Annotated in this window: 52 protein-coding genes and 1 riboswitch (2 of these 53 cut by a window edge); of the genes, 21 read left to right on the top strand and 31 right to left on the bottom strand. The window is 43.4% G+C overall.

Translation table 11 applies throughout. The features are described from left to right. On the bottom strand, nucleotides 1–573 hold the 5' end (the start) of the coding sequence (gene polA / locus J8M00_RS24115) for a DNA polymerase I (protein ID WP_211012961.1). The gene continues 2,178 nt to the left of window position 1, outside the view; 573 of the gene's 2,751 nt are visible here — the first part of the coding sequence; its start codon is at nucleotides 571–573; its stop codon lies off the left edge, out of view. A 419-nt stretch (nucleotides 574–992) separates the two neighbouring features. Between polA and elbB the strand changes: the two genes are divergently transcribed. From elbB to J8M00_RS24100, 3 genes are all read left to right on the top strand, one after another. After that, entirely contained in the window at nucleotides 993–1,646 is a 654-nt protein-coding gene (elbB, locus tag J8M00_RS24110) for an isoprenoid biosynthesis glyoxalase ElbB (RefSeq protein WP_211012960.1), read from the top strand. Nucleotides 1,647–1,853: 207 nt separating this feature from the next. After that, a complete protein-coding gene (locus tag J8M00_RS24105; RefSeq protein WP_211012959.1) occupies nucleotides 1,854–2,243 on the top strand; it encodes a c-type cytochrome in 390 nt (129 codons plus the stop codon). Nucleotides 2,244–2,402: 159 nt separating this feature from the next. Beyond that, nucleotides 2,403–4,973, top strand: coding sequence for a diguanylate cyclase domain-containing protein (locus tag J8M00_RS24100; RefSeq protein ID WP_211012958.1), 2,571 nt, complete (start codon nucleotides 2,403–2,405; stop codon nucleotides 4,971–4,973). Here J8M00_RS24100 and rep read toward each other — a convergent pair. Next, nucleotides 4,962–6,974: a DNA helicase Rep gene (gene rep, locus J8M00_RS24095; RefSeq protein ID WP_211012957.1), complete on the bottom strand. Its 2,013-nt coding sequence runs from the start codon at nucleotides 6,972–6,974 to the stop codon at nucleotides 4,962–4,964. The two genes, J8M00_RS24100 and rep, sit on opposite strands and share 12 nt — an antisense overlap. Before the next feature lie 187 nt (nucleotides 6,975–7,161). Between rep and ubiK the strand changes: the two genes are divergently transcribed. Continuing rightward, nucleotides 7,162–7,425 carry a ubiquinone biosynthesis accessory factor UbiK gene (gene ubiK, locus J8M00_RS24090; RefSeq protein ID WP_023397713.1) on the top strand — a complete coding sequence of 88 codons (264 nt, stop codon included), beginning with the start codon at nucleotides 7,162–7,164 and terminating at the stop codon, nucleotides 7,423–7,425. Nucleotides 7,426–7,474: 49 nt separating this feature from the next. Here the strand turns inward: ubiK and can are convergent, their stop codons facing one another. From can to ilvG, 8 genes are all read right to left on the bottom strand, one after another. After that, the gene (can, locus tag J8M00_RS24085) at nucleotides 7,475–8,167 is read right to left on the bottom strand and encodes a carbonate dehydratase (RefSeq protein WP_211012956.1); all 693 of its coding nucleotides are present in this window, start codon (nucleotides 8,165–8,167) and stop codon (nucleotides 7,475–7,477) included. Nucleotides 8,168–8,181: 14 nt separating this feature from the next. After that, the gene (locus J8M00_RS24080) at nucleotides 8,182–9,366 is read right to left on the bottom strand and encodes a methyltransferase (RefSeq protein ID WP_211012955.1); all 1,185 of its coding nucleotides are present in this window, start codon (nucleotides 9,364–9,366) and stop codon (nucleotides 8,182–8,184) included. Between the two features lie 76 nt (nucleotides 9,367–9,442). Then, nucleotides 9,443–10,492 (bottom strand): ABC transporter substrate-binding protein, encoded by a 1,050-nt coding sequence (locus J8M00_RS24075; RefSeq protein ID WP_211012954.1) that lies wholly within the window; start codon nucleotides 10,490–10,492, stop codon nucleotides 9,443–9,445. 70 nt (nucleotides 10,493–10,562) lie between these two features. Next, nucleotides 10,563–12,104 (bottom strand): threonine ammonia-lyase, biosynthetic, encoded by a 1,542-nt coding sequence (gene ilvA, locus J8M00_RS24070; protein ID WP_211012953.1) that lies wholly within the window; start codon nucleotides 12,102–12,104, stop codon nucleotides 10,563–10,565. Between the two features lie 2 nt (nucleotides 12,105–12,106). Beyond that, on the bottom strand, nucleotides 12,107–13,963 hold the full coding sequence (ilvD, locus tag J8M00_RS24065; RefSeq protein WP_211012952.1) for a dihydroxy-acid dehydratase: 1,857 nt from the start codon (nucleotides 13,961–13,963) through the stop codon (nucleotides 12,107–12,109). 74 nt (nucleotides 13,964–14,037) lie between these two features. Continuing rightward, nucleotides 14,038–14,961: a branched-chain amino acid transaminase gene (locus J8M00_RS24060; RefSeq protein ID WP_211012951.1), complete on the bottom strand. Its 924-nt coding sequence runs from the start codon at nucleotides 14,959–14,961 to the stop codon at nucleotides 14,038–14,040. A gap of 20 nt (nucleotides 14,962–14,981) precedes the next feature. Further along, nucleotides 14,982–15,224, bottom strand: a complete 243-nt coding sequence (gene ilvM, locus J8M00_RS24055) for an acetolactate synthase 2 small subunit (RefSeq protein ID WP_023397706.1) — start codon at nucleotides 15,222–15,224, stop codon at nucleotides 14,982–14,984. After that, nucleotides 15,221–16,870, bottom strand: coding sequence for an acetolactate synthase 2 catalytic subunit (gene ilvG, locus J8M00_RS24050; RefSeq protein WP_211012995.1), 1,650 nt, complete (start codon nucleotides 16,868–16,870; stop codon nucleotides 15,221–15,223). The genes ilvM and ilvG overlap by 4 nt, the downstream gene beginning before the upstream one ends. 516 nt (nucleotides 16,871–17,386) lie before the next feature. Here ilvG and J8M00_RS24045 point away from each other — a divergent pair. Then, nucleotides 17,387–18,265: a TraB/GumN family protein gene (locus J8M00_RS24045; RefSeq protein ID WP_348772568.1), complete on the top strand. Its 879-nt coding sequence runs from the start codon at nucleotides 17,387–17,389 to the stop codon at nucleotides 18,263–18,265. 89 nt (nucleotides 18,266–18,354) lie between these two features. On the opposite strand, the gene J8M00_RS24040 is transcribed toward J8M00_RS24045, so the two are convergent. Continuing rightward, nucleotides 18,355–20,022, bottom strand: a complete 1,668-nt coding sequence (locus J8M00_RS24040) for an ATP-binding response regulator (protein WP_211012950.1) — start codon at nucleotides 20,020–20,022, stop codon at nucleotides 18,355–18,357. Nucleotides 20,023–20,281: 259 nt separating this feature from the next. Then, nucleotides 20,282–20,458: riboswitch (Lysine riboswitch) on the top strand. Nucleotides 20,459–20,576: 118 nt separating this feature from the next. Between J8M00_RS24040 and dapA the strand changes: the two genes are divergently transcribed. From dapA to J8M00_RS24015, 5 genes are all read left to right on the top strand, one after another. Then, complete coding sequence (gene dapA / locus J8M00_RS24035) at nucleotides 20,577–21,461, top strand: 4-hydroxy-tetrahydrodipicolinate synthase (RefSeq protein ID WP_211012993.1); 885 nt, start codon at nucleotides 20,577–20,579, stop codon at nucleotides 21,459–21,461. A gap of 10 nt (nucleotides 21,462–21,471) precedes the next feature. After that, entirely contained in the window at nucleotides 21,472–22,212 is a 741-nt protein-coding gene (locus J8M00_RS24030; RefSeq protein ID WP_023397701.1) for a 2,3,4,5-tetrahydropyridine-2,6-dicarboxylate N-succinyltransferase, read from the top strand. Beyond that, on the top strand, nucleotides 22,212–23,417 hold the full coding sequence (locus J8M00_RS24025; protein WP_211012949.1) for a PLP-dependent decarboxylase: 1,206 nt from the start codon (nucleotides 22,212–22,214) through the stop codon (nucleotides 23,415–23,417). Before J8M00_RS24030 ends, J8M00_RS24025 begins: the two co-directional genes overlap by 1 nt. Nucleotides 23,418–23,419: 2 nt before the next feature. Further along, nucleotides 23,420–24,532 (top strand): succinylglutamate desuccinylase/aspartoacylase family protein, encoded by a 1,113-nt coding sequence (locus J8M00_RS24020; RefSeq protein ID WP_211012948.1) that lies wholly within the window; start codon nucleotides 23,420–23,422, stop codon nucleotides 24,530–24,532. Nucleotides 24,533–24,737: 205 nt separating this feature from the next. Next, nucleotides 24,738–24,938 (top strand): hypothetical protein, encoded by a 201-nt coding sequence (locus J8M00_RS24015; RefSeq protein ID WP_211012947.1) that lies wholly within the window; start codon nucleotides 24,738–24,740, stop codon nucleotides 24,936–24,938. Nucleotides 24,939–25,006: 68 nt separating this feature from the next. On the opposite strand, the gene trpS is transcribed toward J8M00_RS24015, so the two are convergent. From trpS to rpe, 3 genes are read right to left on the bottom strand one after another with little or no spacing between them, the layout of a single operon-like run. Then, nucleotides 25,007–26,011, bottom strand: a complete 1,005-nt coding sequence (gene trpS / locus J8M00_RS24010) for a tryptophan--tRNA ligase (protein ID WP_211012946.1) — start codon at nucleotides 26,009–26,011, stop codon at nucleotides 25,007–25,009. 14 nt (nucleotides 26,012–26,025) lie between these two features. Continuing rightward, the gene (locus J8M00_RS24005) at nucleotides 26,026–26,694 is read right to left on the bottom strand and encodes an HAD family hydrolase (RefSeq protein ID WP_211012945.1); all 669 of its coding nucleotides are present in this window, start codon (nucleotides 26,692–26,694) and stop codon (nucleotides 26,026–26,028) included. After that, the gene (gene rpe, locus J8M00_RS24000) at nucleotides 26,694–27,383 is read right to left on the bottom strand and encodes a ribulose-phosphate 3-epimerase (protein WP_211012944.1); all 690 of its coding nucleotides are present in this window, start codon (nucleotides 27,381–27,383) and stop codon (nucleotides 26,694–26,696) included. Before rpe ends, J8M00_RS24005 begins: the two co-directional genes overlap by 1 nt. Before the next feature lie 172 nt (nucleotides 27,384–27,555). Between rpe and J8M00_RS23995 the strand changes: the two genes are divergently transcribed. Beyond that, on the top strand, nucleotides 27,556–27,849 hold the full coding sequence (locus J8M00_RS23995; protein WP_211012943.1) for a hypothetical protein: 294 nt from the start codon (nucleotides 27,556–27,558) through the stop codon (nucleotides 27,847–27,849). Nucleotides 27,850–27,871: 22 nt separating this feature from the next. Beyond that, the gene (locus J8M00_RS23990) at nucleotides 27,872–28,069 is read left to right on the top strand and encodes a DUF2970 domain-containing protein (protein ID WP_348772567.1); all 198 of its coding nucleotides are present in this window, start codon (nucleotides 27,872–27,874) and stop codon (nucleotides 28,067–28,069) included. Here J8M00_RS23990 and J8M00_RS23985 read toward each other — a convergent pair. From J8M00_RS23985 to J8M00_RS23945, 9 genes are all read right to left on the bottom strand, one after another. After that, entirely contained in the window at nucleotides 28,063–28,911 is an 849-nt protein-coding gene (locus J8M00_RS23985) for a Dam family site-specific DNA-(adenine-N6)-methyltransferase (RefSeq protein ID WP_211012942.1), read from the bottom strand. The genes J8M00_RS23990 and J8M00_RS23985 overlap by 7 nt on opposite strands. A gap of 46 nt (nucleotides 28,912–28,957) precedes the next feature. Continuing rightward, nucleotides 28,958–30,394, bottom strand: a complete 1,437-nt coding sequence (locus J8M00_RS23980; protein ID WP_211012941.1) for an AAA family ATPase — start codon at nucleotides 30,392–30,394, stop codon at nucleotides 28,958–28,960. Further along, nucleotides 30,394–31,464, bottom strand: a complete 1,071-nt coding sequence (aroB, locus tag J8M00_RS23975; RefSeq protein ID WP_211012991.1) for a 3-dehydroquinate synthase — start codon at nucleotides 31,462–31,464, stop codon at nucleotides 30,394–30,396. Before aroB ends, J8M00_RS23980 begins: the two co-directional genes overlap by 1 nt. 28 nt (nucleotides 31,465–31,492) lie before the next feature. Next, nucleotides 31,493–32,011, bottom strand: a complete 519-nt coding sequence (gene aroK, locus J8M00_RS23970; protein ID WP_036975093.1) for a shikimate kinase AroK — start codon at nucleotides 32,009–32,011, stop codon at nucleotides 31,493–31,495. 151 nt (nucleotides 32,012–32,162) lie between these two features. Beyond that, a complete protein-coding gene (gene pilQ / locus J8M00_RS23965) occupies nucleotides 32,163–34,196 on the bottom strand; it encodes a type IV pilus secretin PilQ family protein (protein WP_211012940.1) in 2,034 nt (677 codons plus the stop codon). An 18-nt stretch (nucleotides 34,197–34,214) separates the two neighbouring features. Next, nucleotides 34,215–34,754, bottom strand: a complete 540-nt coding sequence (locus J8M00_RS23960; protein ID WP_211012939.1) for a pilus assembly protein PilP — start codon at nucleotides 34,752–34,754, stop codon at nucleotides 34,215–34,217. Continuing rightward, entirely contained in the window at nucleotides 34,751–35,356 is a 606-nt protein-coding gene (locus J8M00_RS23955) for a type 4a pilus biogenesis protein PilO (protein WP_023397686.1), read from the bottom strand. The genes J8M00_RS23960 and J8M00_RS23955 overlap by 4 nt, the downstream gene beginning before the upstream one ends. Beyond that, complete coding sequence (locus tag J8M00_RS23950) at nucleotides 35,353–35,955, bottom strand: PilN domain-containing protein (protein WP_211012938.1); 603 nt, start codon at nucleotides 35,953–35,955, stop codon at nucleotides 35,353–35,355. The genes J8M00_RS23955 and J8M00_RS23950 overlap by 4 nt, the downstream gene beginning before the upstream one ends. Further along, nucleotides 35,943–37,022, bottom strand: a complete 1,080-nt coding sequence (locus J8M00_RS23945; protein WP_023397684.1) for a pilus assembly protein PilM — start codon at nucleotides 37,020–37,022, stop codon at nucleotides 35,943–35,945. Before J8M00_RS23945 ends, J8M00_RS23950 begins: the two co-directional genes overlap by 13 nt. Before the next feature lie 226 nt (nucleotides 37,023–37,248). Between J8M00_RS23945 and J8M00_RS23940 the strand changes: the two genes are divergently transcribed. Continuing rightward, entirely contained in the window at nucleotides 37,249–39,696 is a 2,448-nt protein-coding gene (locus J8M00_RS23940) for a penicillin-binding protein 1A (protein WP_211012937.1), read from the top strand. A 76-nt stretch (nucleotides 39,697–39,772) separates the two neighbouring features. Here the strand turns inward: J8M00_RS23940 and metL are convergent, their stop codons facing one another. After that, nucleotides 39,773–42,121: a bifunctional aspartate kinase/homoserine dehydrogenase II gene (gene metL, locus J8M00_RS23935; RefSeq protein WP_211012936.1), complete on the bottom strand. Its 2,349-nt coding sequence runs from the start codon at nucleotides 42,119–42,121 to the stop codon at nucleotides 39,773–39,775. A 4-nt stretch (nucleotides 42,122–42,125) separates the two neighbouring features. Continuing rightward, a complete protein-coding gene (metB, locus tag J8M00_RS23930; RefSeq protein WP_211012935.1) occupies nucleotides 42,126–43,349 on the bottom strand; it encodes a cystathionine gamma-synthase in 1,224 nt (407 codons plus the stop codon). A 327-nt stretch (nucleotides 43,350–43,676) separates the two neighbouring features. Here metB and metJ point away from each other — a divergent pair, with 327 nt between their 5' ends. Then, the gene (gene metJ, locus J8M00_RS23925; RefSeq protein ID WP_023397680.1) at nucleotides 43,677–43,997 is read left to right on the top strand and encodes a met regulon transcriptional regulator MetJ; all 321 of its coding nucleotides are present in this window, start codon (nucleotides 43,677–43,679) and stop codon (nucleotides 43,995–43,997) included. A 94-nt stretch (nucleotides 43,998–44,091) separates the two neighbouring features. On the opposite strand, the gene J8M00_RS23920 is transcribed toward metJ, so the two are convergent. Together J8M00_RS23920 and rpmE are read right to left on the bottom strand one after the other, a co-directional pair. Beyond that, complete coding sequence (locus J8M00_RS23920; RefSeq protein WP_023398432.1) at nucleotides 44,092–45,333, bottom strand: malic enzyme-like NAD(P)-binding protein; 1,242 nt, start codon at nucleotides 45,331–45,333, stop codon at nucleotides 44,092–44,094. 618 nt (nucleotides 45,334–45,951) lie between these two features. After that, nucleotides 45,952–46,167: a 50S ribosomal protein L31 gene (gene rpmE / locus J8M00_RS23915; protein ID WP_023398433.1), complete on the bottom strand. Its 216-nt coding sequence runs from the start codon at nucleotides 46,165–46,167 to the stop codon at nucleotides 45,952–45,954. A 255-nt stretch (nucleotides 46,168–46,422) separates the two neighbouring features. Between rpmE and priA the strand changes: the two genes are divergently transcribed. The 5 genes from priA (at nucleotide 46,423) to J8M00_RS23890 (ending at nucleotide 51,485) form a co-directional block, all read left to right on the top strand. Next, nucleotides 46,423–48,594, top strand: coding sequence for a primosomal protein N' (gene priA, locus J8M00_RS23910; protein WP_211012934.1), 2,172 nt, complete (start codon nucleotides 46,423–46,425; stop codon nucleotides 48,592–48,594). Nucleotides 48,595–48,600: 6 nt separating this feature from the next. Further along, a complete protein-coding gene (locus J8M00_RS23905) occupies nucleotides 48,601–49,140 on the top strand; it encodes an SPOR domain-containing protein (RefSeq protein ID WP_211012933.1) in 540 nt (179 codons plus the stop codon). A 75-nt stretch (nucleotides 49,141–49,215) separates the two neighbouring features. Beyond that, nucleotides 49,216–49,734, top strand: coding sequence for an ATP-dependent protease subunit HslV (gene hslV, locus J8M00_RS23900; protein ID WP_023398436.1), 519 nt, complete (start codon nucleotides 49,216–49,218; stop codon nucleotides 49,732–49,734). 11 nt (nucleotides 49,735–49,745) lie between these two features. Next, on the top strand, nucleotides 49,746–51,074 hold the full coding sequence (gene hslU / locus J8M00_RS23895) for an HslU--HslV peptidase ATPase subunit (protein WP_211012932.1): 1,329 nt from the start codon (nucleotides 49,746–49,748) through the stop codon (nucleotides 51,072–51,074). A 36-nt stretch (nucleotides 51,075–51,110) separates the two neighbouring features. Then, nucleotides 51,111–51,485 carry a gamma-butyrobetaine hydroxylase-like domain-containing protein gene (locus J8M00_RS23890; protein WP_211012931.1) on the top strand — a complete coding sequence of 125 codons (375 nt, stop codon included), beginning with the start codon at nucleotides 51,111–51,113 and terminating at the stop codon, nucleotides 51,483–51,485. A gap of 79 nt (nucleotides 51,486–51,564) precedes the next feature. Here the strand turns inward: J8M00_RS23890 and J8M00_RS23885 are convergent, their stop codons facing one another. From J8M00_RS23885 to J8M00_RS23875, 3 genes are all read right to left on the bottom strand, one after another. Further along, nucleotides 51,565–53,445: a methyl-accepting chemotaxis protein gene (locus J8M00_RS23885; RefSeq protein ID WP_211012930.1), complete on the bottom strand. Its 1,881-nt coding sequence runs from the start codon at nucleotides 53,443–53,445 to the stop codon at nucleotides 51,565–51,567. Nucleotides 53,446–53,552: 107 nt separating this feature from the next. After that, nucleotides 53,553–54,599 (bottom strand): MJ1255/VC2487 family glycosyltransferase, encoded by a 1,047-nt coding sequence (locus J8M00_RS23880; protein ID WP_211012929.1) that lies wholly within the window; start codon nucleotides 54,597–54,599, stop codon nucleotides 53,553–53,555. Then, nucleotides 54,596–55,120 carry a phosphatase PAP2 family protein gene (locus tag J8M00_RS23875; RefSeq protein ID WP_211012928.1) on the bottom strand — a complete coding sequence of 175 codons (525 nt, stop codon included), beginning with the start codon at nucleotides 55,118–55,120 and terminating at the stop codon, nucleotides 54,596–54,598. Before J8M00_RS23875 ends, J8M00_RS23880 begins: the two co-directional genes overlap by 4 nt. Before the next feature lie 157 nt (nucleotides 55,121–55,277). Between J8M00_RS23875 and rraA the strand changes: the two genes are divergently transcribed. Both rraA and J8M00_RS23865 read left to right on the top strand, forming a co-directional pair. After that, on the top strand, nucleotides 55,278–55,781 hold the full coding sequence (gene rraA / locus J8M00_RS23870) for a ribonuclease E activity regulator RraA (RefSeq protein ID WP_036975546.1): 504 nt from the start codon (nucleotides 55,278–55,280) through the stop codon (nucleotides 55,779–55,781). A gap of 92 nt (nucleotides 55,782–55,873) precedes the next feature. Continuing rightward, entirely contained in the window at nucleotides 55,874–56,929 is a 1,056-nt protein-coding gene (locus tag J8M00_RS23865) for a formimidoylglutamase (RefSeq protein ID WP_211012927.1), read from the top strand. Here the strand turns inward: J8M00_RS23865 and J8M00_RS23860 are convergent. Beyond that, nucleotides 56,926–57,671, bottom strand: partial view of an EAL domain-containing protein gene (locus J8M00_RS23860; protein WP_211012926.1) — the final stretch only. It continues 1,099 nt past the right edge of the window; the window shows 746 of its 1,845 coding nt (coding positions 1,100–1,845); its start codon lies beyond the right edge, outside the window; its stop codon occupies nucleotides 56,926–56,928. The two genes, J8M00_RS23865 and J8M00_RS23860, sit on opposite strands and share 4 nt — an antisense overlap.

Raw genomic sequence — 57,671 nt, 5'->3', positions numbered from 1 at the left:
TGGGATATTGTCGACCTTGTCACCCATGAGCGCTAAAAAGTCGATGATAAGCTCTGGACCGATGCCAAATTTGTCTTCAACCCCAGTCGGATCCAACACTGTATCTGTCATGGTATTGATCAAGGTAACGTGCTCATTTACCAACTGAGCCATATCTTTATCGCCAGTACTGATCAACACATGACGTTTTTGTTCCGTAGCAATACGGGAAAATGTACCGATCACATCATCAGCTTCAACGCCAGCAATACTAACCAAAGGCAAACCCATCGCTTTAATAATTTCATGAATAGGCTCAATTTGGGTGCGGAGATCATCAGGCATCGGAGGGCGATTGGCCTTGTATTCTGAATACATGTCGTTTCTGAAGGTAGGCCCTTTGGCATCAAAAACAACCACCATATGGCTAGGATCAAACTGTTTAACCAAGCTTTTCAGCATATTGATTACACCATAGATCGCACCAGTTGCTTCACCCTGAGAATTCGTCAAGTGCGGTGGCGCATGATAAGCGCGAAATAAATAGGAAGAACCATCCACCAAAATTAAAGGGTTTTCTGGGATCTGAGGCATAATATTTTGGATCCTAATTAAAGAGATTTAAAAACTCGCTAAGAATGCCACAAGGCTTAGCATAAAACGAGAGGAGTGCAATGAAACTTTATAAGGAAAAACTGTGGATAACTTTGTAGATAAACACAAGAAAAACACCGACGATAAAATAAAGCCAGTGAAAACAAATCATAAACTTCTGATTTTTATAACAAAATACATAAGCTAATTTTTATTCTTTATAAAATGAGTTTGTGGAAATCTCACAACTCATGTATTTTTCACCATTGAAAAGTGGTGATAAAACGACCCGTTTTTTCGAGCGGACGCGTATACTAACATAAATGATCAAAGATCAAAGCAGATCCTTTATATTTTTTTTCACACTCGACATTCTTACATTGAATATAGCAGGCAGAATCAGCCTTAGGAGATTAATAATGAAACAAGTAGCAATCATTTTTAGTGGTTGTGGGGTTTTTGATGGTGCAGAAATTCATGAATCTGTACTGACCATGTTGCACCTTGAACAAAAAGGTATTCAGTACCGCTGTTTTGCACCCAATATCGAGCAACATCATGTCATCAATCACTTAACGGGCGAAGAGCAAGCTGAAACACGCAATGTATTGACTGAAGCGGCACGTATAGCGCGCGGTGACATTCAAGATCTCGAACAACTTAACGCTGATGACTTTGCAGCACTTGTTATCCCTGGTGGATTTGGCGTCGCCAAGAATTTATCTGACTTTGCGTTCAAAGGCCCTGAGTCTCAGGTGCTAGACGTATTGAAAAACATTTGCCAACAGTTTAACAAACAACAAAAACCAATCACCTACCTATGCATCGCACCAGCGCTGATTGGTCATATACATCAGCCGGGCACTAAAGCAACAATCGGGAATGATGCCGACACTGCCGCAGCGGTTACGGCACTGGGCGCAGAACATGTGGAATGTGCCGTCACCGATATCATTGTGGATGAACAGCAAAAAGTCATCAGCACACCAGCTTATATGTTAGCAGGCAATATCAGCGAAGCATCTGCGGGTATTGAAAAAGCAATTAAAAGGCTAGCTCAACTTATCGATTAACCGATCGATTAACTGCTCATAGATAATTTACTTGATTTTAAGCATAAAATGCCAAATCTTTGCCCTAACGCAATAAAAGATGTTTTTTATACGCTTAAGATCAAGTTTAAATTTTAACTAATTTGGTGGTGACGTTATACTCAATTAGGAACCGTCATCCGTCGTGCTTCGTGATCGAAGACATTAAATTTGAAGTGAGCAAGGTAAATGAAGAAACTGTCAGCAGCACTCTTAATGCTATCCACGGCCGCCGTTGCCCAGCCGTATGATAATTCTCTAACCGAAGAAGCCATCAAAAAGCGCTTGACCCCTATAGGCTCAGTGTATTTGGCTGGTGCCGAAGATACTGCGGCGGCGGCTCCAACAGGACCACGCTCTGGCGAGCAAGTATACCAAGCATCTTGTTTTGCTTGTCACGGCACAGGGGCGCTCGGAGCACCAAAGACCGCAGATGAGTGGGCTATCCGTTTGTCAAAGGGCTCTGACGTCTTACTTGATCACGCAATTAATGGATTTAATGCGATGCCGCCAAAAGGAACCTGCATGGACTGTAGTGATGAAGAAATCGCTGCTGCTATTGAGTTTATGATCAAATAGCTGTCGTATAAAAAACGGAGACAAATACTCGCTTATTTGTCTCTATTAAGGCAAAATGTTTACCCAAGAACTGAATTAACATTTTACACTTGACCCTCCAAGTCAAAAGTGAAAATATAAAGTTTAATAAATAAACAATAATAGCCTTTGGTTTAATCATTGGAAGATCCAAACGACGTTGCAATTCGCAAGCTTACTCGTAAGAATCGCCGCTTAGAGTCCTTGCTGAAAAAATACAAACAAAACTATCACTTGCAACATGCCTTGATCCAGCTCTCTGAACAGGCTAGTACGGTTGCCGAGCTAACTCTTCTATACCCCGCAATTCACAGCATACTTGAGCAACATTTACCGAGTAAGAGCTTTTATGTTGTGTTGCAAAATCAATTTACTCAAACTCTTGAACTATCCTATTTTGTCGATGAAAAAGATGGGATCTCCGTACCACTTCATGAATCCCACCATTTTGATCAAGGTGTTACTGGATATGTCTTCAAGACTAAAAAAGTGCTGTATTTAAGCAAAGATGAAATGCAGCTGATGATAGACGACAATAAATTCAAAGCCTTGGGTAGCCCTGCTGAACATTGGGTTGGTGTGCCCATATTCAGAGATAAAAATATCATTGGCGTCATGGTTTCTCAGAGCTATCAACCTCAACAAGCTTATAACGAACATCAAATTGAGCTCCTTGAGGTGATGTCTCTATATTTGGCAACCGCCATTGAAAGAGTTAAAAAGCGGGAGTTACTTGAATCAGAAGTCAAAATCCGCACACGTGCTTTGATGCAGAGTAATGATGCGCTTAACAAAGAAATAGAACAGCGTAAACGCGCCTTAGAAAGACAACAAATACTGTTTAAGATTTCTGAATTAGCGACACAATTCAGTGATATCGACGATGTTTATAAGCAGGTTCATAAGATCATTCGCTCTATCACATTTGCCAATAACTTGTACATTGCGCTACATGATACAGGCTCTAATTGGCTGAGCTTCCCTTATTGTGTGGATGAAGTAACGGAATATCGTCCTCGACCCTTTGCCAAGGGCTATAGTGAATTGGTGATCACCACTGAGCGAAGCCAACTTATAGACACCAATCGCGCCGATATACTTATTGATGGCGGTGTGGTGAAACGCCCTCCTGATTACGATGACTTGGAAACAGCGACAAGCTGGCTGGGTGCACCTCTAAAAACGGCTAAAGGGGTAATTGGACTAATTGCTTGTCAAGCTTACAATCATGAATACGAATATAATCATGAAGATGTAGAGCTCATTTCCTTTGTCTCAAATCAGATCGCCTCTGTTTTACAAACACATCTAGCCAACCAAGCACTCAAAGCAAGTAACCAAGAACTCGAACACCGAGTTGCAGAAAAAACCAAAGCATTGCGACAAACCAATTTACATTTGCAAATGCAAATTGAAGAGCGTAAAAAAATCGAGCAGCAGCTCTATCACGATGCGCATCATGATCCACTCACCTCATTACCCAACCGTAGCCTGTTTTTGACACAACTAGAAAAAACACTGCAAAAATATCAGCGCTACCCTGAACACAACTTTGCGGTATTGTTTATCGACCTTGATAAATTTAAAGTCATTAATGACGAATTAGGACACCAAGCCGGCGATCAATTTTTAATTTGGGTGAGTTCTGCATTTTCTGAGTGCATTCGAGAACATGATTTACTAGCACGTTTGGCTGGTGATGAATTTGTGATCTTACTCGATCACCTTACCGATAAGCAGCAAGCTGAAGACGTTGCCAAACGCCTTATTCGCGTCATGCAACAGCCATTCTGCATGAAAGGTGTATGCATGCAAAGTGGTGCCAGTATTGGTATTACATACAGCAATAAAGAGTATAAAAATACCGATGAGATCATTCGCGATGCCGATGCCGCCATGTACTACGCAAAAAATGCCGGCCGTGGTCGCTACGAGTTTTACCATCCATTGCTTACGGCTTCTTCTGGAAGCGCCACAAAAGCGGAAGAACAACATCACTTGACCGCGCTGCCAACTCACTTTAGAAGCACTGAAATCGTTGACTTTGGTAATCACGCGACACAAATCGTCACACTGGAAGCCTTTGGCGAACACCCGGTATTGGGCAGCACTAGCTTCGATGTCTTGAAAAAATTTGCTGCGGCCAAAGATGAGCAATTAGATATTGAATTAGGATTACTGGAGAAAGCTCTTAAGATTGCACAAAGCTACAATCAAGATGTACTGCTTGCTTGTTCCACCATCGTTCTAGAGTCTTCTGCCTTTGTTACCCTAAAACATATGCTCAGTCAAAATAACACGCAGCTGTGTTTAATGTTTGATGAGAATGAAGTGCGATACGCCTCAAGCGTGCAATTAGAAAACCTCAAAGAGTTACCGCAGCTAGGCGTGAATATTGGCCTCAATGACTTTGCCAAAGAACGCTGTGATTTAGCCTTTTTAAGCAGCATTGATTTCAAATATGTACTGTTGAGTTCAGTATTTAGTAAACGCGTGTTGCAACAAAACAGCTATGATATTCAACTGCAAGGGATTTTAGCAATAACACATCTGAAATCGATTCAAGTCATTGCTAAAGGGCCCGCAATCTTGAACTTTAGAAGCCTCTTAGAAAAACATGGGTTGCAGTTATTTTTTGGCAAGCAGCAAAATTTAAAAAGTGCTCGTCAAAGCAGCAACTGCGTCAACGAGCAAGAAACTCTAACGTTTTAACATTGCGCGTAGATTAGCGACTCGGGCTTGCCCTTTTTCCATTCTCTCTGATTGCGACACAACTGCTTTTTTTCCTTCAAACTGCAAGTCATCTTGAGGCAGCTCTTGTACAAAACGGCTGAGTTCTGGTGTAATTTGCTCGCCAAATTGGCGGCGGCTTTTCGCATATGTCAATGTCAATGTCTGCTGAGCACGCGTGATCCCAACATAGGCTAGACGTCGCTCTTCTTCGACATTGTCTTCATCGATGCTGGTTTGATGTGGCAACAAGCCCTCTTCCATACCCACCATAAAGACATGAGGGTACTCTAAACCTTTCGAAGCATGTAACGTTAACAGTTGAACTGCATCACTTTCATCTTCCTCCTCATTGCGCTCAAGCATATCTCTGAGTGTCAATTTGGTCACTACCTCAGCCAGAGTCATCGGCGGATTGTCCGCATCGCCTGTCAACATATCGCTGATCCAGCGGTACAACTCAGAAACATTTTTCATTCTCATTTCTGCTGCTTTCGCGCTAGTCGATGACTCATATAAATACGTTTCGTAATTGATCTCGCGGATCATATCTTTAACTGCTTCAAGCGTATTTCCACGCACGGCTCGGTCACTTAATTCCACAACCCAACGCGCAAAGCCCGCTAATGCGTTAAACCCTTTACCAGTCAGACGTTGGGTCAAATCCGGATCAAAACAAGCCTCAAACAAACTAATATGTTTGTCATTGGCCAAGCTTCCCAACTTTTCTAGGGTAACAGGGCCTATTTCACGTCTTGGTGTATTCACAATGCGCAGAAACGCATTGTCGTCATCCTGATTTACCAATAGCCGTAAATAAGCCATGATGTCTTTAATTTCACTGCGCGCAAAAAACGACATCCCCCCGCTTATCTTGTAGGGAATGCGGTTCGCCATCAGGGCCTTTTCAAATACCCGTGCTTGGTGATTCCCGCGATACAAAATCGCATAATCTTTATAACTAGTGCGCTTCATAAATTTGTGAGAAATGATCTCTGCAACCACGCGCTCTGCTTCATGTTCCTCATCACGGGTTGCTATAACACGCAGTGGATCTCCATATCCCAATTCGCTGAATAGCTTTTTATCAAATTCGTGAGGGTTATTGGCAATCAAAATGTTAGCAGATTTCAAGATACGCCCTGCACTGCGATAGTTTTGCTCTAGTTTAATTAAACGCAGTCCGGGGTAGTCTTTACTCAAGAGTACTAAGTTTTGCGGCTTTGCCCCCCGCCAAGAATAAATTGATTGGTCGTCGTCACCTACCACTGTAAATCGTGCTCGCTCACCCACTAACAGCTTCACCAACTGATATTGACTGGTATTGGTATCTTGGTATTCATCCACCAGCAAATACCGAAACTGATTTTGCCAGCGCTCTCTCACATCTGCTGAGCTAGCAAGTAACAACGTAGGGATCATGATCAGATCATCAAAATCTAGGGCATTGTACGCTCTAAGTTGAGTTTGATAACGCGCGTAGAGCTGAGCAAACAACGCTTTTTGCGGTTCTCGCGCTTCTCTGATTGCACGCTCTGGTAAGATCAGATCATTCTTCCAGTTACCAATTTGCATCTTGAGTAAGTTCAAAAGGTCTTTGTCTTTCTCTAGCTCTTTCTCTGTTAACTCAGCCAGCAACTGGTTAGTGTCTTGATCATCAAAAAGTGAAAAGCCAGGTTTAAAGCCGAGTGTCTTCACCTCTTTTTTAATGATATTCAACCCCAAAGTGTGAAATGTAGAGATCCACAACCCTTTTGCATCTTGTTTTCCTAACGTCTGCGATACACGCTCGCGCATTTCCTTAGCAGCCTTGTTGGTAAATGTCACCGCGGCGATGTTGCGCGCCTTATATTCACAATGCTGCACGAGATAAGCGATTTTATTTGTGATCACACGAGTTTTTCCGGAGCCCGCCCCCGCTAGTACGAGGCATGGACCACTAATATACTTAACGGCTTCATCTTGTTTGGGATTGAGTTTCATAAAAGGCGTGTATCCTGACCAACTGGAACCGCCTAGTTTATCTTATTCATGCCATAATACCAATTTGCAAAGTTTTGATTATGATTAATCTACGCGGTTTATCCCGGCTCCAAGCGCACTAAAATACTTTTATAGAGCCAACGGTTTACGGTAAGATAACCGCAATAACTAGCTATAAGGCACTGACATGATAAACCCAGCAAAGATCGAAGAGATCGCAAAGCAGATCTCAAGTAACATGCCACAAGGTGTGCGTAATTTAGCAGAAACATTTGAAGCGAAAACCAAACAAGCCATTCAAACGAAATTGACAGAAATGGACTTTGTAAGTCGTGAAGAATTTGATATTCAAAGTAAAGTTTTAATCAGAACACGTGAAAAGCTAACTGAATTAGAAGCCAAAGTTGCCGAGTTAGAAGCTAGGCTGGAAAAGCAAAACGACGCAGAATAATCACTTCATGTAGACAAGCACACAATTCTGTGTGCTTATAACCAATCGATTAGCCCGCTTGTTGATCTCCGCGATCAACGTACCGGGTCACCAATGACAGTAGTGCTTGCTCATAGCTTGATGACAAGCCTGGGTCTGAGCTAACGCCAGGGACTAGTTCATGTAATAACCCATCTTCAAGTCCGTATACCCAGCCATGCACTTCTAGCTTTTGTCCTCTGTGCCATGCATCTTGCACAATGCTTGTGCGGCATACATTACGAACTTGTTCTATGACATTGAGCTCACACAAAACGTCACTGCGCACAGAGGCGTTGACTTCTCGCAATACTGCTTGATGCTTCTCTTTGATATCAACAACATGCCTAAGCCAGTTGTCGATCAGCCCAAACTTGGCCCCGTCCAATGCAGCCTTAACTCCACCACACCCATAGTGCCCAACAACCATGATATGACTCACCTTCAAAACTTCTACAGCGTATTGCATGACAGATAGACAATTGTGATCCGTATGTACAACCACATTCGCGACGTTGCGATGTACGAATAACTCGCCAGGAAGTAAGTCAACGATCTCATTGGCTGGTACTCTGGAATCAGAGCAGCCGATCCATAAATAATCTGGGTTTTGTTGCATCGACAACGTTTTGAAGAACTCTGGATCGCGTAATTGTGTACGCTCAGCCCACTGACGATTATTTTCCAGCAAGTGCGCTAGATGACTTTTTTGTTGTTGGCACATATCTATCCCCTTATCTACTGGCGCTTTGTTGCCTGTATCAATAAATTCCTTGGTGTCAGTGACTTTTCACAGAACTGTTCAAGTGTCACATCATACCCAGCAGCTTGTAAATATAACACTCTATCTAGCACTAGCCACAATTCAATTGCACGCCTAAAACCGTGGCGAACTAGCTCGATGCGCTCAGTGACTTTTTGCCGTTTTTGAGCCTGAGCCAAATAATGTTGGTAGTCAATTTTTTGGGGCAGCTCTAGTCCTTTTTGTTCTGCCGCCCAGTGACAAAATTCGTGAAATTCACCAGAGAATATTGCTTTATTAACTGAAGGCACACTAACATAATTGGTACTGTGTGTAATATCACGCCTCAGCGCATCAAAGGCTAATCGCCATAAAACTTCTTTTTTACGCACTTTTGCTACGCGAGAAGGCGCGGTAACCGTTTCTTGTAGTGCAAGTTTCATATCGTTGTGTGTTAATAGCAGTTTACTCTGCTTACCCACGTCACTCATAGCCTGATATTCATCACTGGTGAACAAGTGATAACAACATGGCGACAAACTTATTTTTTCACAACCTACCTGTGTAGCTTCATACATAAAGTTCTGATGCAACTTACCACATGCATGCAGTGCGACTGCGTGCTGGCGTGGTTTAAAGTGATGACCTACGGGTTCTGTCAAGACATTCGCACAGTGGAATGTCATCGCTAACTTTTGATGAACGGCACTGTGCGTGCCCTGCTCACACAAATGCGCCTGCAGCTCTATACTATCAACATGTGGAACCCCTTGATAAGCTAATATCCGACCCAAATGCCCTTTACCTGCGCACCACTCTAATATGGGCAGTTCTCGCTCATTGAGCGCAGCGACAAAGTCTTGCAGCTGTCCAACTTTACGCCCTTTAATACCGTTACTTAACCAAAATGGGAGTTCTGGACGGTCCCGAAGTGGCATATTAATTTTCGTTAATTCACTGATCTGCGTCAGTTGAGGAATATGCGCTGACAACGCATGCTGCAGTGCTGTTTGGTCCCTATCCAATGCACTCAACGTGGCTTCATCAAGTTGCAATAGGTAATCATCCAATTCTGGCCACGGCGTTGTCAGGTGATCAAAAGCCAATAGTTGCCAGTATTGTCGGGTTTCATAGAGTAGTCTATCCAGTGACTGAAAATGCGAAGTGTAAGAGGAGATCATAAGCAATAGAGGTTACTTCAAGTCACGCTATTGTAATCTATCCGAGACAGATTAGAAAATCTTCAAGCCTTCATAATCAATCTTGCAAACTATAGCTTTTCCGCTGTAATACTAAACTAATGTACATTGGCACACACAAAATGCTTAACACGATGGCTAGGATCAACATCCAAGACCAATTAATTTCTGTTTTACTGCTATCTGAATACAAAAAAGCACTCTTGTGCTCATGGAAACTTACAAGGTCCAGATGGTACAACTGCGCGATCCACTGCCATCTCGCCAATGACATGTTGCCAACAGGGATCCCTGGCGCCTTAATAAAAGGAAGTAATTTGTCCGCCTCATTGGCCAGTTCTTCATAACTTTTTTGCTTTGCATATAGTTTAGTGATCTGCAGTGCTTCATCTAAGTTTGCCAGCGCGTATCGCCACCCTCGCAAACTGGCACTACGAAATTTCGCTACCAACTCAGGCCGATACGTGTATACGTCTTCAGAAGTAAACAATATATCCGCATACACATTGATACCATAATGCTTAGGACAGATCTGCCTTGTCGCTATACCCTGCTGCGCCATTTTGAATGGCTCATTGGAAATATATACTTGCAACGCATCAAACTTGCCCATTTTAAAATCCTGCAAAGGAGACATGCCAGAATAAATTGGTAATTGGCTTACATCTATACCTGCCCGCTCCAAAATGAGCACAAGTTCAGCGCCTTCGGAACGACCTAAGTGACTAATTCTTTTACCTTGAAAATCCTTAGGCGAATAAATATTACTATCGGCGTGTACCATCCAGCAGTAGGGTGAAGATTGAAACACCGCAGCAAGTGCGACGAGCGGTTTTCCTGACATACGCTGTTCTAACAAGCCTGAGTGTGTCACGCCAAATTGTGCCTGACCGGTGAGTACTTTAAATTGTTCATCAGGTTGGTGCATTTGAGCTGGCATGATATTGACATCTAGCCCAGCCTCCCGATAAAAGCCTTTTTGCTTCGCAACATAGTAACCTGCAAATTGAAACTGATGCACCCATTTCAGTTGCAGTGTTACAGGCTCTAGCACCGTGGCATATGCACTTCCACAAACAAATATAAGTAAAATGAGGCAACGGAGCATAAGCTATCCTTAGTCTGTCTATATTGAATATAGAAGGCTAAGGACAGAAAAGACAGTCAGGGCATTAAACTCAACTCACTTTGCGAGCGTAGTCCTGATCTGATTTGAGGTATTGACTAAAACAGGGGTTATTAGTTTCATCTTGATAGTCATAACCCAAGCGGCACAAGTGCTCTTCAAATTTTGCATGCTCTTGCGGAGCCATTTCAAACCCAGCTAAAACATGCCCTTTTGCAGCGCCATGATTGCGATAGTGGAATAGAGTAATATTCCACTCACAACCCAGCATCTCTAAAAACCTCAATAATGCACCTGGGTACTCTGGGAACTCAAAGCGTAACAACCTTTCTTGAATAGCCACAGGCGGTTTTCCACCAACCATGTATCGAATATGTAACTTAGCCAACTCATTGTCTGATAAGTCGGTAAACTCATATTCATTCTCTTCTAAACTGGCTTTTAACTCTTGTAACTCTTCTTCCGCGCTGCGCAGCCCTATCCCAACAAAGATCTGGGCCTTATTGCCTCCGGCAAATCGATAATTAAACTCTGTAATTGAACGCCCACCAAGCGTATTGCAAAACTGCTTAAAACTCCCTTTTCGTTCATCTATGGTTACGCCTAGAAGCGCTTCACTTTTTGCACCAAGGGCAGTTCGCTCTGCAATATAGCGCAACCGGTCAAAATTGAGATTTGCCCCCGATAATACAGCTGCCAATGACATTGATGACTGAGAGTGCGTGGCGCTCCATTTCTTTAATCCCGCTAGGGCAACCGCACCTGAAGGCTCAGCAATGGCGCGCGTTTCGATAAAGATATCTTGCACTGCCGCACAGATCTCATCTGTTGTCACCAGCATCACTTCATCACAATATGTTTGTGCTAGCCGAAAGGTTTCCTCTCCAATACGCTTGACAGCAATACCATCGGCAAAACATCCGACTTGTTCTAACTCAACGGGTTCGCCTTGCTCCATTGCTGCGTACAAACAAGCACTTTCCGTGGCTTCAACACCGATAACACGAATATCCGGACGCAGGGACTTTATATATACTGCCATTCCCGCCAACAGTCCGCCTCCCCCCACAGGGATAAATACAACATCCAGCTTATCTAGCTGTTGCATCATTTCTCGTGCCACCGTGCCCTGTCCAACAATCACATCTTTGTCGTCAAATGGTGGTACAAACACACCGCCTTGTTGCTGGCACAACGTTTGTGCATGGGCATTCGCCGCATCAAAGTGGTGACCATGCAAAACAACATGTCCCCCCATATTCCTCACTGCGTTAACCTTAATTTCAGGCGTAGTCACAGGCATCACAATGGTTGCTTTGTGCCCCAAGTGCGCAGCACTCAGAGCCACTCCTTGAGCATGGTTCCCCGCAGATGCGGTGACCACATGCGAGTTTTCAGGGAGTTGGCGCAACTTATTAAATGCGCCTCTGAGTTTAAATGAATAAACAGGCTGTTGATCTTCACGCTTTAGCCAAACTTGATGGTTGAGCCGTTCAGACAACCCTTTTAGGTGACTCACATCCGTTTGCTTCACCAATGGTGCCATATTTGCCTGAATAATAGCCCTAAAGTAGTCTAGCTCTTGTGCCACCATAGCTAACTGAGCTCCTCTAATTTTTCCAGGTCTCTTACCGCGCCTTTATCAGCACTGGTTGCCAATAGCGCATATGCTTTTAATGCAGGTGTTACCACACGCTCGCGATTAAGCGGTTTATAGGCTTCTTTACCTCGTGCGCTTTGCTTTTCACGGCGCAGAGTTAATTCGGTATCATCCAATAACACATCAATTGAACGAGTGTGAATGTTAATCGCTATAAGATCGCCATTTTCTACTAGCGCTAATGTCCCTTCACTTGCTGCTTCCGGTGATACATGACCAATCGACAAGCCTGATGTACCACCAGAAAAACGTCCATCCGTTAAGAGCGCACAATCTTTATCTAATCCCATTGATTTCAGGTAACTAGTTGGGTACAGCATTTCTTGCATCCCAGGTCCACCTTTTGGACCTTCGTAGCGGATCAAGACGACATCACCTTTTTTGACATCGCCGCCTAAGATCCCTTCTACCGCATCATCTTGAGATTCATACACTACCGCAGGCCCAGTAAACTCAAGCATTTCATCAACCACACCCGCACTTTTCACAATGCAGCCGTCTGGTGCTAAGTTACCAGTTAAAACCGCCAAACCACCGTCTTGACGAAATGCATGTTCGGCACTGCGAATACACCCGCCCTCGCGGTCCAAATCTAGTGTATCCCAGCGATACTCTTGGCTCATCGCTGTTGTTGTACGGATCCCCGCAGGGCCAGCACGATAGAATGTTTGAGCCTTTTCATTTGTGCTGTCATTGGCATCCCAACGCGCCAATACCTCACCGAGTGTGCCACCAGCAACATGACCGACAGAAAGATCTAATTTCCCGGCTTTTGCCAATTCATTTAAAATCGCCATAATGCCACCTGCTCGGTGTACATCTTCAATGTGGTATTGCTGAGTCGCCGGTGCAACTTTGCATAAGAACGGCGTATTTCGCGACAGTTGATCGATATCTGCCATATCAAAATCAACCCCTGCTTCTTGTGCAGCAGCTAAAATGTGCAGTACCGTGTTTGATGAACCGCCCATTGCAATATCCAGCGTCATTGCGTTGTTAAAAGCGGCTTGGTTGGCAATATTTCTCGGTAACACTGAGTCATTGTCTTGTTGGTAATACTCATCACATAGCGCGACAATGCGTTTTGCTGCGCCATCATATAGTTGTCTTCTATCTTTGTGCGTCGCAAGTGTTGTGCCGTTACCTGGCAAAGCCAGTCCAAGAGATTCAAGAAGACAGTTCATTGAATTCGCAGTAAACATACCTGAACAAGAGCCACATGTTGGGCAAGCAGAACGCTCAACTTGATCTGAATCTTCATCGCTCACAGTTGGATCGGCACCTTTTACCATCGCATCGACCAAATCGAGCTTCAAGTCGATATCTGCCAAGCGGGTTTTGCCCGCTTCCATTGGTCCACCTGAGACAAAAATTACTGGAATATTAAGCCTTAGAGCCGCCAACAACATACCTGGGGTAATTTTGTCACAGTTTGATATGCAGACCATTGCATCGGCACAGTGTGCGTTCACCATATATTCAACAGAGTCAGCTATCAGGTCTCGCGAGGGCAAAGAATACAACATACCTCCATGACCCATAGCGATCCCATCATCAATGGCTATCGTATTAAACTCGCGCGGCACACCGCCTGCTTCTCTGATGGCATCAGCCATCAAGTCACTGAGCTGATTAAGGTGTACATGACCAGGTACGAATTGTGTGTATGAATTGACTACCGCAATCATCGGTTTGTGAAAATCTTCGTCTGTCATTCCTGTCGCACGCCATAGTGCTCTCGCGCCTGCACGTTTGCGACCCTCAGTCGTTGTTTTACTTCGTAACTTAGCCATGTCTACCCCTCTTTCTCAATTCTACCGATGCGCGGTAGTACCTCATTCCCAAAAAATAATTAACCTACAACGTTTTAGCTATTCACGTAATCTAGCCAACCCTCTGGGTCTTTTGATTGCCCTTTAACTAAATCAAAATAAGCCTGCTGTAACTCTGCTGTGATAGGTCCGCGTTTACCCGCACCAACTTGGATCTTATCAACGCTGCGTACAGGAACTACTTCTGCTGCGGTTCCTACCATGAAAAACTCATCAGCCAAGTACAACGCTTCACGAGCAATTGGCTCTTCTCTGACTTCATAGCCTCGTTCTTTTGCTAAATGAATAATGGTATCGCGGGTCAAGCCAGGTAATATACACGCTGTAGTTGGAGGTGTATAAAGCACGCCCTTTCTAACCATAAAGAGGTTTTCACCCGCACCTTCACTTAAGTAACCATTCACATCCAGTGCAATACCTTCTACATAGCCATTGCGTTTAGCTTCACCTGAAATCAACTGTGAAGAAAGGTAATTACCCCCTGCTTTTGCAGCCGTTGGCATGGTGTTTGGTGCAAGACGACTCCAAGACGAAACGCACACATCTACTCCTTCAGCTAAGCTGTCTTCACCTAGATATGCCCCCCACTCCATTGCTGCGACAGTAACGTCAGCAATATGTGATTTAGGGTTAAGTCCCAGCCCGACATGGCCTAGAAACGCAAATGGTCTCAAGTAAGCATTGCTGAATCCATTTTCTTTGACCGCCTGCTTACACGCTGCTTTAACCTCTTCTTGAGAAAACGGGATCTCCATGCGGTAAATTTTCGCGGAATCAAACAAGCGTTGAATATGATCGTCCAAGCGAAATATGGCAGGACCATTTGGCGTATCATATGCTCTGATCCCTTCGAATACCGAGCTACCATAATGTAGTGCATGGCTCAAAACATGCGTTGTCGCCTCTTGGTAAGGGATCATTTCACCGTTGTGCCAAATAAGTTCTGATGTTTGTGTCATTCTTTAAAACCTTAATATTGTTATATTGCCTGCTGCTGTAATGTATGCAAATCAACCGACTGCACATCCACTAGCTTATTTAATTGTGATGTTAATAGATAGATAGGTTTCTCACTATCTACTGTCATTTTGACGAGAAACAACTCATCCTGCCCCTCTAATTGCAATTGCATTAGACGAAATCCACGGTGTCGAGCCACACGTAGAAAACGCTCAACAGCAACGCTTTGATTTTTTACAGCCACAGTTAATTGATGTTTCATTGTGTGTTCTCCGTTAACATTTCATCATTTGCCGCACCCGGCGGTACAAGAGGCCAAACATTTTCTTTATCATCAATACAGGCATGTAAAATGTAAGGACCTGAGCTATTTACTAGTTTTTCAATTGCATCGTCTACTTCTGATGCATGGGTGATAGTTTGCCCTGGGATACCAAACACAGCGGCCAACTGCACGAAGTCAGGGTTATCTGACAAGTTTGTTTCGCTGTATCGCGCCGAGAAAAATAACTCTTGCCACTGTCTCACCATACCCAGTCTTTGGTTGTCTAGAATAACTATCTTTACGGCAAGGTTATTTCTTCTGATAGTCGCTAACTCTTGGATATTCATCATGATTGAACCGTCGCCTGAAACCGTGATAACCATGTTGTCCGGACGCGCGATTTTCGCCCCAATTGCCGCTGGCAGGCCAAATCCCATAGTACCAGCGCCACCGCTGCTAAGATGGTTGCTCGGATGGCTAAATTTCATATGCTGTGCAACCCACATTTGATGCTGACCCACATCGCAACAAACAACTGTATCTTGAGGTACATCATGGCTCAGTTTATTCAGCAAATAAGGCGCAAAAACTTTCTCTCCAGGGTAGTCATATCGCCAAGCATACTCTCGCTGCATATGGCTGATATGCGCACGCCAATCCGCAGGTGCTAAAACGCCCTGTAATAAAGGCAAAGAGACATTTAAATCAGCCACCAATGAAGCCGCAGCTGGCTTGCGCTTGCCAATTTCAGCAGCATCAATATCTAAGTGGATCACTTTCGCTTTGGCGGCAAATTTGGCTAGATTTCCCGTCACTCGATCATCAAATCGCGCACCGATACACACCAGTAAGTCACATTCTTGCACAGCTAAATTTGCCGCCTTTGTCCCGTGCATACCCAGCATGCCCAAGTCGTATTCGTATTCAGGTAAAACACTGCCGAGCGCTTTCAAAGTAGATACCGCAGGCATCTGAGTTTGCTCCAAAAATGCCATCAATGCTGGTTGCGCATCAGCGCTATGAACGCCGCCACCGACATACGCCACTGGCTTTGAGGCTTTTTTCAACAGCTCATTGGCCAATGCTAGATCATTTAATATCGGTGCTTCTTGTGCTTGAGTGTCTGCACTCCAAGGAGAAAAAGGCACTAGCGCTTGTTGAATATCTTTTGGAATATCAACTAATACGGGCCCAGGTCTTCCTGATACCGCTAAGTGCATCGCCTGTTGCAGTACTTCAGCCAAATCCTCTGCGCGCTCTACCATAAAACTATGTTTCGTACACGATAAAGACATCCCTAAAACATCAACCTCTTGGAACGCATCAGAACCAATTGCCGCAGTAGGAACTTGCCCAGTGATTGCCAAAAGCGGAACCGAGTCCATCATTGCATCAGCCAGTGCAGTCACTAAATTCGTTGCGCCAGGCCCCGAAGTAGCAAAACAAACACCTAACTTACCAGTGCTGCGTGCATAGCCAACTGCCGCAAACCCTGCTCCTTGCTCATGGCGAGTTAAATAATGCTTGAGTGGCGCACCATACAACGCATCGTAAATCGGCATAATTGCCCCGCCTGGGTAGCCGAATACGTCTGAGATACCCTGTTTAACAAGGATATCGATTACCATTTGTGCGCCTGTCATTGTTTTGCTCATTGCCCTTTGCTCTGTTTTTTTGCCCTAAAACGAAAAAGCCCCCCGAACTTTTCAGTGCGGGGGGCTTTTAGCTGATTCTTTTCTTACAGCACTACAAAGCCCCCGCGGTAATAATAATCACCACGTTGATAATCACGACTAGTAGTTTTGCTGTTAGTAACATAAATCCAAATCCAAAAAATTGTACTGTGCTTGATTGCATTCTCTGGCAGACAAATACTGTCTGCGTGTTCTTATTCTATTAGTAACCTGCGACAGGTTACATGTCAACCATAAAAACTATGCCATTTTACTGTTTAAAAATACGAATAAAGAAATAAAAAACCCAAAAACAACACATTCTAAGTGTATTTATCCAAGACAACAGAGGCAAACTTACATAAGGGTAAACTACCTCAATATATCGAAGACAATTATGCATATCAGATTTCTGTATTAATTTTTTGTGATTTACTTATTCAATTGATTATGATGTTTAATCCAAGACATAAAAGGACCACTGCAGTGAAACACATTTCGTTTTTTAAATTAGTCTCGTCATTTTGCTTGTTGCTATTTTTTAGCACACTAAGTCAAGCTGCTCCAGCACTGTGGAGCGTAGAAAAAAATGGGGTGACTTCCTATTTATTCGGTACTGTTCATGTTGGTGATCCCAGTATGCAAGGTTTGCCTGACAAGGTTAAAAGTGCCATCGAGCAGTCTGAAAATACCGTTGTAGAACTCAATATGAGTGCACTGTCGCCATTTGAAATTCAGAACAAAACAGCCGCATTTATAGCCAACTCCAATAGCCGTCCATTGCCACAAGCCGTATCCCAAAAAGTTTATAAACAACTCGAAACCTATTTTACCAAGCGGGGGATCAATATCGCACTATTCAACAGTACGCCAGCGTGGGCTGTCATCCTCACAATTGTGCAGCTTGAATATCAAAAGGCGGGATTAACTGATACGTATGGCATAGATAAACAAGTTATTGCACACGCTATTAAACATAAAAAAAACATCAAAGAGCTAGAGCTATTTGAGCAACAATTAGAAATGTTCAGCCAGATCGCGATTATGAGTGATGAGATGGTGACACAAACCCTCTCCCAAATGCGAGAAGCTGATGACTTTATTAAAGATATGATAGAAGCCTGGAAAACGGGCGACGATGCTATATTGAGCAAGTATTACGAGCTGAGCTTTGATGATTCCAAATATGCACGACTTGCTGAACAAGTACTAGTGATTGAGCGCAACCATACTTGGGTCCGTACTCTGCTCCCCGACATGAGTAAAACATCGCATTTTATTGCTGTAGGCGCACTGCACTTACCCAAACAACATGGCTTGATTGAATTACTAAAAGCACAGGGCTTTATAGTCAAGAGAATATAAATTGATAGGTGTAAGAATACCTTACACCTAACCCTTTAATCTACCAAAAACATGCCGCCATGTACTGTAACCTCCTTGAAAACCAATAATCAAGACAGTGAGTCGTTCACGACCGAGGGGGTTATTAGCAGTTCGACTTTTTCTCGTAAGGTTTTTAAATCAACGGGCTTAAATAAGTGGGCGTTCGCTCCTAATTCATACACTCTATTGATAGCCTGCTCTGTGGTATTTGCGGTAAGTACCAATATGGGCAACTCTAATCCAAGGTTATGACGGATCATCTTTATTGCTGTGAAACCATCCATCACAGGCATATTCAAATCCATCAATACCAAACTAAACTCTTGCTTTTGTAACTCAGATAGCGCTTCTTGCCCGTTTACTACATGTATCACTGACAGGCCCAACTTTTCTAATAATGTCACAACAACACGTGCATTTAGTAAGTTGTCCTCCACCAACAGAGCCGGGTTTTCTCTACTCAACTCAAACGGTGTCAATGCAGCAGATTTAGCCACTTTCACAGGGATCTCTAATAATACCTGAGTACCGGTTGGTATATTATCCGTAAAGCTCATTTCACCACCGAGCATATTGATAATGAGCTGCGCACGAGTAAGCCCCAACTGCATTCCTTGATAATTTTCCTCTTCATCAATTTTGGCTTGGGTTTGGTTAATACCCGGTCCCGTATCTGTTATCAGGCAGTGAAAGATGGCTTCTTCACACCTTTGGTGACAATCCGCTTCTAGCCTCACTTCTCCGTATTCAGTGTACTTCACGGCATTGTCCAATATTTGCCCAACCAACCAAGCCAAACGATTGTGATCACATTCGACAACTTGTGACAAACCAGCCCCTAAGTCCGTTGTAAAACTTAACGATTTCTGCTGCATAAGCGGTTTATAAATTGCTAACGAGTGAGATAAAGTATCAAACAGACAAGCGGTTTTATTGTCTAACTTAATTTCTTTATTCTCTGATAGCACATTGTAGTCATCTATTGCTGAGAGCAGAATATTAAGCTGCTTTGCTGCGTGTTCGACAACCTCTAGGTGAGCAGATTGAGCTGATTCTTTAAACAGTGCCAGATATCCCATAACGGCTTGCAGCGGCGTACGCATCTCATGGCTTGCTCGTGCCAAAAATTCACTCTTACTGCGCTTTAGACGATTGGCTTCAATGCGTAGTGTCTGAAGCCGTGTAATTTTCTTCTGAATGCTTTTTTCCATCGGATAGAAAATCCAACGCGCTTCGATAATGAGGATCATGAGCCCAAAAAGCCAAATGAATAGCTCAACATTTTGCAGCTTCTTTACTTTGTTAGTAGCTACTAACTCATGTAGCGTAACCGCCTGATCTAGAGCAATTAAAAGTTCGTTAGCTCGGGATTGAACTTGGATCAACTTTTCTACTTTCAAATTGCCGACAAGGGCAAGGCTGTGCGCAGTTTTGACTAAATCAATGTACTCTTCAACCCGAGTTGCCAAAGCAACCGGAGGTTGAAAATAAAACTGTTGTAGATCAGAAGATAAGTGAGCATAGCGCCCACCCGACTTTGCTAATAAAAAAGCTTGGTTTTCAGCCATTTTATCTAATGCATCACGCAGCATTTGCTGTTCATCAAACGTACCTGGATGCTCGCGTATGTACTCAGCACCTAATAATAACGCCGCTTTTTGCGACAGCATTCTCTGCATCCCTGCCGTATTGATCACGTACGTACTGGCAGCTTGTTGAGATAATAGTATCTGCATAGTTGCCATCGCTGTTGTGATGACAATGACCATAATAGAAATCGCTAAAATGTACCTGAAGCGAAATGTTTTCAATATCTTAAGCAACCGGCTGCCTCCGTGTTTGGTGCAAAATAATAGAGATAAAATTGAGCTGCATACAAACAGAAGTGTAGCTTAATTTCAGTCTTTTACAGATTGGAGCTTGACACCTAGACGGCCAAAATGTTTCAATCCCGTCTGACCCTATTATCGCAAAGTAGCTGTAATGGCTATTTTGAGGGCTGGAAGAGGTGCGTTATTCAGGTAGCTAAATTGAGGAGAGCAAACTCCGATGACATTTAGTGAGGGGAATTAACGCCGAGAAGAAATCATCTTTGCTAATTGATTTTTTCGGGCGCATGGGCTGAATCCCAGCGACTGTCACCAACATATTTGGTGGAGAGCTTCTGGTCTTAGAAAGATAAGGCCATGCCTTATGCTGTTTTAAGTCCATTGCTCTTCGAATTTTAATTGTTCGGAAGCTGGATTTGCACTTCAAGTCACCTTCCGAGCTGCATTTAAGTTCGGTAGAGATGAAATCTAAATACAACTTATCTGACTACCCGTTATGGACAGCGCTTGTTACGCCGTTCGACGATAACAACCACGTTGATTTTCAAACGTTAGCGCAGCTAGTACTTGCACAACAACAAGCTGGTAATGGCATACTTTTACTCGGTAGTACCGGTGAAGGGCTTGCACTTTCACAGCAAGAGCAGCGCGACATAGTGCGTTATGTTTGTGAACTGTCGCCAACGGTCCCATTGATGGTTGCTATTGGCGGCCATGATCTTGCGTTACAACTCGACTGGGTTGAATTTTGCAACACCCAACCGATCGATGCCTTTTTGGTTGGCTCACCGCTCTACGCGAAGCCAGGTAACGTGGGTCTGACACACTGGTTTAAAACACTATTGGATGCCAGTGATCGCCCATGTATGTTGTACAACGTTCCTGGACGCAGCGCTGTTTCAATAAGTCCAAATGTTATTGAAAATCTTGCTTCCCACCCCAAACTATGGGCGCTCAAAGAAGCCAGTGGTGATATTGCTACCTTTGAATCTTTCCGTAAAGCATCACCTGATCTCGCTATTTATAGTGGAGACGATGGATTGATGCCGTACTTTGCACAAGCGGGAGCGGCCGGCCTTGTCTCTGTTGCTGCCAATGCTTGGCCTCAGCAAACAGCCGAGTTTGTAAAGCGCTCGCTTGCTGGCACGTTTCCAAATTTATTTACCACTTGGACAGACGCGGTAAACAGCTTATTTAGCGTAGCCAACCCGATCCCCGTCAAGGTCTTAATGCACTTGCAAGGACAGCTGGCTTCGCCGCGTCTTCGCCCACCACTGACCCACTTGGAGCTCAGTGATACAACGTTTATCAAAACCGCAAATTCAACTATTTTATCTTGGAGTTAAGGAAGTATACATGAGCTGGTTAACCCTATTAAACAACCTAGAAAATGGCACTGTTCGTGCAGCGACACAGGACGAACAAGGCAACTGGCATGCCAATGTCGAGGTCAAAGAAGGTATCTTAGAAGCCTTCAGAAACGGCACAAATACAGAATATCCAGGCGGCTTTGTCGACAAAGATAACTTAGCACCTCAAGGATTCGCAGCTGAAGCCGGTGTGAGAATGGTCCCAGGTGGAAGCAGTGTTCGACGCGGTGCATACGTCGCTTCAGGCACAATAATTATGCCACCAGCTTACGTTAATATCGGTGCGTATATCGATGAAGGTACTATGGTAGATAGCCATGCGTTGGTTGGCTCGTGTGCACAAATTGGTAAAAATGTACATCTCAGCGCGGCCGTACAGGTAGGCGGAGTATTAGAGCCTGTCGGGGCAAGCCCAGTGGTTGTAGAAGACGATGCTTTCATTGGCGCTGGTTGCGTTTTGGTTGAAGGCGTTGTTGTGAAAAAAGGTGCTGTATTAGCGCCAGGAGTTCGCCTCTCGGCAAGTATTCCTGTGTACGACTGTGTTAACGAAAGGGTGTTGGAAAAAGGCGAAGCAATCCCTGAAAATGCCATTGTGATCCCTGGCTCTCGTCCTGCGAATGGTGAATGGGCGCAACAGCAGGGTTTGAGCTTATCCTGTGCTCTTATCGTCAAATACCGCGATGAGCAAAGTGACGCAGCCCTTGAGTTAGAAGAGGTGCTTCGCTAATGCCAGCTTTGAGTACGCCAGTAAAAACAGCGATTTCTGATCTGGTACAGAACCAGCACGAACCGTTCTATTTTTACGACTTAGATGCGTTGCACGCTCACTTAACACAATTAACTGAACAAACCGTTGTGAAACTTTGGTACGCAGTCAAAGCAAACCCATTGTCTAGTATCATTCAAACATTAGATCAAGCAGGGTTTGATTTTGACGTTGCCAGTAGTGGTGAATTGCAACAGGTTTTAGCGCAAGGTATCAATGCTAACCGCGTACTCAATACAGGACCAGCTAAGTCCAAACGCCAAATTGAAGAATTCTTAAGCTTAGGTGTAACCACCTTTGTAGCGGAAAGCCTCAATCAGGTTGCTTGGCTGCAAGATGCAGCCAAGCGTCATAAAATCCAATTACGTATCTTGCTACGCATTCAGTTGCGCTGGCCTGATAATGAAAAAAATCCATTAGGCGGAGATAGCTTAACGCCATTTGGTTTAGGAACACAGGAGTGGTCATCTCTATCTATCAGTGAATATGATCATTTGGATTTTGTCGGTCTGCATATCTTCCAGTGGGGTAATATGTTAGACGCAGAGAAATTAGCTTCCCTCTGGCAGCAAATGATTGACCCCCTCGTCACATTAGCCGAACAGCTAGATATTAATTTGCGTGTTTTAGATTTAGGTGGAGGCTTAGGGATTCCATACGCCGCATCTCAATCAGCGATTGATTGGAGTGCAATTTTAGACAGCTTAGAAAACATTAAGAAACAAGCTAATGTTGATGAATTATGGATGGAATTAGGTAGATATGCCGTGGGTGAATGCGGCTATTACGTTAATCCTGTCGTGGAACAAAAGCGCAACTACAGTAGCAATCAGTTGATATTAGCGGGCGGTATAAATCATATTTTACGACCAGCAGTAACCACACAGGCATTTCCTGCCGAACTGTTACGTGACAGTACATCTACGCCAAAGACGTTTACCCTGCACGGTCCGCTATGCACAGCCTTAGATCACTTGGGAGAGCACACACTACCAGGCGATATAACCGAGCAAGACTGGATTGTATTTAGTCAATGTGGTGCCTATGGTTTCACTGAAAGCATGCCCTACTTTCTCTGCCATACATTGCCAAGCGAGTACACCTACCAGTCCGGCCAAACCCGCTGTGTTAGACCACCACTGACACCACAGAATTATTTGAGGTAACAATGAATCAGATAGCCCAAACATCCATTCAAGTAGCAGAGCTGGCGAATGGCCAAGCTTTGTCTATTCCTGTGTTTACTGTTGGTGATCGAAACAAAGGGCCCAAAGTCTACATTCAAGCAAATATGCATGGCGCCGAAGTACAGGGCAATGCCGTGATTTATGCCTTACTAGAAAAACTAAAAACAGTTCAGCTTAATGGTTCAATTACCTTGGTCCCCTATGCAAATCCGATTGGCTGTAATCAAAAGTCAGGAGAGTTTACACTGGGCCGCTTCGACCCCATCACGGGAGAGAATTGGAATCGCCTATATCATGATCATACTCATCTGGTCGCCGACTTTGCTGCAAAGTACGTTGATGCTTCAGAGCAGGTGATCCGCAGTGAATTTAAACAGCTATTAATTAGTAAAACAGATGAGATACTTGCCCAACCGTTGCACCAGCTCAAAACTGGCAAGCGCATTGCGGTTAATCTTCAGCGCCTTGCTCATGAGGCTGACTTAGTCCTTGATTTACATACGGGGCCAATCTCTTCAAAACATTTGTACTGTCCAGAATATGCACAAGCGAGCGCCAAATACTTTGACATCCCTCACACCCTACTGATACCTAATGAATTTGATGGTGCGATGGACGAAGCTTGTTTTTGCCCTTGGTGGCAACTCAGTGAAGCGTTCAGCGCACTGGGTAGAGAGATTACAACGACAAATGAAGCATTTACTGTAGAGCTTGGATCTCAGGAGCACATTGACCTGAGCGAAGCACAACAAGATGCTGATAGTCTTCTGAGCTACCTGACTCATAAAGAAGTGATCCTAGATAGCACATACCAACCTAAACCAATACAGCGATACGCCTGCTATTTGCAAGACTACGTAGCTTTTTACGCCCCGATAGGCGGTATGGTGGAATACCAAGCAGCGCTTGGTGCGCATATTAAAGCCGGCGAGACACTCGTCAATATTTTGCGCATGGACAAGTATGCGCAAGGTGAAGCTTTAAACCCGATTACGTTTGATCATGATGCCATCGCTATATTGCACTTTGCTTCAGCAAGCGTAAACCAAGGTACCGAATTGTATAAGTTATTTACTAATTACTTTGAACTATAAAAAATTGCGTGAGAGTAGGTAGGTCTGAGACTTACTTGCTAAGGTGTGGTGACATGGTCGCCACCCTTTTTTCCATTTTTCACCATATCTCTCGTACCTGCCACCTTTAGAATTCCTTTTGCGTATTTGAATTTATCTCACTTTACAAGTGGTTTAATTTTAAACAGCCTATTGGCTCGTAAATGCAGATTTTTAAAAGGAGATAATGATGAAAATGCAAATAAATAAAAAGCACCTAAAAACCCTGTCACAAGATAAACAATTACTACCTAATGAAAATACGCCCCATGTAGCAGGCGGTACGGGATCATGGCCAACACCTGCAACCACTACAGTTAGACAGAGAACTTGCCCGACTGGCGATGCTTGTAAGACTAATCAGGGGATCTACTGCGTTACACGCTAGACTCCCTTTAAAAGTAAAAAAGCCACCGTGTGCACACGGTGGCTTTTTTGTTATTTACACTCAGTAGGCTATGGACGAGGAATAAACCCTAAAGCGTCATAAACCGATTTCAGTGTTTTTTCAGCACGCTCACCTGCTTTTTCTGCACCACTGCGCATAATATTTTCAAGTAGCGCCTGATCAGATCTAATTTCTTTAAAACGCGCTTGGATTGGCGTTAGCATTTCAACCACAGCAGCAGCCGTATCCTTTTTCAAATGGCCATACATTTTATCTTCATATTCTGGCACAAGTGCTTCTACTGAACGGCCTGTTGCAACCGATAGTAAAGTGAGCAGGTTAGATACACCGGGTTTCTCCTGACGGTCAAAATAAATACGCGCCTGTTCGTCCGAGTCCGTCACAGCTTTTTTGAGCTTTTTCTCAATCTTTTTTGGTTCATCTAATAGCAAGACAAACGCATTGGGATTGTCATCAGACTTTGACATCTTTTTCAACGGATCTTGCAAGCTCATAACACGCGCGCCTAGCTCTGGAATATAAGGCTCTGGTACCTTAAATACATCACCATAAATATTGTTGAAACGCGTCGCAATGTCACGAGTAAGCTCTAAGTGTTGCTTCTGATCTTCACCTACCGGTACTTGATCTGCTTGATATAATAAAATATCGGCAGCTTGTAACACTGGATATGAAAATAAACCTACGTTGACATTGTTCGCATGCTTCGACGACTTGTCTTTGAACTGGGTCATGCGATTCAATTCACCCATTTGTGCATAACAGTTTAGTACCCAGCCTAACTGTGCATGCTCAGGCACTTGAGATTGTACAAATAATGCAGATTTCTCTGGGTCGATACCACATGCAGTGTACATAGCAATACCATCTAATACGCGCTCGCGCAAAGCTGCTGGGTCTTGGCGCACTGTAATCGCGTGAAGATCAACTAACATAAAGAAACAATCGTGATCCTCTTGTAGCTTAAGCCACTGGTTTATGGCACCTACGTAATTGCCTATTGTCATACCACCGGTTGGCTGAATGCCACTTAATACTACTGGTTTTGTCATCTTGTTCCTTTATCTCAATTATGGTTTGTTAAAATGGGAATTATATCTGAGAACTGCTCACAGAGGTACTGTGGATTAAATTGCGAGAGTGCTTCCCCTTGATTATACCCATAGTTCAAAGCGATCACAGGCATCTCCGCGCTGTGGGCCGCTAAAATATCACTTTTTGAATCACCTATCATAATTGCTTGAGAAGCGCTCACACCGAGCTGCTCACACGCTAGCTTAAGCAATTGTGGATCTGGTTTTTTGTTTCCATCATCACCACATACAATAACATCAAAATGCTTGGCAATGTTAAGCTTTTGCAAAAGTTGTAATGTAAATGCTCTATCTTTATTTGTCACTAATGCTTTTGGCACATTGCCGAGTTCATATAGACCTATTTCTACACCTGGGTATAGCTCGGCATACTCACCCACTAATTGTTGATAGTGCGCTTTAAATCTCTCCGTTGCTTGTTTTACAAGCGTAGCTGAGAGGTCAGGATTAATGTCACTATCACAGCTCAGTCCACGTTGGACGAGTGTATCTATGCCATTTCCGACCCATAGCTGTACCTGCTTGTATGAAACTACTGGAAAAGCAACATCTGATAGCGCTAAATTGAGCGCTAAGTGCATATCTTGAATACTGTTGACTAAGGTGCCATCAAGATCGAGTAAAACTCCCTGAATATTCATTACCTTACCTTAGCAAGTTCTTGACGCATCGCATCAATTACCGATTTATAGTCCGGTTGATTAAAGATGGCTGATCCTGCCACAAACATATCTGCGCCTGCTGCTGCAATTTGCGCAATATTGTCTACTTTGACACCACCATCAACCTCCAAACGAATTTTTTTGCCTGACGCCTCAATACGCTCTCTGACTTGTTTTAGTTTATCGAGTGTATTGGGAATAAAGCTTTGCCCACCAAAGCCAGGATTTACTGACATTAATAATATTTGATCAACTTTGTCCATAACATAGTCAAGACAATGCAACGGCGTAGCAGGGTTAAGTACCAAACCGGCCTCACACCCCTGCTCCTTTATCAAAGCAAGACTGCGGTCAACATGCTCACTCGCCTCTGGGTGAAATGTAATGATATCAGCCCCCGCTTTGGCAAAGCTTGGGATCAACGCATCTACCGGTTTTATCATTAAATGCACATCAATTGGCGCAGTAATACCATAGTTTCTTAGTGCCTCACAGATCATTGGCCCAAATGTTAGGTTTGGTACATAATGATTATCCATCACATCAAAATGCACGACGTCTGCACCTGCATTAATTACTTTTTCAACATCGCTACCTAGACGTGCGAAGTCGGCTGACAAAATAGATGGTGCAATTAGAAATTCAGGTTGTGCATTTACTGAAGACATGAGTTCCCCTTAAAGTTAGCTTCCGCCGCTACTTTAACTCAAATTGTCCGGAAATACACGAGCAAGCAATGGCCAATTTGCGAGCAACTTACAGAGAAAAGAGATAAACTGATTGTTTAATAAATATCCATAGTGTACTATTTAAGGATAGCTAATCGCTGAGGGGATAGTTATGGTAACATGGCTTCAAACACGGACGGTATTGTTGGCAATCGCAGCTGTGGTTTCGGTAGGTGTATTTTCATTTGGAGATGACGATATTGAAACTGCGCAGTTTAGTCAGTGTGAGTGTGTCGACTCAACTTACAATTACAATGAACAGCACTGCAAACGCGAAGCACATACAAGTTGGTATGCGTGGTTAACTGGTGGTAGCAGCAATGCACAGTTTCACTACCTAGACTTATTAGAGCTCTTAATTGGCTCTGATGACCAACAAGACAGTTCGAGCATTTCTAAAATTTAATTGACAGCATAAAGGACGCATCATGATGGTTTTCTTAAGCATCTTTCAAAGCGTCCTCGCTGCTATGTTTGGCGTACAAAGCCACAAAAAATATCACCACGACTTCAAGAGCAATCACTTTTGGCCATACGCCGTTATCGCAACCCTTTTCGTAGTTATGTTCGTTGTTTTCTTAATTTTTCTTGTTAATGGCGTTATTGCTACCGCACAAAGTCAGTAATTACGCGATGGTTGTGCACTGTACAGCGCCATCAGCTCATTGACTTTATTGCGCCCATTGCCTTTTGGACTGATTGTTCTTTTTACTTGGATTACATCCAGTTGCGCTTCACTGTATATTTTTCTCGTCCATACAGTTTCATGATTTGAGATAAGCACTGGTTTGTTGTTATCAAATGCCGCACGCTCAGCTAGGTTTGCCAGTTGGGCTTGATCATCGAGGTTAAACCCACCCTTTGCATAGCTTGTAAAAGAGGCTGTTTTGCTCAGTGGTACATAGGGAGGATCACAATAAATCACTGAGTTTTTAGGTAGCTGTTTAAACACTTGCTCATAGCTTAAACAGGTGAAGGTTGCATTTTGAGCCTTCTCTGCAAAGTGGTATAACTCATTTTCCGGAAAGTAGGGCTTTTTGTATTTACCAAAGGGCACATTGAATATCCCCTTTAAATTATATCGACACAGCCCATTGTAGCCATGGCGATTCATATACAGAAATAAAATAGCCCGCTCATAGACATCAACGCACCCGTTAAATTGCTGACGATATTCATAGTAAGCATCTGCACAGTTATTTTGTTCAACAAACAACTTTTTCGCATCTGCGATAAATTCATCAGGTGCACGCTGAATTTCTTTATACAAGTTAATTAAATCGGCATTAATGTCATTCAACACATAACGCTTGAAGTCACTATTTAAAAACACAGAGCCAGCACCTACAAAAGGCTCAACCAAAGTTTCTGCCTCACTGTTTGCACTGCGCAATCGTTTAGTGATTTCCTCCACTAAACTATATTTTCCGCCCGCCCATTTAAGAAAGGCTCTGGTTTTTTTCTGCATGATCGATCTAATTACTCAAAAGTAGCGGGATTTTACACTATTTTTTTTACTGTGACTGTTGGATTTGCTGCTTTATTTGGGAGATCCGTTTAAAAAAGGGCTTAGCAGCCAACAATTCAGCATTTAAATTACCACGAGCCAGCTTAGCATCATCTAGCTGGGCAAAAGGTGCCAAAGTAACAAACCACCAAACTTTGCCATTTCTTCTCACTTCAGCCACTTTAATGTTGGGCAAAGCGTGCTTGGCAATAAAATCATCAGCTACTTTTCTTTCTGTCACGGCCAATAACTGAATGCTCCACTCTGTATCAGACCTTAATAAAAACCACTGATTATCGTGAGATACACCTACTCTGTGAACGGTATTTTTAGGCGTTACTTGAACGTTAGCATCAGTTGAACTCTCAGTGCGTTTAGTAGGCTGTAACGCTGTAGCAACTTGCTCTACCTCTTGCTCGTCAGGCTCAGGAGCGAGCTCTGTGGAAGTAACTTCACTGTGCTTCTTAGTGTCGACTGCCATTTCACTATTCATTGCACTTTTCGTAGGCGCTGATAGCAATGCGCTTAATACCGCTGAGACTTGTTCTTGCTCTGGTTTATTTTGTACCTCTGCTGCGTGTTTAGCCACCTTAGATACCACGTCAACTTTTGGTTGCACTTGCTCTGCTTCAAGCACTTGCTCTGCTTCAAGCACTGTCGGCTCAGATAAAATAGCAGTCTGCTGTTTTGCTACTTCTTGCTTTTCCCCAAGTAGATCAAGCAACTGTTTATTGTACAAAGCGGCAACCAAACACAGGGTGAGGATCAATGAAAAGGCTGCAATAAAAAAGTGCTTTTGTTTTAATTTTGGTTGTGAATCCGCTCTCAAGTCAAGCTGCTGCTCTTCTTGTTTCCAATCAAGCAGCACACTAGGGTTACCCCGAGCTTCGGTTATGAATGTTTTAAATATAGGATCATCATCTGGTGGCAATTGCGTAAAAAACATTTTCATCAATTGCTTGGATTCAGCATGCGAAAGCGGTTCCAAATGAATATCCAATGCATTTGGCAGCATATTGGGAGCTTGTGCGGTCACTAAAATGTATAAAGTATGTGGCGCTCTTACTGCGAGGTTTTGCAGCTCCTGGATCAGTTCATCACTGAGGTGTCTTGCACCATCAAGTACCCATAAACACGGCTCTGCTGGCTGTTCACTGTTTAAAACGAAGAAGTTTTCCGTCAGGGAAAGTTTTTGATCCACCAGTGGCGCACGAAAAGTATGCTCCATGAGTTGTCGAATAATATCGACATCTTTGGAATGTGCACTTAATTGGATAAAGGCTTTCGAAAAATCACTGTATTTATCAGTAATAAAGCTTTCAGCCAAATAACTTTTACCTAAGCCTGAATTGCCGACCAGACAAATTAAGCTCTGCCCATATTCAAATTGCATTGCAATTCTATCGACCAAGGCAGAACGGCTTGGCAATATTTGAGACTGCATTACTGCCCTATTAAATGGCCTACATTAGCGTCAGACACGTCATCTACCAACTCACATACCCCCAGCGAAGTGGGTACTATAAATCTGATTTTGCCTTGTTTATTTTTCTTGTCTTTGCGCATATGGTGAATAAACTGTTCAGACGTCATTTCTCTTGGGGGTGAAGTAGGCAAATCATATTGAGCCAACAAATTGCGCACACGCGTTACTTCAGCTGTATTAATGTCACCCCGCTGTTGTCCAAGCTCCATGGCCAGTACAATACCTGCTGCAACCGCTTCACCATGCAGCCAATTGCCATAGCCCATTTGCGCCTCAATTGCATGACCAAAGGTATGTCCCAAATTGAGTAAAGCGCGCAAACCTGCTTCTTTTTCATCTTTAGCAACAATTTCTGCTTTGATTTCACAACAGCGATAAATAATTTGATTGAGACTCTCAATATTAAGCGATTTTAATTGGGCTGCATCACTTTCTAAACGAGTAAGAAAATCAGCATCATAGATCAGGCCATATTTTATCACTTCAGCCATGCCTGCGGAAAATTCGCGTGCGGGCAAGGTGTTTAATGAGCTTGTATCGATAAAAACGGCTTTAGGCTGATAAAACGCGCCAATCATATTTTTCCCAAGAGGGTGATTAACAGCCGTTTTACCACCAACAGATGAATCTACCTGAGAAAGCAAAGTCGTTGGTATCTGAATGAATGGCACACCACGTTGATATGCTGACGCAACAAACCCCGTTAAATCTCCGATAACACCGCCCCCAAGGGCGATTAAGCAAGTATCTCTACCACAGTTATTTTCAAGCAAGAAAGCACAAATTTTCTCAAACCAATCTAAAGATTTGTATTGTTCACCATCTGGAATAATGAAGTGTAGTGGAGATAAGTCGCTGAGTTGAGATTCAATGACTTCGAGATAGAGAGGAGCAACTGTTTCGTTGCTAATGATCACAGGGCGACTTTGACCTACATGTTCAATTAATCGCCCTTTATCCGATAGTAGATTTTCTCCAATATAGATGGGATAGCTCCGCTCGTTTAAATCCACATTCAATTCAAGCATCACTACACCCTCCTTTTTATATTGGCAATTAAAAATCTAATTTATCGATAATTTGATTTGCGACTACTTTGGCACTTTGCTCATCAGTGCGTACAACAATATCAGCCACTTCGCTATATAAGTGGTTTCGTTGCTCAGCCAAATCTTCTAAAATTTTTCTTGAGTCTTCACCTGTCTGTAATAAAGGACGGCGCTTATCTCGCTGTGTTCGAGCCACTTGTTTTTCAATGGGCGTTTCTAAATATACTACAATCCCACGAGCTGACAGTTTGTTGCGCACTTCTTTACTGATCACTGAGCCACCGCCTGTCGCCAGTACGATACCCTGCTTCTCAGTTAAGTCTGAAATTACAGTTTCTTCACGCTTACGAAAACCTTCTTCTCCTTCGATATCAAAGACCCAAGCAATATCAGCACCCGTGCGGCGCTCTATTTCCTGATCTGAATCAAAAAACTCAAGGTGTAACTGATCGGCAATGTGACGACCAATTGTGCTTTTACCAGCCCCCATAGGGCCTACTAGAAATATATTACGTTTCTCAGCCATATCTATTTAGTACAAACGAACTCTAAAATTTGAAATAAAACCCCGCCTAACGACCTGGCCCCAAAATTAAGGAGGGGATTATCTCAGTATTCTATTCAACATTTCAAGTCAAAAGGCGTAAAATCCGCCTTTATTTGTTAATTTATCACTATTACAAATTGTCATTCATAATTCTGGGCGTGACAAAAATCAATAACTCTTTCTTTTCATTAATTTCTTTAGTGTTTCTAAACAACACCCCAAGGTACGGCACATCTCCAAGAAGTGGTACTTTACTCACCGCATTTGTTGTTTCTTGCTGGTAAATACCGCCAAGAACAACAGTTTGGCCGTTGTCGACCAATACTTGGGTCTGGATCTGTTGGGTGTTAATTGCCACTGCAGGACCATTGGCGGTTTGTACTGTATCACCTCGCGTATCTTGAGTGATAATTAAATCTAAAATAATTTTATTATCCGGTGTAATTTGCGGTGTTACTTCCAAACTTAACACGGCCTTTTTAAATTCAACAGCCGTTGCCCCACTAGAGGACGCTTCAACAAAAGGGATCTCTGTACCTTGCTCTATTCGGGCCGTTTTTTGGTTGGCCGTTGTAATACTCGGCGTCGCAATGATTTCACCTTTATTTTCTTGCTCAAGTGCCGACAACTCTAAGTCTATTAACGTTCCGTCAGACAGCTTGGCAATGTGCATACCAACACTCGCAGCAGTAGAAGGCGCTGGTAGATTTACATTCAATCTATCTTCCAGTCCCGGGATCGTCCCACCCGACAATAAATCAGCAGCAGTTAAGTTACCTGATAATGCATCATTGCCCTGCTGATCGCTAAACCCCCAACGGATCCCCAAATCTTCTTGAATATTATCCGTCACGGTCACCATACGAGACTCAATACGTACCTGTTTGACAGGAACATCGAGCTTCTCAACCATCCGCCTAATACTTTCGATACTACGTGCGGTATCTTTAATTAATAATGTATTTGTTCTCGCATCGACAGAGACGCTACCACGTAAACTGATAATTGAGTTTACGTCAGTTTTAAGCAAGTCGGAAAACTCCTGCGCCTTCGCATAATTCAGCTGAATATATTCAGTATATAAAGGCTCTAGCTCTTCTACTTGTTTTCTCGCTTGCAACTCTTTTGCTTCTCGCGCACTCAACTCCTCAGAAGGTGCAACCATCAAGATTGATCCTTCCATACGCTTATCGAGGCCTTTAACTCGTAACACCACATCTAACGCTTGATCCCACGGGACCCCATCTAAGCGCAACGTAATATTGCCCGATACTGAATCACTGGTTACCAAGTTAAAATTATTGGTATCCGCAATTATCTGTAGTACAGAGCGAACCGGGATATCTTGAAAATTTAAAGTGATAGGTTGCCCTTGATAGGATTTGCTTTCACCAAATTGAAATTCGTTGCTGTCTTTCTCAACTGTCAAAGTGAAAATATTTTCTAACTGCTGATAGTTGAACTTAAACGCAGAGTTTGGCTCAATAACAATTCGCGTTTTAGTATCTTCTCGAAACGTTTCAATTTTACCAACGACGGTGCCAAAGTCTGTTACATCCAGCTCATATAAATGCTCGTCCGGAATACTTATATGGTGGAAATCTGCGATGATTTTATCACCCACTTGTTGCACATCTATTGCACTTTGCGCCGAATCTAAAAATGCGAGAATTTGTGCCGCCCCCTCGGAGGTGCGTTTAAAGTCTATACTTTGAATCCCATTAATATATTGACTTGCTTGTTCGGCTGAGCTCTCGTCTGGAATTGGCTGGTCAGATACCTGTAGATACACCAAGTTATTTTTGACCGTTGTCTTATATAACTTTAACTCTTCCAACATGATAGTAATTTTAAAGCCATCAGGCTCCATATTACTATTAATTGCACGGATCCCTGCTTTATTGATCGCCAACTCTTTGAGGCTTTCTTCGAATTCCGCACCAACAAAAAACAGTTCCAATCGCGCAGGTTCACTCAAAACTTGTACTTGAGGCTCGGTTTCTAGCTGTTCATCGAACACCAACTGTAATTCAGTCTCTCCCGAGGCTATTGGGTTGTAACGTACATCATAGAGCATGGGGATAGCATAAGAGAGCATAGAAGCCCCTAAAAATGCACCGCCAATTAATGTTTTCGCAAAACTATTTGCTAGGTTGCGCGTCATAGTCGTATCACCTTTTTATTATTCACTCGCGCCCATTTCTTCAGCTTCAGGCATCTCAACTGTTGTGAGTCGCTCTTTCCAACAACCAGTACCGTCAGGGATAAGCTCCATTAACTCAATTCTATCAGAGTGCACACCAACTACTTCGCCATGATAGAGCCCCATATACTGCCCCTCTCTGATCCTATATAAACCTTGGTCAGCAGCTTTGATCAATGCCCAAGTTGTTACTTCTGTTGCAATTATGCCTTTCATTATAAGGTTGTCCAATGGGTATTTTTCCAATGGATCTCTCAACCTTTCTGGATCTGGATGAAGGCAGTTTTTAATTTGTACTAACCGATTTTCAATCACTTCAGGCTGAGGGGCAACAAAAGGACTTCGTAGATCGGACGCCTGATACTGAAAATGTTCAAAGTTCATCATTTCAGGAATTGGCTCTATATACGGCGTTGCACTGGCTTGGACCCGATCAATAAATTCTTTTTGTTCTGCGGTATCATCATTGCACCCAGCAATGAACAGTAAAGTGAGCAAGGTTGGCGCAAGCCGAATCATTGACTCTCTCCTTGCTCATATCGATAAGTTTTGGCAACCACACCAAAAACCAACGCATTATTTCCTGCGTTTTCAATTCTAAAATCATGCAAGCTTACGATTCGAGGTAGCTGCGCAACTTTACTGACAAATTCGCCAAATTCATGGTAAGTACCGACAACTTCAAGATTTATTGGTAGTTCTGTATAAAATTCTTTTTTAACTTCTGGCAACCAGCCTATTTTTAAAAAGGTTAAACCACTGGAAGTACCTACATAGGTTAGATCATCCAATAAACCGGGCGTTTCATTAGAAGTCGGTAACTTTCTGAGTAGTTGGGAAAATTGATCTTCCATATCCAGCATTTGCTGTCGATATAACTCTAAATTATTGGCTCGGCCATACTTTATGCGGTAATTTTTACGTAATTCTTGCTCTTTGCTCACTGCCGACTCATACCTGTCTATCGACGTTGAAACCAACATAGTGTAGCCAATGATCAGCATGACCAATACAACTAGCGAACAACAGATGATTTTAACCGGTAGTGGCCACTCACCTATATTATCTAGCTCAACTTCATTCCAGTCGATTTCTTGCAATGCTTTGATATCAAGCTTCACGATTTAGGTACTCCTGATTCGACGCTGCTATTTTGTTGACGCTCAAGCTCCATCTGTTCAAAGGATTTTACGTAAAAGTGCATCATAAAATCACTCAGCAATCTATCGTCATTACTGCCAGCTACGATACCTTGAATAACCGGTTTTTCTAGTAAATAAGATGACTCCACAGCGCGAAGCATTTGCGATAAACGATTATTAGACTCACTGCGCCCAACAACTTTAATCATATCTTCAGTGCGCTCTAAGCTTGTCAGATAAACACCGGCAGGCACTACCCTAGCTACTTCATCGATAATCTGAGTACCTAAGTTTCGGTTGCTTTGTAATACTTCGATCAATCGTATTCTACGTTGCAAGTTTTCTTTTTGTTTATTCAGTCCTTCAATCTCGCCTATCCGCTCATCTAATTTAGCAATTTCTCCTTGCAGGTAACGGTTTTTTATTTCCTGACCCTGCCTTAGCCCGTCGTAAAATGTACCCATTAAGTACATAAGTGCCAAACTGGTCGCGACAATAACGGCCAAAATTGTCAAAAACTTTTGTTGCGATGCCTGTCGTTGCTGCTCTCGCCAAGGGAGTAGATTTATATGTGGCATGCAGAAAAGCTCCTCAATGCCAGTCCCGTCGCTATCGAGAATTGCGCACTATGGCGGTTAAGTACACTTCTATCTACTTTAGGAGCAATTTCCATATTCGCAAATGGATCTCCAATAATGCTATGCACACCTAACTCATCAACCAGTAGTCTGTCTAAGCCTTCAACAAGTGCAGTTCCACCAGTTAAAATAATATAGTCCACTTGATCATGCCCACTGGTGGTCATAAACATTTGCAGCGCTCTCCTTATTTGCTGTAAGAGAGAAGTTTGAAATGGCGCGAGTACTTCAAAAGTATAGTTTGGAGGAAGATCACCGGTTGTTTTCGCAAGTTCCGCCTCGTCAAAAGTTTTATTATAGTAAGCAACAATGCTGTTAGTGTATTGTTCACCGCCGAAAACTTGGTCTCTTGTATACAAAGTCTTGCCTGACTGTACCACACTAATCAAGGTTACAACTGCGCCAATATCAATAATGCCGACAACTTTGTCATAGGCATCAGACGGCAATTGCTCATAGAGTACATCCACTGAGCGTGCCAAAGCATAACTTTCGACATCGACTACCTTGGCTTTAAGCCCAGACTCTTCAAGTGCACCTACTCGAGCCTGTACGCTTTCAGTTCGAGCAGCAGACAGCAGTACATTCACTTTAGAGGGATCCGCTTCATTTACTGACAACTTTTCAAAGTCCAAACTGACTTCATCCAATGGATATGGGATCAGACTGTCAGCCTCAATTGCAATTTGCGACTCTAATTCAGCATCAGTTAACGAAACATCCATAAAAATCATTTTCGTGATGACTGTTTGACCAGATACAGCAACTGACGCAAACTGTGTGCCTTTGGGAAGACGCTTTTTTAATTTAGCGATAACACGACCAATTGCTTCGATATCTTGAATAGCGCGCTCTTTCATTGCACCTTTAGGTAAAGGCTCGATCGCGACAGCTTCGACCCGGTAACCTGCACTGGACTCGGCAAGCAACACGGCTTTTACACAGTGTGAGCCAATATCTACTCCAACCATCATTGGTGCGTGCTTTTTAAATATTTGATCGAACATGCAATTTACCCAAGTATTTAAATTAGTCGTTATTTTGGCGCTCTTGGTTAGAAGTTAACATTTGATACGCCTTAAGTATTATGCATTATACTTACCAAACAACAACGGTGCATTATTTAACACCTGTTCGGGTTGAAGAATTTACGCAAAAGTTATTAATCGTTTTTTAATCAGGATATACTAACAGCGTCCACTTGCAATTGGGAGTCTCACTAGGGATAAATTCGTGAATTTATTAAAAAGATTATTACAGACTGTTTTCGTTTTTGGCCTTTTTGGCGTACTGATTCTAATCGGCTTGTATTTCTATGTGAAATCCGATATTCCCAGCGTCAAAGTGCTCAAAGATGTTCAGCTACAAACTCCAATGCAGGTCTTTACACGCGACGGAAAGCTCATCAATCAATTTGGTGAAAAACGCCGTATACCAGTTAAAATATCTGATGTACCAGAGCCTATGCTCAATGCATTTTTGGCGACAGAAGACAATCGTTTTTACGAGCATTTCGGTATTGATCCTATTGGGATTGTACGCTCGTTTATTGTCTTAGTTAGCACAGGGCAAAAAAAGCAAGGGGCAAGTACCATTACCATGCAGCTCGCAAGAAACTTCTTCTTGACCCGAGAAAAGGCTTATATACGTAAGGTCAAAGAAATTTTTATTGCGCTGCACATTGAACGGCTGTTGAGCAAAGATGAAATTTTTGAGCTCTACCTCAATAAAATCGAATTAGGCCACCGCTCGTTTGGTATTGGAGCCGCAGCACAAGTATACTACGGTAAAGAACTCAATGAATTGACGTTACCTCAAATGGCCATGATCGCTGGCCTACCAAAAGCGCCATCAGCACTAAACCCAATACGCAACCCAACTCGAGCCAAAGCGAGACGAAATGTGGTATTGGGCAGAATGCTTGCCGAGAAATACATTACACAAGCCGAATATCATGCCGCTGTAAATGCGCCAATTACTGCAAAACGACATGGTGCCGAAATAGAGCTATACGCACCGTACATTTCAGAGATGGTACGCGCATATATGGTTGAAAAGTATGGTACTGACACCGCCTACAATTCAGGTTTCAGGGTTTATACCACTGTCGATGCAGCCGACCAAGCCGCAGCTCAGCAAGCACTCATCAACAATCTACACGACTATGATAGGCGTCATGGCTTTAGAGGGCCCAACGCTCGCTATTGGCAACCAGAAGAAACTCCGTGGACAACAGAACAGATCACCGCTCGACTGAAAAAAGTAAAAGCCATCGCACCACTACATGCAGCGGTAGTAACGGCACTAGAAGAACAGTCAGCCACCATTGTCATGCCTTCTGGCAATACCATTACGCTAGATTGGAGCGCAATGAACTGGGCCAGAGCATATATCACAGAGCGACGCCAAGGTAGAGCGCCAAAAGTTGCCAGCGATATTCTCGCTCCAGGTATGCAAATATGGGTGCGTCAAAGTGAACAAAAGTGGGTTCTCAGTCAACTTCCTCAGCCGGCAAGTGCACTCGTGTCTCTTGATCCTCAAAGCGGTCAAATCAAAGCGCTTGTGGGTGGTTACAGCTTTAAGCAAAGTCAATATAACCGGGCGGTTCAGGCGAAGAGACAGGTGGGTTCAAACATTAAGCCCTTTATCTACTCCGCAGCTTTGGAAGGTGACTATACGCTTGCCACAATTATTAATGATGCGCCCATCAACCACTGGGATAACAGCCTAGGAGTGGCTTGGCGACCGAAAAACAGCCCAGATGTATACAGTGGACCAATTCGTATTCGAAGAGCATTAGCGCAATCTAAAAATGTTGTATCAATCCGCTTAATGCGCGGTGTTGGTTTAAACAACACTGCAGATCACATTCTCAAATTCGGATTTAGTGACGAAGATGTGGTACGTAGCGAATCACTCGCCTTAGGTAGTGCCGCGATGACACCGTTAGAAATGGCCAGAGGAATGAGCGCATTTGCCAATGGCGGGCACTTAATTGAACCTTATTTTATTGACAGACTAACCGATGCGTTTGGCAATGAGTTAGGCACAGCAAGTCCATTGCGTGTGTGCAGTGAAGAAGCACTTGAAGCCGATCCGTATACATGCGCACCTAGGATCATTTCGGAAAAGAATGCCTTTTTAGTTGCCGATGCATTAAAAAGTGCCATCTGGGGTGGCGGCAGTTGGCGACATAAAACAGGCTGGACCGGGACAGGTTGGCGAGCTCAGACACTTAAGCGAAAAGACTTGGCAGGCAAAACCGGCACAACAAATAATGCCGTTGATACATGGTTTACTGGCTTTAACCAAAATTTACTTACCACAGTTTGGGTTGGATTTGATGATGCCAGCAAACCACTTGGTCGCGCGGCTTACAATACTAACTTGGGCAAAAAGCAGATTGTAGGTGGGGAAGCCGGTGCGACGACGGCACAGCCTGCCTGGGTGAGTTTTATGCGTCATGCGCTCCAAGAAGAGCCATTGGCACCCATAGAGCCCCCTCCTGGGCTTGTATCAATACGTATTGATTTAAAAACGGGTCTACTGAGTGAAAAAAATGACTACACCAGCCGCTTTGAATATTTTGAACGAGGAACCGCTCCGACAAAATATGTTTTAGACTCAGGCAGTAGCACACCTTTTGACGATAGCCTGCCAGCGTCAGAAGAATTATTTTAGACAACAGAAAAACAAAAAGGCCATGCAGTGCATGGCCTTTTAAATTGGCAAAATATCGTTTAAGTAAACAACTCTATTATTTGAGCTTTTGTGTTAACCAATATAAATCAGAGTGGATCCCAGCTGCTGTCACCTCTTTACCGGCGCCCGGCCCTTGGATCACTAACGGGTTACTTTCATACCACTGGCTGGTGATCACAAAAATATTGTCACCAGGGGTTAAATTCGCAATTGCACTGCCAGCCTCAACATAGGCAATGCCAACTTTAGCACTAACCTGACCTTGCTCATCGATATCTAAAGCCCCTGTGTAACGCAGTGCCTTGCCTTCAGATTGCGACTGCTCATAACGAGACTGATAAAATGTATCTAAATCCTGACGCTTAGCAAGAAAAGAGTCCCAATCACCTGTGGCCAAATGTTCTGGCATCAATGGCTCTAGGGCAATATCTTCAACGTCTAGTTCAAGTCCTAGATCTCTGGCCAAAATAAGCAATTTACGCTGCATATCTCGACCTGATAAGTCTTCTCTCGGATCCGGCTCGGTATAGCCCATGCCCTGTGCTTCTATCACCAAATCAGAAAAAGGTTTAGTACCATCAAAGCTACTACATAGCCAAGAAAGAGTTCCAGAGAATACCCCCTCTATACGCGTCACAGCATCCCCACTGTTTTGCAAATCAGCCAATGCAAAATTGATCGGCAATCCAGCACCAACACTCGTGTTATAACGCCAGTGTAAGTTGCGCTCTTGTAATTGCTCAAGTAGTTTTCCATACCAAGCTTGTGCTGCTGTACCGGCATATTTATTGGCACTTATCAAATGACAGTCATGTGCCACAAAACTCGGATACATATCGCTAAAAGCATCGCTGGCAGTAATATCAATCACTACTTTGTGCTCATAATCGAGTTCACCGATACGCTCAAGCAGATCTGACTGCTGGTAGCTTTGCGCCTCGCTTCGCCATTGCTGTTGCCAGTTTTGAATATTAATACCACTTGGGCAAAACAACATTTCTTGAGAGCGAACCAAAGCCACAATCTTTAGATCAAAGTTTGCTTGTAACTTCTCAACTTGCTTTTGGCATTGATCAACGAACACTTCGCCCACATTGCCAAGGCCCGCAATGATCACAGCTAATTCTCGGCCTTTATTGACTACCTTATCATGTAAAATAGCAAGTACATCGCTATCGATAGATTGATCTGTCAAGAATAATGCATAACGTCCATCACTGTGGGTAAAGCGTACAACCACATCTTGCTGCTCTAAAACCGCAGCCACTTGCTGAGTTAATTGATGTGTTTCATGGCTCGGCGCTACTATTGCCAAGCCTCTCAAGTGAGACTCAACAATATTCCCCCTGCCTTGCAAATGGCTAGCTACAGCATGGGTGTCATTGCTCGGTACTAGGAGATAATCTTCACCACCCTTACTAAAGTGGTGAATACTATGTTGTATTAATTGGCTTAAGGTTCGCACCTCACCCGTAGCAAGTCCCTCAACCCGAATTAAATCAAGTTCCTCAAATGTGGTGATAAACCGCTTATCTTTGCTATAACCTTGTTTCACGATTTCCGTGCCTACGGCTTCAGGGTCATAACTACTACGCACTTGAAGTTTAATGTTGGTGTCTTTCAGTGGTGATAACGTTTTTGCATGCAACACAGGGTTGCCAAGACGAGCAAGCAGATTCGCTTGCGCTCTACAAACCTTAGGGTATTTAATTGCTGAACTTACTTTACGCGGATCGGTACTGAACACACCGTGAGTATCTGTCCAAATTGATACAGCCTGCGCATCAATATAATTAGCCAACAGGGTTGCACTATAGTCACTACCATTGCGGCCCAGAGTGATCGTATTACCGTCACAATCTGAGGCAATAAACCCGGTCACTATGTGAATTTTTTCGCCACTTAATTGTTCTATACACGCTTGTTTATTTTGTGCATGTAACAATTGACCTTGATGCTGGGTAAATAAACTTCTCGCATCTACATCAAGCGCACTGACATTTAATGTCGACAATAAATGTGCTAGCAGACGTGCAGACCATACTTCGCCATGTGCCAATAACGATGCTTCATGTAAGTTTAAATCTGCTGCCGCCTTTGCAATGCTCTGTAGCTCATCTTTTAGCTTTTCTAATAGAGTATTTGCCTGCTGGCTCGTAAACAACTCTGTCAGCAGTTGATTTTGATGGTTTTCCACCTGCAATAAGATGTCATTAAAGGCATTATCATCTTTTTGTAAATAACTTTGCCATAACTTCACTAGCGTATTTGTGGTTTTACCCGCTGCTGACACAACGACACAATCACCTCTTTGGCATTGGCCTAAAATGATATTAGCAACCGCTTGATAGCGCGCTGCAGAACTAAGGCTAGAGCCGCCAAATTTGTGTACTACTTTTGTCATATTGTTACCATAAAACCGTATGTGCAGGGGATAGTTTAAAGTCTTTGGCATCGTCAGAATCACCGCTTACAGGACTGTACACCTTTTTAAACGCTTGCTCAAGATCTGCTAACAAATCTTCAACGTCTTCAATTCCAACGGAAATTCGGATTAACGTATCGCCTACGCCCGCTTCAAGTCTAGCCTGTGGATCCATCCCTGCATGGGTCATCGTAGCTGGGTGACAAATCAAACTCTCTACACCACCCAAAGATTCAGCTAGAGAAAATTGGGACAAAGAAGTTAAAAATGCAGCGGAGTCTTTCAGACCCCCTTTGATGTCAAAACTTACCATGCCACCAAATCCATGCTGCTGCTTTTTGGCGAGCGCATGCTGTGGATGGGAAGCTAAACCGGGATAATAAACTTGCTCAACAAATGGAGAAGATTCTAAATACTGAGCTATCGCCAATGCATTGTGCTCATGCTGCTTTAGGCGCACTTTTAAAGTTCTAAGTCCGCGCAATGTTAAGTAGCTGTCAAAAGGTGAACCTGTAATGCCAATATTGTTTGCCCACCAAGCAAGTTCTTCCCCCAATTCTTGCGTGCGAGCAATGACAGCTCCACCAACAACGTCTGAGTGACCATTAATAAACTTAGTCGTAGAGTGCACAACAATATCCACACCAAAAGCGATTGGGTTTTGCAGCGCCGGTGATAAAAATGTATTGTCCGCAGCTACCAAGGCGCCACAACCGTGCGCAGCTTTCACCACAGCTTCAATGTCTGTCAGTCTTAGAATTGGATTACTCGGAGTTTCTATCCAAACTATCTTAGGCGCAATATCCGCAATTTTTTGCAGACTTTCAGGCTGAGTTAAATCAAGTACTTCTACTTTTAATAAGCCACGCTTTTCTAAAGAGGTAAATAATCGATAACTGCCACCGTAACAGTCATGCGGGATCACCAAAGTATCGTCATGGTTTAATAACTGTGTCACAAGATGAACCGCAGCCATGCCAGTTGCGGTAATAATGCCTTTTTCGCCACCTTCTAACTGAGTGAGTGTATCGGCTAAAATATCTCGATTTGGGTTGCCACTGCGACCATAATCATAATCCCGCTTTTTATCAAAATCAGCGAAAGAATAGGTCGTAGAGAGATATAAAGGAGGCACAACTGCACCATGATGCTTATCTGCATCGATGCCATTTCTCACGGCAATCGTTGACTTCTTACTTTGGCTCATAGGTCACCTAGATACTTGGATGTTTAGACGTCTAAAAGGTTAGATGAACAATTGTGAGATGTCAAAACATTTATACTTCTATATGGCTAAATAACTAGTATTTGACTATCTTATTCAAACCGATAAAATTTCGCCACGAAAGCGATAAAGGATGCCAATAAGACTGAATCTTTGACCTAATATGGCAAAAGACCGAGTATTCTGCCAATTTCCTGTACAGTGCACAGCAATTAGCTTGTATATGGTACAAACCGTCAGCAGTGCACTCAGCAAACAAAATCCAGTCTTATTCACATTCAAGGTAAACACTGAGGCAAGTACACAATTATGGCTAAATGGAACGGTGAATATGTTCACCCATATGCAGAACACGGTAAAAAATCAGAACAGGTGAAAAAAATCACTGTTTCAATTCCTTTGAATGTACTTAAAGTACTGACAGATGAACGGACTCGTCGACAGGTTAACAACCTGCGCCATGCAACAAATAGTGAATTACTGTGTGAAGCGTTTTTACATGCGTTTACTGGCCAGCCTTTGCCAAATGACGAAGACTTAAGAAAAGATAATCCAGAGAAGATCCCAGCAGAAGTTCGCGAGATTATGGAAAAAATGGGATTAGATATTCCTGAAATAAACGAAGAATAATCAGTCCCTATCAAATATAAAAAAGCCTCACTAATGTGAGGCTTTTTTATATCATGTAACACACTAAGCCCCTTACAAGACTTAGTCGTAAAATCTATGCCATGTAATTTTCAGGTAGTTCAATCTGTGCAACACCTGAGTCAATTGCAGCTTGTGCAACTGCTTTTGCAATACGAGGTAGTAAACGTGGGTCCATAGGCTTTGGAATTATGTACTCTGAGCCAAACTCTAAGCTTTCTACTTCTGCTGCAACCAAAACTTCTTCCGGTACAGGTTCTTTTGCAATACTACGAATAGCTTCTACCGCTGCAATTTTCATTTCATCATTGATAGCAGTAGCGCGCACATCTAATGCACCGCGGAAAATAAACGGAAAACAAAGTACGTTATTAACTTGGTTTGGATAGTCAGAGCGACCTGTCGCCATGATTAAGTCGTCTCGAGCGCCATGTGCCACTTCAGGGCTAATCTCTGGATCTGGATTCGAACAAGCAAAAACCACAGGCTTATTAGCCATCAGTTTAAGATCTTCTGGTGATAGCAAATCAGGACCAGATACACCAACAAATACATCGGCTTCAGCAATAACATCCTGCAATGTACGCTTATCAGTGTTATTGGCAAACAGCGTTTTATACTCATTTAAGTCATCGCGACGTGTATGGATAACACCTTTGCGGTCTAACATGTAAATGTGTTCACGTTGAGCACCACATTTAATTAGCAGTTCCATACAAGCGATTGCGGCTGCACCTGCACCCAAACAAACAATGATCGCCTCTTTGATGTCTTTACCTTGAATTTCCAAAGCGTTTAGCATGCCAGCAGCAGTTACGATCGCTGTACCATGCTGATCATCGTGAAAAACAGGAACATCACAGCGCTCAATTAAAGCTTTTTCAATTTCAAAACACTCTGGCGCTTTAATATCTTCTAAGTTAATACCACCAAACGTATCTGCAATATTTGCAACGGTGTTGATAAAATCTTCAGTTGTGCGGTGTTTTACTTCGATATCAATCGAATCTAAACCTGCAAATCGCTTAAATAAAAGCGCTTTACCTTCCATTACGGGTTTAGACGCCAAAGGTCCTAGGTTACCCAGACCTAAAATAGCAGTACCGTTACTGATCACAGCAACCATGTTGCCTTTACCTGTATATCGGTATGCATTTGCAGGATCTGCCGCAATTTCGCGCACGGGCTCTGCAACACCTGGACTATAAGCTAAGGCTAGATCTTTGACGGATTCAGCAGGTTTTGTCAGTTCAACACTGATTTTACCTGGGACGGGGTGAGCGTGGTAATGTAATGCTTTTTCACGTAAATCTGACATGACGCGATTTTTTCCTACGAGAAGTTAAAAGTGAGAGTGAGATAAAAATTCGCTAACTGCTTTCAACAATACCTCTTTTGAAAATTAATTCAAGCACTATCAGGTCTATCCTGTTAGACGATATTCTTTGGTATTTAGCGACTTTTAAGCTACTTTTCATCAAAATTTACAGCAATAAATTAACGGTAACATCCATAATTCTTGGTCATGAAAGGTTAATTTATATGCAAAAAAACCACATATGACGAACAAGAATCAATTCACTAACAAAACCATACAGTTAAATGAAAATAACTACATTTAGTGACATTTAGATGAATTTAACTAACTTTAAATAAAAATTAAACAAGCATAACTATTCAAAACAAAGACCGTTTTAAACACACATCTCACATTTTGCTTCATAATTTCAATGCAAAAAGCACATTGGAGTTGTGCCAATTAAACCACTTAGTTAGACATATGCTATAGAACAAATATGGCAACTTTTTAATACAATACCAAATTGCATATTATTTTTTATTCGGGGGAATGCTGAAGCACATGTATGAAGAAAAAGGCATGTACTAAAACGAAAAAAGCACCCGTAGGTGCTTTCTTTCATTAACTAAGCAGTGATTAACGCTTAGCAGATAGCGCACCGAAGCGCTTGTTGAAGCGATCAACACGACCACCAGTATCAAGGATCTTCTGCTTACCAGTGTAGAACGGGTGGCAAGAAGAACATACGTCTAGGTGAATGTCTTTACAAAGTGTTGAACGCGTCTCGAATTTGTTACCACAAGAACAAGTTGCTGAGATCGTCTCGTACTTAGGATGAATACCTTCTTTCATAGGAAACCTCTAATTTAAGGCCGTATCGCTCTCCAAACCCGAAGTTTGGCACCATACGTCGTTATACAAATAAATTGGACGCGTATTTTAGGACTTTCATGCTCAAACTACAAGCAATAAATTAGTATCTAACTAGATTTTTATTATTCCTGTTTACTATCCGGAATTTACCCTCACAAGTAGAAAGTGTTGAGGTATACTCTGGCACTTCGCATTCTTACTTTGTACGCAATAGGCGGATCACTTGGAGAGCACATGCCATTTGCAGCTGTCGCAATAAAAGTCCCTTTACACAAGACTTTTGATTACACCTACCAACCCTCCATGACCCCTTGTGTCGGCGGTCGAGTCTGGGTCAAATTTGCCAATCGGCGTTGTGTCGCCGTCGTCACCGAATTAAAAACACATAGTGACGTCCCAGAAAATAAAATAAAGCCGCTTGAATCTGTTGTTGACAGCACACCCATTCTAGATAGTGCTCATTTAAGTTTTTTACTTTTTGCCAGTCAATATTATTGCTACCCATTCGGTGAGACAATATTTACCGCATTACCAGGCGCACTGCGTGACGGTCAGAATGTAGATAAAACGCAGTTGCCCTTTTTAACACTCACCGACGCGGGGCGAGAAACCACGCAATTGAGAGCCAAGAAGCAGCTTGCATTACTAGAACAATTGCGCAGTGCCGGGGATGCGACACATAGTGAGCTCAAAACTTTGGGCTTTACACAAGCACAAATAAAAGGCTTACAAGAAAAAAAGCTCATTTGTGAAGAGCTTCGCCCAGATACTTCTTGGCAAAACCAACCGCTATCTATTGGTACTAAACCCACTTTAAATGAAGAACAAGCAACCGCTTGCAGTGCAGTAAATCATACCGATGGTTTTCGCACATTTTTAATTGAAGGGATCACCGGAAGTGGTAAAACCGAGGTGTATTTACAGTGCTTAGAAAAAGTACTCAAAGCAGGAAAGCAAGCTTTAGTGTTGGTACCCGAAATAGGTCTAACTCCGCAAACAGTCAATCGATTCAAGCGTCGCTTTCCTGGCCTACCAATTGATCTATGGCATTCCAATCTCACTGATAACGAGCGCTTGCATACGTGGCGTCGTGCTCAGCAAGCCACCACAGCGCTTGTCATTGGCACTCGCTCTAGTATTTTTTTACCGTTTAAATCCCTCGCGATGATCATCGTTGATGAAGAGCATGATCATTCGTTTAAACAGCAAGATAGTTTGCGCTACCACGCTCGAGATTTGGCCGCTTACCGTGCTCATCAAGCGCAGTGTTCGCTGCTTTTAGGGACAGCAACACCCGCGCTGGAAACCTTAAAAAAAGCACTGGATAATAAGTTTCAACTGCTGACACTAAGTAAACGTGCGCAAACCAGTCAAGACAATCAATTTTTACTTGTCGATATGAAAGCCCAACAAACGCAAGGTGGGTTCGCCAGCACAAGTTTAAAAGCAATTGAGCGTACTCTGGCTATGGGTAAGCAGGCTATGATCTTTCTTAATCGCCGAGGTTTCGCGCCGACATTGATTTGCCATGAGTGTGCTTGGATAAGTGACTGTCAACACTGCAGTACCAGCGCCACCTATCACAAATCAATGCAGCGCTTGGTGTGCCACCACTGCGGTGAACAACAGTTTGTTCCTCACCAGTGCCCAGATTGTGGTAGTACGCAGATTATGCCCACAGGACTTGGTACAGAGCAGCTGGAGGAGTTTATCTCTGCTCAATTTGAAGACATCCCTATCTGTCGTATTGACAGAGATTCAACGAGGAGAAAAGGCAGCTTAGAAAGTGCCCTTGAGCAGATCCACCAAGGTGGGGCTCAAGTGCTGATCGGCACCCAAATGCTGGCGAAAGGTCACCATTTCCCCGATGTCGCGCTTGTGGTTATTTTGGATGTCGACAGTGGTTTATATTCAAGTGACTTTAGAGCAACTGAACATATGGCCCAATTGATAACCCAAGTAGCAGGTCGAGCAGGTAGAAGTGGAGAGCCTGGCACGGTGATATTACAGACCCACTTTCCCGAACATCCACTGCTGCAAGATTTAGTTAATAATGGCTATCAAGACTTTGCGCGCTACGCACTCACAGAGCGCCAAGAGACAATGCTTCCACCATACACACATCTCGCGTTGGTCAGAGCAGAAGCAACTTCCGCGCACCTTGTCATGACATTTTTATCCGATTTGGTTCCAGCGCAGCCATTCTCTGGTATACAATTGCTAGGTCCGATCCCGGCGCCCATGGAGCGCCTCGCGGGAAAGTACCGTTATCAATTACATATACAGGCAACGCAACGCAATGTTTTGCATCAATATCTCATGCAACTTAAGGAATATATAAGCAGCCACAAACTTGCCACACGGGTGCGCTGGAATATTGATGTTGATCCTATGGATACCTATTAAACTGATATGGCACAACACGATTATATAAACAAAACCCCGAAGAAAAAGGGACAAAAGAAACAACAACCTAAAACGCAGAAACCTTTTCCGAAAGTCCTTGCTGCCTTCGCAATGCTGCTGATCGGCGGGTTCGCCTATGGCTTGTGGTTTATCAAAGAGCATGCTGATCCTGCCAAAGTCCAACAGGCACAAACACCGGCGGAACCTACCGCTGTGGTTGAAAATAAAAAAGAGCTGCCTCGTCCACCTCCGTTCATCGATGATATGAAAAAAGCGAAAGTGGAAGCTGAGGTTAAAGTCATTAAATCACGGGGTCCATTTCAAATGCAGTGTGGCTCTTTCAGAACCTATGAACAAGCGGAAAAGCGCAAAGCGCGCATTGCCTTTGCAGGCCTCTTATCTGAAATTCGCCGCACTGAAGGGAGTAACGGTGTTTGGTACCGTGTGCGTTTAGGGCCCTATGACAAAAAGCGCGATGCTGAAAGCGATAAAAATAGATTGCAGCGCATCAAAATCGTTGACTGCGGAATTTGGGGCTGGACTTGAAATTAGCCTAGCTGCCCTCATTTAAGCATTTATTGATATAATTATCCGAGGCAAAGGCCTCTTTTAAGGAATACTATGACTACTATCGTAAGCGTTCGTCGTGATGACAAAGTTGTTATCGGTGGCGACGGCCAAGTGTCTCTTGGCAATACGGTGATGAAAGGCAATGCCAAAAAAGTGCGTCGCCTTTACAACGGTAAAGTACTGGCAGGTTTTGCCGGTGGTACTGCCGATGCATTTACATTATTTGAGCGTTTCGAAACTAAATTGGAAATGCACCAAGGACACCTCACTCGTGCGGCTGTTGAAATGGCCAAAGATTGGCGAACAGACCGCGCGCTCAGAAAGCTCGAGGCGCTGCTTGCTGTAGCGGATGAAACGGCTTCACTGATCATCACAGGTAACGGCGATGTTGTACAACCAGAACATGACCTTATTGCCATTGGCAGCGGCGGTAACTTCGCCCAAGCGGCTGCAACAGCACTGATTGAAAATACCGACTTGAGTGCACGCGAAATTGTCGAGAAAAGCTTGAAAATTGCGGGTGATATTTGTGTATTCACAAACAACTTCCAGACCATCGAAGAATTGTAATAGGAAAATCCATGACAGCAATGACACCTAGAGAAATCGTTCATGAATTGGACCAGCATATTATTGGTCAAGACAAAGCTAAAAAAGCAGTTGCTATTGCTCTTCGAAATCGCTGGCGTCGCATGCAACTCAATGACGACCTTCGCGCTGAAGTTACCCCAAAAAACATTCTTATGATTGGTCCAACTGGTGTAGGTAAAACCGAGATCGCACGTCGACTCGCTAAACTTGCCAACGCACCGTTTATCAAAGTTGAAGCAACCAAGTTCACAGAAGTGGGCTATGTGGGTAAAGAAGTTGAAACCATTATCCGCGATCTAGTTGAAGTCTCTTTCAAAATGACTCGAGAGCAACAGACTAAAAAGCACAAACACCGTGCAGAAGAAGCTGCCGAAGAGCGTATTTTAGACGCGCTATTACCACCAGCTAAAGACGCATGGGGTGAAGCACAACCAGCTGAAAATAGCTCAACTCGTCAAGTGTTCCGTAAAAAGCTACGCGAAGGTCAACTAGACGACAAAGAAATCGATATCGATATCGCGGAAACATCACCGCAAGTTGAGATCATGGCACCTCCTGGTATGGAAGAAATGACCAACCAGCTACAAGGTATGTTCCAAAACTTGTCTGGCGACAAGAAAAAGAATCGCAAGCTTAAAATTAAAGATGCCTTTAAGCTGCTCATCGAAGAAGAAGCCGCTAAATTGGTGAACCCTGAAGAGCTAAAAGAGCAAGCTATCTTCGCCGTTGAGCAAAACGGTATCGTGTTTGTCGATGAAATCGACAAAATCTGTAAACGTGGTGAAGCGTCAGGTCCAGACGTCAGTCGCGAAGGTGTCCAACGAGACCTATTACCTTTAATTGAAGGTTCTACTGTCAGTACAAAACACGGCATGGTTAAAACAGACCATATCTTGTTTATTGCCTCTGGTGCTTTCCAAATGGCTAAGCCTTCTGATCTGATCCCAGAGTTACAAGGTCGTTTACCTATTCGCGTGGAACTTGAAGCTCTGACTGCAAAAGACTTTAAGCGCATCCTGACTGAGCCTCATGCCTCACTCACTGAGCAGCAACAAGCGCTGCTACAAACAGAGCAAGTGACTGTCGATTTCACTGAAGATGCGATTGAGCGTATCGCAGAAGCTGCGTGGCAAGTAAACGAAAAGACTGAAAATATCGGCGCAAGACGTCTACATACTGTGATGGAAAAGCTGATGGAAGAGATCTCGTTCGATGCCTCAGACAAAGCAGGTCAAGCATTGCAAATTGATGCGAAATACGTTGAACAGCACCTTGATATGCTAGTTCAAGATGAAGACTTAAGCCGCTTCATTCTATAATTCGGAGACTGGGTCAGCGATGCTGGCCCAATTTTTATGTATCAAGTAACCAAACTCCATTACCATCGACAAAGTAAGCAACTCGACATTAGTTTTGACGACGGCATGAAAGTCACGCTCAGTGCGGAACTTTTGCGCACCCACTCTCCGTCTGCGGAAGTACAAGGACACAGTCCTGAACAAGCGCAACTGGTATTAAACAAGCAAAACGTGACCTTAAACGCAATTGAGCCCGTTGGGCATTATGCTGTCAGGCTATGTTTTGACGATGGCCACAACTCTGGATTATTTAGTTGGCAGTACCTACGTAAGCTATGTACAAATCACCCAGTATTATGGGCACAATATCAAGAAAAAGTGCAGCAACACCATAAGAACAAAGACAGCGTACCGATTAAATTTGTCCCTTAGGCCTTAGAAACAAAAACAGCATCACATGGATGCTGTTTGCAAAAGAGCGCCTAAACTCCTCCAGACACGCTTTAGTTAATCACACCTTGTATTTGTCAATGGCATTATGTAGTGCACGTGCCTGTTCAGACAACTCTTCACTACTTTGCGCATTTGAAGCCGCATGTTCAGATGCTCCTTGCGCAATATCACGGATTTTAACGACATTTTTATTTACTTCTGACGCAACCTGATTCTGTTCATCAATGGCAGTTGCAATGTGCGTACTCATATCCATAATGTTTTGAACATCTTCTGTGATCAAACCTAAAAGCTCTCCAGCACGTTCTGCTTGCTCTACACTCTCATTACTCTGACTTCGGCACTCTTCCATAATACTTACAACATCTTGGGTGCGCTGTTGCAATGTAGAAATGATACTTTCAATCTCTTGTGTCGAGTCTTGCGTACGCTGTGCCAAAGATCTAACTTCGTCGGCAACCACCGCAAAGCCACGGCCTTGCTCGCCCGCTCGAGCAGCCTCAATCGCCGCATTCAGTGCCAGTAGGTTTGTTTGTTCGGCTATCCCTCTGATCACATCAAGTACCGAACCGATGGTTTCACCATCGCGTTCCAATTGACCAACAACTTCAGAGGCACCACTTAGTGAATGAGACAGTGCCATAATGTGATCTATGGTTGATGTCACTTCACTGCGGCCTTGCTGTGCATTGTTATTCGTCGATTCTGCTTTTTGCGCTGCTGCTTCCGTATTGTGTGAAATATCCTGAATAGTCGCTTGCATTTCTGTGGCGGCGGTTGCCACCATATCCGCCTCGTGCAATTGCTCGTTCATACCAGCACTGGTTTGCGCTGTGGTCGCAGAAAGGTGTGATGTGGCATCATTGATGGTCACTAAAGCGCGATTAACATCTGCGATCAGGTTTTTGAAGTCTTCAATTAAGCTATTGAAGTCGCGTGTCATGATGGTAATTTCATCATTGCCACTGTGCTCAATCAAAATACCGAGGTTGTTTTCTCGTCTGATCCGCTCAATCGTCTGATAAACACGCTCAACAGGGCGAATAATAGAACGGCTAGTCGACCACACCAATACCATCACTATGGCGGCTGCGGCAAAGAAAATTAGAATTGCAATCGACTTGGCAAATTCTGCATTTTCTGAAATTTCACGCTTGGTCTGCTCAACAATGGCGACAACCACCGCATCGCTTTTCTTCACCACGGTACGCATATCGCCCAATGCACCGCTATTTAAATCGACACCCAGTGTTACCTGTGCATCCACTAAGCCTTTGAATTTGGCTTGATACACGCCGAGTAAATCAATGAGTTCTTGCTGGTAAGCGCGGCTATGACTGGATGCACGGATCTGAGACTCAAACGTCTCAATGTGCTTATTAAACTTACCTAGATATTTGGTATCTAGACGCAGCATAAAATCTTTTTCTGCGCGTCTAAGTTGCAGCATGGTTGTCAGCAACTTGTAGTCTTCTTTTTGTTTTAGCAGCGTTTCTACACCATGCACCGCTTTTCGCAATTCACCATATAGGGCATCTTTTGGGTGCATGCCTATGGTCTTTTGTAATTCAACAACGCGATTAAATTCAGCGTGATATTGGGTAACCAACTGTTCAAACTGATTCAGTTGCGCTAAATCGATGCCAAAGTCGATAAAAACAGCTTCAAGTTGCGATTTTTTTTGCTTAAGTTGTTTATATTCCTTTTCAAACTGTTCCAGCGCAGCTACATCTTTGTAAAATAGAAAGTTTTTCTCATACTTTCGCATGGACAACTCATGAACATCCAGTTCTTCTGCATATTGAATGGTCTCATTCAACTGGCGCATTGTATTGGCTTCAGTGATGATCACAGCCAGCATAACCAGCAAAGCAACACCGACAACAACAGCATTGAGCTGTAAACGCCTTTTTATGGTTAGATTTTCAAGTAGAGCCATACAGTTACCTAATTATTACAGAACCTGCAATACAGTATAGCCAAACTCACCTTGCGCCGAAATTGAATCTACAAGTTTAATCAAAAATATTTCATGTTTTTTACATGCTATGCAACTTTGTTCCTGTTATAGAGTATTGGTTGCCATAAACTGTCATGTAAACTGCCGTAATCTTGCCATTGGCCTTTCGCAAGCCACTTTGCCAAAGGCGTTGCATCTGAAGGGAAATCGATCATTTGCCCCTCCGGATGTTCTAACCACTCCCCCAACGCTTCGGAGTTTAGATAGTTCATCACCTCAGCCAAACCCAAGGACTGCAACGTCATCGCATTGCTTAATTGTTCAAATTGTCCTTGTAAAGGTTTCAATAATAGTTTTTTGCCAAACTTGAGCGCTTCGCTAGACAACTCAAACCCAGCATTTGCAACAACCCCAGATGCACTTGTCAAGTCTTCCAAAAATCCCGTTCTGGACGGCGCACGCAAATGAATATGATTGATCGACTGATCAACCGCATCAGGGTGATAACAATAAAACTCTCTATCAGGGAAATCCCCAAGTAATTCAACAATGCTATTCAGATCTTCGAAAGGCAAATACACCAGTATTTTATTCGCAATTGATACCGTCTGATTACCATGAAAAGCAATAAAAGGCGGTAATATGTTTTTTGCAAACGGTTGCCAATGCACCCCCAAATGCACATTTGCAGGTGCAAACCAACGGATCAAAGCTCGTTCCATAAAACCAGCACCAAATAAAGGCACTTCTGGAGATAAAAATGCCGCTTGATGGCTCATCGCAACGACTGGCACTTTCGCTAATTTCGCAGCCCATGCAGACACAGGTTCAAAATCGTTGAACACAAGGTCATATTGCTTGATATCCAGCTGTCGAACATCGCGTAAAAAGGCACCAAGTTTAAGCTGCTTCATGGTTTCTTGATAATTTAATTTGCCGCCTTTAGTAATAAAGCTTAGCCCGCGTCTCACCTGATATTGACCAAATACCCCCATATCAAAGTATTGGTTAGCATCCCTTCCGGAAAACAAATAATCAACATCAATTCCGAGTTTGGTAAAACATTCCGCCATCACACGTGCACGTGTAATGTGGCCATTCCCCGTCCCTTGGATCCCATATAGTATTCTCATAACTCTCCTAAAATGCCGATGGCCAATAAAGCACACCCACTGCCCATCAATGCTCCGAGCACAACATCTATTGGATAATGTACTCCAACCAAAACGCGTGATAACGAAACTCCCGCCGCCCAAATCAGCAAAGGGATGGTCAATACCGGATAAACATCAATCAGGCACGTGGCATACAACCACGCCCCTGCACTGTGACCCGAGGGCAAGCTAAACTTATCACTGGGTGTAAGCATTGCCTTTACAGCCAGACAATCGCACGGTCTTATCCTGGCAAAGTGCTTTTTCATTACAAAATACAATGGTCGCTCTATGGCAAACGCAACCAGTACCATTTGTACAAATGCGCTACCATCACTGCCCATAAAGTAACCATTCAATAATGCTAAAATGACGTATAGACCACCGTTGCCACTTTTAGACAGCATTAACATCAACCAGTTAAACCATTTTCGCCGTTTCGGCTTGTACAGTGCAAAATAGAGCGCCGTGTCTAGTTTAATTATTTGTGCTTTCATCATAGTTGCTTACATTTGTTCACAATTTCAGCATAGAAGAGCTTAATAACAATACCGCGACATTTTTGTGACACAATTATGTAAGTTTATTCAAAGCATTGCGCAGCTTCTCAATGGGAGTATACTGACAACAGTTTAGCCATTCTCTGAGGATACTATGATGGATTACAGCACGTCTGATCTGTGTGATCACTTCGCCGATGCCATTGACGTACTTGAGCCAATGTTTATTAACTTTGGCGGACAACATGCCTTTTGTGGTCGTATAAAAACGGTGAAATGTTTCGAAAACAACGAAATGATCGCCGAAGTACTGCAACAAGATGGAACTGGTAAAGTTTTATTGATTGATGGTGGAGGCTCTACACGACGCGCCTTAATCGACATTGATCTCGCTGAGCTTGCCTTGGAGAACAACTGGCAAGGCATCGTCGTATACGGCGCAGTACGTCATGTCGAAGAGCTAGAAGAATGTGAGCTTGGCATTCAAGCCATTGCCTCTATTCCTGTCGGCGCAGACAGCGAGGGCACGGGCGTGCAAGGCATTCCTGTCAATTTTGCAGGTGTTTCTTTCTTTGATGATGATTTCCTGTACGCAGACTCGACAGGCATTGTTATTTCAGCTGAAGAGTTATTGCTCGAAGTAGACGAAGACGACGCCTAACCTACTATTTAAGTCCATCACCAAGCCACTGCGCATAACGCGTAATGGCTTGGCGCTGTTTACCCTAACCTGCTTTTAATAACTGAAACACCATGACTGCACATAACTGGATCAAGATTTATAACGAATCAAACATCAGCGAATACACAGCTACACGAGAAAATGAAACACGATTTTGGCAATCATTGTCTTTTTTGAAGTCGCAATCCCCGCTGCCTGAGGCACTAAAAGATGCCGCAGAGTTTGGCATAAAATATGTCCTCGTTGCCGTCAACGAAGACATTGGACCGCGCGGTAATTGCGGTAACGGCGGAGCAACGGATGGCTGGCACGCATTTTTAAAACGTTTTTTAAATTTGCCTTGCAATCAGTTTCTCACTCCTAGCAATGTGCTATTACTGGGAGAGGTCATCACCGATGATTTACAGCAACAAAGTGAGACGCTGGATAACAGCTTAGATGCCGACCTCACTCGACTTAGAACCTTGTGTGAAGAACTGGATGTGCGTGTTAGCGCTGTACTAAAAGCCATATTTGATGCGGGGCTAGAACCAATTGTGATAGGTGGTGGCCACAACAACAGCTTTGGTTTGTTGCAAGCTCTGTCAAACAGTCAACAGAAACAATGTCAGGCAATAAACTTTGACCCCCACGCTGATTTTAGAGCCATAGAAGGCAGACATTCAGGTAACGGGTTTAGTTACGCACATCATGCCGGTTACCTTGCTGATTACCACGTTGTCGGTATGCATGAACAGAAAAACAATGACACCATCATTGCTTCATTGCAAAGCGCTGGGTTTACTTATACTACGTACCAAGACATCTTGGTATCTCGCAGCACATCACTCACCGATGCTATTAAAGTTGCAACTACACGGTTTGATCCAAATCTTCCTCTTGGTATTGAGGTGGATGTCGATGCTATTTCAGGGATGCCAGTCAGTGCGTATACCAATTGTGGCTTCAGCGTTAATGATGCAGAGCACTTTGTTTACCTGAGTGCCAAACAAGCAAATACACACTATTTGCACCTGTGCGAAGCTGCACCAAAAACTCACCCTCAGGGGGCTGCTCAAGGATATATCGAGGCGGGGCAAGTATTGTCAGGTCTAGTATGTAGCTATTTGAAAGCGCGACAAAACTAGCTAGCATCTGAGGTGTTGGGACTATCTCCAAGAGGGTGCTCCCAGCGCCACTGCTTCAACCAACTGATCATGCCGATACTACTCAGAGGCCGTGTAAATAAATAACCTTGAGCGGCAAAAGCATTGAGGTTTTGGGCAAACTGCAATTGCTCTTGAGACTCTACTCCTTCGCAGATCACCTTACACTCTTGTACGTTCTGCATTTCAACGATGCCACGCACCACAGCCTTAAAGTTCCCTTGGCTCTGATTCGGCGTCGTCAATGAGCGCCCAAGTTTCACATAGTCCACTTCTAACTTTGGCAGCTTAGCCAATAATAGTGGAGATTCTCCAAAACCATCTACACATAGCTTCACGCCCATAGTGCGCAACCTGGCCACCATGGCGACACCTTGTTGATCAAGTGTGGTGAACATCTGTGATGGACACTCAATGATAATATCTTGCGGCATCAGCTGATGTTCGACTAAAATTCTATCAACAAACTCGATGAACTCTTCGTGCAACATTTCAGGCCCAAACAGGTTGATCCCAAGTGGCATTTGGATCCCTTCAACCCGAAGCGCCAGCGCGATTTCAGCTGCACGTTCAATAACATACTGCGCCAAAGGCAGTGCAAGCCCTGCGATACGAATATCATCGATGAACTTACTCGCAGCTAAGATCCCTTGCTTGGGGTGCTGCCAGCGCAAGAGCAACTCAACGTATTCAATGTCGCCGTCACTGTTTCTAACAATTGGTT

The organism is Pseudoalteromonas luteoviolacea (assembly GCF_018100925.1).
In the GTDB taxonomy this organism is placed as follows: domain Bacteria; phylum Pseudomonadota; class Gammaproteobacteria; order Enterobacterales; family Alteromonadaceae; genus Pseudoalteromonas; species Pseudoalteromonas obscura.
The sequence above is the reverse complement of the archived record's forward strand: the minus strand, read 5'-3'. Positions and strand labels throughout refer to the sequence as shown.

Excerpts from the sequence above, each read along its gene's own strand:
- elbB (WP_211012960.1), top strand. The coding sequence starts at position 993 with ATGAAACAAGTAGCAATCATTTTTAGTGGTTGTGGGGTTTTTGATGGT.
- J8M00_RS24105 (WP_211012959.1), top strand. The coding sequence starts at position 1,854 with ATGAAGAAACTGTCAGCAGCACTCTTAATGCTATCCACGGCCGCCGTT.
- rep (WP_211012957.1), bottom strand. The coding sequence starts at position 6,974 with ATGAAACTCAATCCCAAACAAGATGAAGCCGTTAAGTATATTAGTGGT.
- ubiK (WP_023397713.1), top strand. The coding sequence starts at position 7,162 with ATGATAAACCCAGCAAAGATCGAAGAGATCGCAAAGCAGATCTCAAGT.
- can (WP_211012956.1), bottom strand. The coding sequence starts at position 8,167 with ATGTGCCAACAACAAAAAAGTCATCTAGCGCACTTGCTGGAAAATAAT.
- J8M00_RS24080 (WP_211012955.1), bottom strand. The coding sequence starts at position 9,366 with ATGATCTCCTCTTACACTTCGCATTTTCAGTCACTGGATAGACTACTC.
- J8M00_RS24075 (WP_211012954.1), bottom strand. The coding sequence starts at position 10,492 with ATGCTCCGTTGCCTCATTTTACTTATATTTGTTTGTGGAAGTGCATAT.
- ilvA (WP_211012953.1), bottom strand. The coding sequence starts at position 12,104 with ATGGTGGCACAAGAGCTAGACTACTTTAGGGCTATTATTCAGGCAAAT.
- ilvD (WP_211012952.1), bottom strand. The coding sequence starts at position 13,963 with ATGGCTAAGTTACGAAGTAAAACAACGACTGAGGGTCGCAAACGTGCA.
- J8M00_RS24060 (WP_211012951.1), bottom strand. The coding sequence starts at position 14,961 with ATGACACAAACATCAGAACTTATTTGGCACAACGGTGAAATGATCCCT.
- ilvM (WP_023397706.1), bottom strand. The coding sequence starts at position 15,224 with ATGAAACATCAATTAACTGTGGCTGTAAAAAATCAAAGCGTTGCTGTT.
- ilvG (WP_211012995.1), bottom strand. The coding sequence starts at position 16,870 with ATGACAGGCGCACAAATGGTAATCGATATCCTTGTTAAACAGGGTATC.
- J8M00_RS24040 (WP_211012950.1), bottom strand. The coding sequence starts at position 20,022 with ATGCAGATACTATTATCTCAACAAGCTGCCAGTACGTACGTGATCAAT.
- dapA (WP_211012993.1), top strand. The coding sequence starts at position 20,577 with ATGAAATCTAAATACAACTTATCTGACTACCCGTTATGGACAGCGCTT.
- J8M00_RS24030 (WP_023397701.1), top strand. The coding sequence starts at position 21,472 with ATGAGCTGGTTAACCCTATTAAACAACCTAGAAAATGGCACTGTTCGT.
- J8M00_RS24025 (WP_211012949.1), top strand. The coding sequence starts at position 22,212 with ATGCCAGCTTTGAGTACGCCAGTAAAAACAGCGATTTCTGATCTGGTA.
- J8M00_RS24020 (WP_211012948.1), top strand. The coding sequence starts at position 23,420 with ATGAATCAGATAGCCCAAACATCCATTCAAGTAGCAGAGCTGGCGAAT.
- J8M00_RS24015 (WP_211012947.1), top strand. The coding sequence starts at position 24,738 with ATGATGAAAATGCAAATAAATAAAAAGCACCTAAAAACCCTGTCACAA.
- trpS (WP_211012946.1), bottom strand. The coding sequence starts at position 26,011 with ATGACAAAACCAGTAGTATTAAGTGGCATTCAGCCAACCGGTGGTATG.
- J8M00_RS24005 (WP_211012945.1), bottom strand. The coding sequence starts at position 26,694 with ATGAATATTCAGGGAGTTTTACTCGATCTTGATGGCACCTTAGTCAAC.
- rpe (WP_211012944.1), bottom strand. The coding sequence starts at position 27,383 with ATGTCTTCAGTAAATGCACAACCTGAATTTCTAATTGCACCATCTATT.
- J8M00_RS23995 (WP_211012943.1), top strand. The coding sequence starts at position 27,556 with ATGGTAACATGGCTTCAAACACGGACGGTATTGTTGGCAATCGCAGCT.
- J8M00_RS23990 (WP_348772567.1), top strand. The coding sequence starts at position 27,872 with ATGATGGTTTTCTTAAGCATCTTTCAAAGCGTCCTCGCTGCTATGTTT.
- J8M00_RS23985 (WP_211012942.1), bottom strand. The coding sequence starts at position 28,911 with ATGCAGAAAAAAACCAGAGCCTTTCTTAAATGGGCGGGCGGAAAATAT.
- J8M00_RS23980 (WP_211012941.1), bottom strand. The coding sequence starts at position 30,394 with ATGCAGTCTCAAATATTGCCAAGCCGTTCTGCCTTGGTCGATAGAATT.
- aroB (WP_211012991.1), bottom strand. The coding sequence starts at position 31,464 with ATGCTTGAATTGAATGTGGATTTAAACGAGCGGAGCTATCCCATCTAT.
- aroK (WP_036975093.1), bottom strand. The coding sequence starts at position 32,011 with ATGGCTGAGAAACGTAATATATTTCTAGTAGGCCCTATGGGGGCTGGT.
- pilQ (WP_211012940.1), bottom strand. The coding sequence starts at position 34,196 with ATGACGCGCAACCTAGCAAATAGTTTTGCGAAAACATTAATTGGCGGT.
- J8M00_RS23960 (WP_211012939.1), bottom strand. The coding sequence starts at position 34,754 with ATGATTCGGCTTGCGCCAACCTTGCTCACTTTACTGTTCATTGCTGGG.
- J8M00_RS23950 (WP_211012938.1), bottom strand. The coding sequence starts at position 35,955 with ATGCCACATATAAATCTACTCCCTTGGCGAGAGCAGCAACGACAGGCA.
- J8M00_RS23945 (WP_023397684.1), bottom strand. The coding sequence starts at position 37,022 with ATGTTCGATCAAATATTTAAAAAGCACGCACCAATGATGGTTGGAGTA.
- metL (WP_211012936.1), bottom strand. The coding sequence starts at position 42,121 with ATGACAAAAGTAGTACACAAATTTGGCGGCTCTAGCCTTAGTTCTGCA.
- metB (WP_211012935.1), bottom strand. The coding sequence starts at position 43,349 with ATGAGCCAAAGTAAGAAGTCAACGATTGCCGTGAGAAATGGCATCGAT.
- metJ (WP_023397680.1), top strand. The coding sequence starts at position 43,677 with ATGGCTAAATGGAACGGTGAATATGTTCACCCATATGCAGAACACGGT.
- J8M00_RS23920 (WP_023398432.1), bottom strand. The coding sequence starts at position 45,333 with ATGTCAGATTTACGTGAAAAAGCATTACATTACCACGCTCACCCCGTC.
- rpmE (WP_023398433.1), bottom strand. The coding sequence starts at position 46,167 with ATGAAAGAAGGTATTCATCCTAAGTACGAGACGATCTCAGCAACTTGT.
- priA (WP_211012934.1), top strand. The coding sequence starts at position 46,423 with ATGCCATTTGCAGCTGTCGCAATAAAAGTCCCTTTACACAAGACTTTT.
- J8M00_RS23905 (WP_211012933.1), top strand. The coding sequence starts at position 48,601 with ATGGCACAACACGATTATATAAACAAAACCCCGAAGAAAAAGGGACAA.
- hslV (WP_023398436.1), top strand. The coding sequence starts at position 49,216 with ATGACTACTATCGTAAGCGTTCGTCGTGATGACAAAGTTGTTATCGGT.
- hslU (WP_211012932.1), top strand. The coding sequence starts at position 49,746 with ATGACAGCAATGACACCTAGAGAAATCGTTCATGAATTGGACCAGCAT.
- J8M00_RS23890 (WP_211012931.1), top strand. The coding sequence starts at position 51,111 with ATGTATCAAGTAACCAAACTCCATTACCATCGACAAAGTAAGCAACTC.
- J8M00_RS23885 (WP_211012930.1), bottom strand. The coding sequence starts at position 53,445 with ATGGCTCTACTTGAAAATCTAACCATAAAAAGGCGTTTACAGCTCAAT.
- J8M00_RS23880 (WP_211012929.1), bottom strand. The coding sequence starts at position 54,599 with ATGAGAATACTATATGGGATCCAAGGGACGGGGAATGGCCACATTACA.
- J8M00_RS23875 (WP_211012928.1), bottom strand. The coding sequence starts at position 55,120 with ATGATGAAAGCACAAATAATTAAACTAGACACGGCGCTCTATTTTGCA.
- rraA (WP_036975546.1), top strand. The coding sequence starts at position 55,278 with ATGGATTACAGCACGTCTGATCTGTGTGATCACTTCGCCGATGCCATT.
- J8M00_RS23865 (WP_211012927.1), top strand. The coding sequence starts at position 55,874 with ATGACTGCACATAACTGGATCAAGATTTATAACGAATCAAACATCAGC.